This window comes from Corynebacterium glyciniphilum AJ 3170, assembly GCF_000626675.1.
Lineage (GTDB): Bacteria > Actinomycetota > Actinomycetes > Mycobacteriales > Mycobacteriaceae > Corynebacterium > Corynebacterium glyciniphilum.
Map to the genome: position 1 here is coordinate 1477729 of NZ_CP006842.1, position 57671 is coordinate 1535399.

Below are 57671 nucleotides of genomic sequence, written 5' to 3' on the forward strand. Positions count from 1 at the left end.
GTTGTGCACGTCGATTGTCACCGTGTCTCCGTTTTCGACCAGTCCGATAAGCCCACCACCAGCGGCTTCAGGGGAAACGTGGCCGACTGAGATGCCCGATGAACCACCGGAGAAGCGGCCGTCGGTGATCAGGGCACACTTTTTGCCCAATCCCGAGCCCTTCAAGAAAGCGGTCGGGTGCAGCATCTCCTGCATCCCAGGCCCGCCCGACGGGCCCTCGTAACGGACCACGATGACATCGCCCGGGGTGACCTTCTTCTTGAGGATCACGTCGACAGCCTCTTCCTGGGACTCCACCACCAGGGCGGGGCCGGAGAAATGCCAGAGGGACTCGTCGATACCGGCGGACTTGATCACAGCACCGTCGGGCGAGAGGTTTCCACGCAGGATGACCAGGCCGCCGTCGGAGGTGAAGGAGTGGTCGACATCGTGGATGCATCCGTTCTCGGCGTCGAGGTCCAGCTCGTCCCACGTGTTGTCGGTGGAGAAGGGTTCGGTGGTACGCACGCCCCCGGGAGCGGCGTGGTAGAGGTCCACGGCCTCTTGGCGGGGCGAGGCGGCGCTGACATCCCAGTCCTCGAGCCATTCGGCGAGGCTGGGGGAGTGGACGGTGTGTACGCCCTCGTTGAGCTTGCCGCCGCGCCACAGTTCACCGAGGATGCGGGGGATGCCACCGGCGCGGTGGACGTCCTCCATGTGGTAGTCGGAGTTCGGTGCGACTTTCGACAGGCAGGGGACGGACTTGGACAGGTCGTCGATGTCCTGCAGGTCGAAGTCGATCCCGCCTTCCTGGGCGGCGGCGAGGATGTGCAGCACCGTGTTCGTCGAACCACCCATGGCCATGTCGAGGGCCATGGCGTTCTGGAACGCCTCCTTGGTGGCGATGTTGCGGGGCAGCACGGAGGTGTCGCCGTCGCCGTAGTAGCGGTGACACAGGTCGACGATGACGCGGCCGGCGTCGCTGAACAGGGTGCGGCGGGCGGCGTGGGTGGCCAGCGTCGAGCCGTTGCCGGGCAGGGAGAGACCGAGAGCCTCGGTAAGACAGTTCATTGAGTTGGCGGTGAACATGCCGGAGCAGGAACCACAGGTGGGGCAGGCGGCCTGCTCCACGGTCATCAGCCCCTGGCGCGAGACCTGTTCGCTGGCGGACGCGGAGATCGAGGTGATCAAGTCGGTGGGGGCGTGCGCCACGCCGTCGACGATCACGGCCTTACCAGCTTCCATCGGTCCACCGGAGACGAAGACGACCGGGATGTTCAGACGCATCGCGGCATTGAGCATGCCAGGGGTGATCTTGTCACAGTTGGAGATGCATACGATGGCATCCGCCTGGTGGGCGTTGACCATGTACTCCACGGAGTCGGAGATGATCTCTCGGCTGGGCAGGGAGTACAGCATGCCGGAGTGTCCCATCGCGATGCCGTCGTCGACGGCGATGGTGTTGAACTCGCGGGCGACACCGCCGGCCTCTTGGACGGCTTCGGCGACGATGTCGCCGACATTCTTGAGGTGAACGTGCCCGGGCACGAACTGGGTGTAGGAGTTCGCGATCGCGATGATCGGTTTGTCGAAGTCACTGTCCTTCATGCCCGTGGCTCGCCACAGGGACCGCGCGCCGGCGGCGTTGCGTCCCTGGGTGGTCACTGATGACCGGTATGAGATCTCGTTCATGGTGGGAAAAGCGTCCTCTCGTCGGGCCTCGTGCAGCTGCCCGGCCCGTGGGCAGTCACGTCGGTGAATAGTGCAGGTGTGGGGGAACTGGTGTCCGGAGGACAGTCGTCAGCTGTTCTCGGACGGGGAGGGGGTTTCGTCCGGGTCGACGTTCGCGGCGCGGCGTCGTTCGAGTTCCTCACGTGCCATGTGGCTGGCCCGTCGTGCGGCCTCGTACTCGCCGTACTCTTCCTCGTCCATGAGGACGGCCAGACCGCTGTCGCGTTCGACGACCCGGACTTTCTCGTCGATGGCGGAGAGACTCGGGGTCACCGGGTCGGGAATCCTGCCTCCGGTCACTTCCGCCAGGGTCACCAGCGAGTTGAAGCTCACACCAGGGAGCGGGAAGGTCGTCTCGTTCGTGCTGACGGCGAGCGCCTTGCCTCCACGGGTGAATCGTAACGCTTCGAAGTCGTCCCACGCCAATGACTTTGACGGGCGAAGGAGGTAGCGCGCGGTGATCCCCCGTTCAGTGAATTCTGTGCGGGTGCGGAGGACGCCGATGATGAACAGAATCGGGAGCAGCGGGAGCCAGAAGAGGATCTTCGGTGCGTAGGCGATGCCGACGACGGACATCGCCAACATCAGGACGCCGGCGATCAGGTGTGCCTGGTCCGTCCGGACCTGGTACGGCAGTTCGGATGACTCCACAGAACTCATGGTTGTCCATTTAATCAGTCCGGAGCTACGACAGAAACATCGCCCGGACCATGGGGTCCGGGCGATGTCTGTGCGTCGCGGTGGAAACAGTGGCACTGGGGCCTTCGTCTACGGTGCGGTCGTTTCCCCCGACCCGGTGTCTCCACCGGAGGTGGAGTTCCGCTGGGCCTGGCCCTGGTTCTGGTCGGTGCCTCCGGTGGATTCCCCGGTACCGGTACCCGTATCGTCGCCACTGGTGTCGGTGGAGTTTCCGCCGGTGTTTCCCTGGGAACCGTTTCCGTCCCCTGATCCGCCAGTGTTACCCGTGGAGTCACCGGTGCCTCCGGTGTTCCCTGAGTTTCCTTGGTTCCCTGTGCCGTCGGTGTCACCTGTGTCACCGGTGTTGGTGTCACCGGTCTCACCCGGGTCTTCGCTGTCCTGGGGTACCTCGGTGTTCTGGGGAGCGTCGGTGTTGACTGAGTCGGCCGGCGGCTCGGTGCTCTCGGTCTCGTCGGTGGATTCCACAGCAGCACCGGTGTCCCGCCAGCGGTCGGGGGACAGGATTCCGGCCTGGCCGTCCTCCGGGTTGCTGGAGAACATCGCCAGCAGACCCACGATGACGAGCGCAATGAACAATCCGGCGGTGGACGGCCTGAACCGGCCGCCGAAGCTCAGCAGATTCTTCGTCTTGGATTTGTAGGGGCCGTCCACCAGCTCGGCGAGATCGGACTTGTCGGCACCATGGCCGTCACGTTCATCAGTGGCAGGCTCAGCTTCGGATGACGGAAGGACCTCGGTGGCGGGGTCGTCGGGATCCGGAAGCGTGGCAGCGCCTTCGGTGTCAATGACCTCGGTAGCGTCGTCGGTGTCGTTGTCGTCGATCGACATGTGATCACTGCCCGCGGTTGCGGCGGCGATCACACGGTCCGTATCAGCCTGGTTATCTCCCTGACTGTCGCCAGATGCAGCCGCGGCCGCCCCCGTCGTGTCTCTCTTCGTCTCAGCATGCTTCCCTGAGGCGCGTAGATCATCCGGAAGCTGGTCGCCAAGTTCAGCGCGAGCGGCGATCGCTTCGCCGGGTGCCTGGTAACGGTCCCAGAATGTGTTGACGAGGTTTGCACGGATAGCGCGCTCGGCGGCCCACTGTGTCGCCGGGCTGGTGTCGACGTTGACTCTCATGCCGACAGACCACGGTAATCCGGCTGCTGCCGGCGGTGTGATGCTGAGGGCAGGCTGCACCTCAATGTCTCCACGGATGCTGTCGCTGACCCCGGCAGTCTCGATGGCCTCCTTCGAGGCGCGTTCGACGAGGGAGAGCAGATCGGCCATGGATTCGTTATCGGTCATGGGCACGTCAAGGTCGACGACGGCCCTGGACCACTTCTGCGAGTAGTTGATGGTGACACTGGCCTTGCTATTCGGCACGGTGACCAGTTCACCCGCAGCGGTCCGGATCTGCGTCGACCGGAGGGTAAGCTTCACTACCGTTCCGGTGATCTGACCACTGGTGTCATCGAAGGTGACGACGTCGCCGACCCCGTAGTGCCGCTCCGAGATGATGAAGAATCCGGTCAGGAAGTCCCCGATGATGTTCTGCGAACCGAAACCGATGGCGGCGGAGACGACGGTGGCGGGGATGGCGGCACCCATCGCCGGCACGCCGAGGTTGGTCAAGGCCAGCAGCACGAGGACGAAGTAGGCGACGATCTCCAGTATGTAGACCAGCGCGCCGACGAGAGCGAGCTTCGATTTCGTCTCCTCTTGCCCGTGTTCCATCCGGTCGCTGAGGATGCGTACGGCCTGTCGACCGACACGCGGGACCAGGATGGCTGCTATCAACAGGGCAGACAGGGGCAGACCGTGCTGGATGATCCAGTCCCAGAGGGAGAACAAGAGGTATCTAACGTCCATCATGGGTGACACGGTAGCGCGTGATTCTTGGGATTTGCTGGATCGTTCTCCGGGTGAAACCTCATCCCAGCTCTGTTCATGCAGTGAGATTGGGGGTATCAGCGGGTGGGAAAATTTCTCATTTTTCATTGACCAGGGGGCCGGACTCCACTATGGTCATTGGTTATGACGACGTTCCTGATTCTTGTATCCGCCGGGCGCTAGAGCCCCTGCGGTCACTTCGCGGAACAATCTGGCGCCCCCGCCCCGTACCCCGGGTAGCGGGGGCACAGTCGGTTCTACGGCGGAACCACACCTCTCGAGACCTCGAATGTCGGACATCCACAACACATGACCACCAAAAGGAGTGCACGGACGGTGAATGACACCTCACGCCCACACCCCAGTCCTGCGACAGTCGCTGCCTCAGGACGCAGCCGTAAGCCTGAACGCATCAATGGCGCCCAGGCGGTAGTCCGTTCCCTCGAGGAGCTGGGCACCGACGTCGTCTTCGGCCTCCCCGGTGGTGCGGTACTCCCGCTCTACGAGGCTCTCTACGGGTCCGAGAAGCTCAACCACATCCTCGTCCGCCACGAGCAGGGTGCAGGTCACGCTGCCACCGGCTATGCCCAGGTCTCCGGGGAAGTCGGAGTGTGCATCGCTACGTCCGGGCCCGGTGCGACGAACCTGGTTACTCCACTTGCCGACGCCAACATGGATTCCGTCCCGATCGTGGCGATCACCGGACAGGTCGGCAGCCATCTCCTGGGAACCGACGGTTTCCAGGAAGCTGACATCCGCGGCATCACGATGCCGATCACGAAACACAGCTTCATGGTGACCCGTCCCGAAGAGATCCCGGCGGCAATCGCCGAGGCCTTCCACGTGGCCAGCACAGGCCGTCCGGGTGCGGTGTTGGTCGATATTCCTAAGGACGTGCAGAATGCGGAGCTGGACTTCGTCTGGCCACCGTCCTACCGGTTGCCGGGGTATCACCCGGTGACCACCCCGCACTCGCGCCAGATCGAGGAAGCGGCACGCCTCATTGCCGAGGCGAAGCGTCCTGTCATCTATGCCGGCGGTGGAGTCCTGAAAGCCAATGCGCACAAGGAACTCCTCGCCTTCGCCGAAGCCACCGGTGTGCCGGTGACGACGACGCTGATGGCTCTGGGTGTGTTCCCGCAGTCGCACCCGCAGTTTCTCGGTATGCCCGGAATGCACGGCACGGTTCCCGCCGTGGCGGCCTTGCAGAAGTCCGACCTCATCCTCGCGCTCGGTGCGCGGTTCGACGACCGCGTCACCGGTGATGTCGATTCGTTCGCTCCCGGCGCCAAAGTCATCCACGCCGACATCGATCCCGCGGAGATCGGCAAGATCCGCGAGGTCAACGTGCCGATCGTCGGCGACGCCCGCGAGGTGCTCGTCGCACTGCGACAGGCGATGGAGGCGCGACCGCAGGAGCAGGACATAGCTCGCTGGACGGCGTACCTGGACGGTCTCAAGGAGGACTTCCCTCCGGGCTACGACGAGCCGGAGGACGGGAAGCTCGCACCGCAGTACGTCCTCGAGCAGCTCACGGACGCAGCAGGCCCGGAGGCCGTCTATGTCGCAGGCGTCGGTCAGCACCAGATGTGGGCCGCGCAGTTCCTGAGGTTCGAGAAGCCGCGCACCTGGCTGAATTCCGGTGGTCTGGGAACCATGGGATACTCGGTCCCCGCCGCGATGGGAGCCAAGGCCGCCGCGCCCGACACCGAAGTGTGGGCCGTGGACGGCGACGGCTGCTTCCAGATGACCAACCAGGAACTCGTCACCTGCGCCGTCGAAGGCCTGCCGATCAAGATCGCCCTGATCAACAACGGCAATCTCGGCATGGTGCGGCAGTGGCAGACACTGTTCTTCGACGGTCACTACTCCCACACCAATCTCAAGCCAGGCGAGAACTACCTCCCGGACTTCGTGGGGCTCGCGGAATCGATGGGATGCGCCGCCTTCCGGGTCACGGAGAAGGACGACGTGGCGGCGACGATCGCCAAGGCCCGTGAGATCAACGACCGCCCCGTCGTCATCGACTTCATTGTTGGTGAGGACGCACAGGTCTGGCCGATGATCTCCGCTGGCGCGTCCAATGACGAAGTCCAGTACGTCCGCGACCTGCGACCCTTGTTCGAGCAGGAGCAGTCCGCCGCAGAGGATCCCGAGGAAATCCGCAAGATCGTCGAGGAAGGCGAGGAGAACTAATGTCTCAAGTCCACACTCTGAGTGTCCTGTGTGAGGATGTCGACGGCATCGCGTCCCGTATTACCGGGATGTTCACCCGCCGAGCCTTCAGCATCATTTCGATCGCCTCGGGCCAGACCGAGGTCGCCGGCGTCAACCGCTTCACCATCCAGGTGGAAGGGGAGGACCACGTGATCGAACAGATCACCAAGCAGCTCAACAAGCTGATCCCTGTGATCAAGGTCAGCCGCCACGACCCGGACTCCATCGTGTGCCGGGGTCTGATGTTGGTGAAAGTCTCCGCTGACAACTCCAACCGCACCCAGGTGGTCGAGTCGGCCAAGTTGTTCCGGGCGCATGTCGTCGACGTGGGTCCGGAGTCCGTGGTCATCGAGGCGACCGGAACGCCGACGAAGCTCAAGGCGCTGCTGGAGGTCCTGGAACCCTTCGGGATCCGGGAGCTCGTGGAGTCCAGCGTGACCGCGGTCAGTCGCGGCCAGAAGGCGATGTACCCCGCGAAACTCTGATCGCCTGCGCCCATTCACGGGGTGGGATACCCTGTCTCACCCTCTGATACTTGTTGCTGATACGATGGCAGACACTGAACGCTCCATCCGGTTCTTGAACCGATTCATCCCCGTTTTTCCACGAAAGGCTGTACCTCATGGCAATTGACGTTTTCTACGACGACGACGCTGACCTGTCGATCATCCAGGGCCGCAAGGTTGCCGTGCTCGGCTACGGTTCGCAGGGGCACGCTCACGCCCAGAACCTGCGCGACTCCGGTGTTGAGGTCGTCATCGGCCTGCGCGAGGGCTCGAAGTCCGCTGCCAAGGCTGAAGAGGCCGGATTCAAGGTCCTCTCCAATGCCGATGCTGCGGCTTGGGCCGACGTTGTCATGGTGCTGGTGCCCGACACCACCCAGGCCACCGTCTACGCCGAAGACATCGCACCGAACCTGGAGGACGGCAACGCCGTGTTCTTCGGGCACGGACTGAACATCCACTTCGAGCTGATCAAGCCGGCGGACAACGTCACTGTCGCCATGGCTGCTCCGAAGGGGCCGGGGCACCTGGTCCGTCGCCAGTTTGTCGACGGTAAGGGCGTGCCCTGCCTGATCGCTGTCGAGCAGGATCCGAAGGGTGAGGGCCGCGACCTGGCGCTGTCCTATGCTGCCGCCATCGGTGGTGCACGCGCTGGCGTCATCCCGACCACTTTCGAGGCGGAGACCGTCACTGACCTGTTCGGCGAGCAGGCTGTGCTCTGCGGCGGCACCGAGGAGCTCGTCAAGACCGGCTTCGAGGTTCTCACCGAGGCCGGCTACGAGCCGGAGATGGCCTACTTTGAGTGCCTGCACGAGCTGAAGCTGATCGTGGACCTGATGTTCGAGGGCGGCATCGCCAACATGAACTACTCGGTCTCCGACACCGCGGAGTTCGGCGGTTACCTCTCCGGCCCGCGCGTCATCGACGCCGGCACCAAGGACCGCATGAAGGACATCCTGTCCGACATCCAGGACGGCACCTTCACCAAGCGACTGATCGCCAACGTGGAAGGTGGTAACAAGGAGCTCGAGGGCCTGCGCGCCGACTACGCCAAGCACCCGATCGAGACCACCGGCACCAAGCTGCGCGATCTCATGAGCTGGGTCAAGAACCCACTCGACGCCACCGCGTAGTCTGACCAGCTAAGTACCGGATTCCGGTACTACCTTCAGGTGCCTGGATCCCGCAGAAAGCCCGCGCCCGATGGCGCTGGAGTATACGCGAAGCAGACCCCCACGGAACACCAGTTCCGTGGGGTCTGCTTGTTCAGTTGGGGGCGATGGCTGTTGTCTGCAGAGTTTTGTCTGCCACGGACTGGTGGTGCCTCGGGGAGCCCTCACGGACCGCGTGAGACAGGTGGCAGAATTCGGCACCTGGGACCACACAGCCCCCGCGTGGCGTCCGTGATGCCCGTGGTGGGGACGACGCCATCCCGTCCGGCGCCACTGAGACGCATGCCGGTCATGGCCCCGAGTCGACGACTCGCTCCTTACTGATAATGATTACGGTACCCAAAAATTGCCATTGACCTGCGAGGTCGAGGGAACTACTGTGAGGTTCCACCGTTAATGACAATGGAGGTTCCTGATGGGGCACGACCACTCTCACGACCACGAGACCGGACACGGGCACAGTCACGCCACGCAGGTCCGCGGAAAGGCCCTCTGGATCGTCATCGCGATGACCTCCACGATCTTCGTGGCCCAGGTCATCGGCGGAGTGGTGTCCGGATCCCTGGCATTGCTCGCTGATGCAGGTCACATGCTGTCGGATGCGGGTGGGCTCGTTGTCGCGGCACTGGCGATGATGGTCGGGTCGCGTCCGGCGACGGCTCGGTCCACCTACGGATTCCGCCGTGCGGAAGTGCTGGCTGCGGCAGTCAACGCCGGGGCTGTTGCGGTGATCGGTGTGTGGATCGCCGTTGCAGCGTTCCGACGTATGGGAGAGGGGCCGGAGGAGATTCAGACCGGGCTGATGCTCGCCGTCGCCGTGGTGGGGCTGCTGGCCAACGTCGTGTCGGCGGTTATCCTCCACCGCAATGCAGGGGAGTCACTGAACATGAAGGGTGCCTATCTCCACGTCCTTGTGGATCTCCTGGGGTCGGTGGCCGTTATCGTCGCCGCACTCGTCATCGCTGGCACCGGATGGTACTGGGTGGACGCAGCGGCCTCGCTGATCATTGCCGCGATGATTCTTCCGCGGGCATGGTCCTTGATGAAGGAGGCCGGCACCGTCCTGATGGAGCAGGTGCCGACGGGGGTGGACCCCGTGGAGGTGCAGGAGGCAGTCAGTGCGACAGACGGAGTCTACGGTTCACACGACCTGCATATCTGGTCGGTAGACGGGGAGTCGTCGATGGCGACGGTTCATGTGGTGACCACCGGAGACGAACATGCTGTACGCAAGGGGGTCAAGAAGGTCTTTGAAGACCGGGGGATCGGCCATGTGACCGTCCAGACAGAGGCGGCAGCGGTGCGGGAGGCCTCCCCACGGGTATGTGATACCGGGTGCGGGGAGATCTGCAGGCCGTAGGTGTCAGGCCGTGAGCCCCATGGCCAGGGCGATCAGCACCATGACGATGCCGAATGCCCACGCAATCGGGAAAGTCAGCTTGATGTGCTTGCCGATGGTGCCGCCGGACAGGCCGATGGCCAGCCACAGAGCGGGGGAGAAGGGGCTGACGAAGGTGCCGATGATGTTGCCGATGATCAGGGCGGCTGCGGCGCCGCTTCCGGAGACACCGAATGACGCCACGGTTTCCTGGACCACAGGCAGCACCGAGAAGTAGTAGGCGTCGGTGGATGTCAGCAGGTCGAGCGGAACGCCGAGAAGGCCGACGATTACGTGCAGCTGTGAGCCCACGGAATCCGGGAGAATGTGGAGCAGACTGAGGGCGATCTCCTCGAGCATGCCGGACTCGTTCAGAACGCCGAGGAACATGGCGGCGGCGAGGATGACTCCGGCCATGGAGAGCGCGTTCGGGGCGTGACGTTTCAAGGTGTCTGCCTGCTCCCCGGAGAGCGGGAAGTTGACGACGAGGGCGATGGCGGTGCCGACGAGGAAGACCGGTCCCGGCTCGATCCAGCCGGACATGAGGAGAACGAGCATAGCGACCGACAGGACGATGTTGAAGACCGTGACCCACCTGCCGGTCCGCATCTGCGCACCGATCTCTTCCTGCTTCTCTTTCTCACGCGCGATGAAGTCTGCAGCGAGACTGTGGACGTCCACGTCGTCGGTGCCGACGAACTCGGGTGTCTTGCGGAGTTTGGCGATGCGGCGCTGCTCCTTGAGGCCGAGCAACGCGGCAATCACGAAAACGAGTACCAGGGCAATGCCCTGCAGCGGCAGGATGTGCTGCCAGAGTTCGACCGGGGTCTGGTCGACCACGGAGGCCGCGCGACCGATCGGACCCGCCCACGGCACCATGTTCATCACAGAGGCTGCGGTGGCCACGATGGCCAGCAGCACGTACCGGGACATGTGCATGGCCTTGTACAACGGCAGCAACGCGGGAATAGTGATCAGGAAGGTCGTGGCACCGGCACCGTCGAGGTGCACGACCATACCGATGGCGGCAGTGCCCAGTGCCACCAGGATGACGTTGCCGCGGGTGGCGATGATCAGACCCTTTACCAGCGGGGTGAACAGGCCGGTATCACTGAGTATTCCGAAGTAGATGATCGCGAAGATGAACATCACCACGACGTTCATCACCGAACCGAGACCGGACTCGTAGAATTCGCCGATGCTCTTGATGCCGTAGCCGGCGATGATGGCGCCCACGACCGGGACAAGCGTCATCACGACGGTGGGGTTACTCCTGCCGCGCAGCAGGATGCCGACGGTGACGATGATAATTCCCAGGCCTATGGCTGTTAGCCCGCCAGGTGACTGCATCGTTTCAGTGAATGAGTCCATGTGGGTCTCCTCAAGAAAGATAGGTGAACCAACACAGTATGGCAGTGTGGGATGGTCTCTGTCACAACGCCTGTTCGCGGTAGTCGTCATCACGATGTCGGGGGGTTTGTGAACGTGATGGGCAAAGACGTACTAAGCTGTCCATGTCGCACGTCACCCCTGGGCTTTTCGGTGTGGGGAGTCAGGCGTGGGCCCTGACCTCTCCGACGCGGTCGTGCCGGAGGGGTCGGGACATGCACATCCGTCAGGAGTATCCGTGAGTCAGAATTCCCGTCCCGTCGTTCTCATCGCCGACAAGCTCGCCCAGTCCACCGTGGACGCGCTGGGGGACTCCGTCGAGGTCCGTTGGGTTGACGGCCCGAACCGCCCTGAACTGCTGGAGGCGGTCAAGGGCGTTGACGCACTCCTGGTCCGCTCCGCCACCACTGTTGATGCGGAAGTACTTGAGGCCGCCCAGAATCTGCAGATCGTGGGCCGCGCTGGAGTGGGTCTGGACAACGTCGACATCGACGCCGCCACCGCCAAGGGTGTGATGGTCGCCAATGCGCCGACGTCCAACATCCACTCCGCCTGTGAGCACGCGATCTCGCTGCTGCTGTCGACGGCACGCCAGATTCCTGCTGCGGACCGGACCCTGCGCGAGCACGAATGGAAGCGGTCCTCCTTCCAGGGGGTCGAGATCTTCGGCAAGACTGTGGGTATCGTCGGGTTCGGCCACATCGGACAGCTTTTTGCCCAGCGCCTCGCAGCGTTCGAGACCGACATCATCGCCTACGATCCCTACGCCAACCCGGCCCGTGCCGCGCAGCTCGGCGTGGAGCTCGTCGAACTCGATGAACTTGTCGGTCGGTCCGATTTTGTGACGATCCACCTGCCCAAGACCAAGGAGACCGCCGGCATGTTCAATGCCGAGCTGTTGGCCAAGGCAAAGGAGGGGCAGATCATCATCAACGCAGCCCGCGGCGGGCTGGTTGACGAGCAGGCGTTGGCTGATGCCATCAAGAGCGGCCCCGTTCGTGGTGCCGGCTTCGACGTGTACTCGTCCGAGCCCTGCACCGATTCACCGCTCTTCGAACTCGACGAGGTAGTTGTGACCCCGCACCTGGGTGCTTCCACGGTGGAGGCCCAGGACCGTGCGGGCACCGATGTCGCAGCATCAGTGCTGAAGGCGCTGGCCGGTGATTTCGTGCCTGACGCCGTCAACGTCACCGGTGGCAAGGTCAGTGAGGAAGTTGCGCTCTGGCTCGGTCTGGCGACCAAGCTCGGCAAGGTTGCCTCGGGTCTGCTGGATGACGCAGTCACCTCCGTGAACGTCGAAGCGCGCGGTGAGCTGTCCTCCGAGAATGTCGATGCACTGGGGCTGTCCGCTCTGCGCGGGGTCTTCTCCGGTGTGGTGGATGAGCAGGTCACCTTTGTCAATACGCCGCAGATTGCCTCGGAGCGGGGCGTGAACCTTGCGGTCACCACTGCTGACGAGTCGGTGACCCACCGTTCCGTCCTCGAGGTCACCGTCGTCACCGGTGACGGCACATCGGTGTCCGTCATCGGTGCGCTGACCGGACTCGAGCGTGTGGACAAGATCGTCCGGATCAACGGACGTGGTCTGGACCTGCGCGCTCAGGGGCTGAACCTGTTCCTCAACTACACGGACCAGCCGGGCGCGCTGGGCACCGTCGGCACTTTCCTGGGGCGCGCCGGCATCAACATCGACGCAGCTGCCCTGACTCAGGATGCGGACCAGGGGTCGGCCACGTTGGTGCTGCGTGTCGAGAAAGAGATTCCGCAGGACCTGCAGGATCAGATCGCTGACTCCTTGTCGGCATCACGTGCTGTGCTGCTCGACCTGAGCTAGGCGAGTATCAGAGTCATCGTCACCCCCGGGCCTTCTATGAGAGGCCCGGGGGATTGATGTATGTGCGCGGGGGTGGGCGTCGGGGGGATGGTTAGGTAAATAACTATCTTATGGTTTACACTGGGTCTCGTGACTGACAACAATGCTGCCAACCACACTCCCGCCTACGTCCCGACGGACGAGGACAACCGATTCGCCCATGAATTCCGTGACGCACTCCGCGAAGGCCTGCACATGGCGCGGCTGCTTGATCACCGGGGGAGCCTGACTCTTACCCAGTTGGGCATTCTCAACACGCTGACCGAGGAGCCTCACTCCATAGGTCTGCTTGCTCGCATCAACGGAATGACCCAGCCGGGTATGACCCAGCAGATCGACAAACTGGAGCGCGCCGGTGTCGTCCGCCGCGTTCGCAGTCCCCGGGATGCCCGGGTCACCCTGGTCGAGATTACGGACGAAGGACGGTCCACGCGGACGAGGGACAACACTCTGCGCAACGACGCGCTGGCCGAGCACTTCGACCTGCTCGACGAGGACGGACGGCGACGCATTGCCGACGCACTGGAACCGCTGACGAAGTTCGCCAGCGCGTACATTCGCCGGGTCAGTGAAGACACTCCGAAGAACGATGCTCCGAGAACGATGGAAAGGCACGACCGCGAATGAGACAAGACACCCAGGAGGCCACGCTCAACGGCGCGACACTCGAATCAGAGAAGACGTCAATGATGCGGCAGCCTGTCGCGGTGTGGGCGACCGCCCTGGCCTGCGTCTTCGCCTTCATGGGTATCGGGCTTGTTGACCCGATCCTTCCCGCCATTGCAGAGAACCTTGATGCGGGAGCGTCAGAAGTCTCCCTGCTGTTTACCAGCTACTTCGCGGTCACCGCAGTGATGATGTTGGTCACAGGCGCTGTCTCCAGCCGCATCGGCGGCAAGAAGACGCTGCTGTCGGGCCTCGCGCTCATTGTTATCTTCGCCGGGCTGGCAGGAACCTCGAACAGCGTCGGTGAACTTGTCGGCTACCGCGCGGGATGGGGCCTGGGCAACGCCCTCTTCGTGGCAACCGCGCTCGCCGTGATCGTGTCGGTGGCCAGCGGTGGTCGCGCGGTCGCCATCATTCTCTACGAGGCGGCACTGGGGCTCGGTATGGCGGCCGGGCCGTTGCTGGGGGCGGCGCTCGGTTCGCTGAACTGGCGTGGGCCGTTCTTCGGAACCGCGGCGTTGATGCTCATCGCCCTGGTCGTTCTCCTGTTCAAGCTGCCTGCCACGCCGCCGCCGGCAGAGAAGACCAGCCTCTCGGCACCGTTGAAGGCACTCAGGCACCGGGGCCTCTTCGGAGTTTCCTTCTCCGCCCTGTTCTACAACTTCGGTTTCTTCACCGTTCTGGCCTATACACCGTTCATCCTCGGTTTCGGCGAGATCGGCATCGGTGCAGTGTTCTTCGGGTGGGGCTGCTGCCTGGCCGTGTTCTCCGTGTTCATCGCTCCGCTGATCCAGAACCGCATTGGTGCGGCGAATACGACGATGACGACACTGGTCGGCCTGCTGCTGATCTACGTCCTGCTCGGCGTGTTCCACGACACCACCCCGGTTGTGGTGGCACTTGTGGTGATCTCCGGCGCGTTACTGGGCATCAACAATACGATGTATACCGAGATGGCCATGAGTGTCTCGGACGCTCCGCAGCCGGTGGCGTCGGCAGGCTACAACTTCGTCCGGTGGATGGGTGGAGTCATCGCTCCGTTCACCGCCACCAAGCTCGGGGAAGGAGTCGGCGTCTCGGTGCCGTACTATGTCGCTGCCGTGGTAGCCGTTCTCGCCGTCATCGTTATGCTGGCCTCCCGCAACCACGTCGAAGCGCACGGTCCTGAGGCTGTCTGACCGAGTCAGGCGTCAGCGGCGGCAGGGGAGGGGGGTCCGTCGCCACTCGACGAGGGCCGTCACCGCGAATGCGGTCACGATGAGAAAACCCCAGAGTACCCACATATTGTCCATGGGGGCGGACATGTGCTGCTGCCCGATGAACGACCAGTGCACCGAGATCTGATGGCTGACGAACGGGATCATCGCCACGTAGACCACCAGTACGCCTACGGCCGTTGTTGCCTGGGCCACTGCCCAGGAACGTATGCGCCCGCCCGTCGATGACGGCGCCGATCTCACTCCCAGGTCCACCAGGCACACGACCAGGGGCACAAGCCACACCCAATGGTGGTGCCAGGAGAACGGGGACACGAGACAGGCGGTGATGCCACCCAGTGCCATGACCAAAGGCTGGTTGTCGTGGCGGGTCGCCCACCGGACCGCGGCGTACAACAGGATGACCACGACCGCGCAGGCGAGCAGCCATACGGCGGTGCCGAGTGTGGTTTCACCGAATGTTCGCTCTGTGAAGCCCTTCAACGACTGTGACGCGGAGATGGTGTCGCTGCCGATCCGTGTCGAGTCGAATATCGCAGACGTCCAGAAGCGCATGGCGTCTGGCACGGTCAGAAGCCCGACGACTACGGTCACCACGAACGTGACGGTCGCGGTCGCGGCGTCACGCCAGCGGCGTTGCATCAAAAAGACCAGGATGAAGAATGCCGGCGTCAGCTTCAGGCCCGCGGCAATTCCGACGCCGATCCCGGTGAACCGGTCTCTGGTGCGCAGGAAATCCAGGGAGACCAACAGCATCAGCAGCATGTTGATCTGGCCGTAGAAGAAGCTGTCCCTGACAGGCGACAGTGCCAGCGCAGCGAGTGCGGCGGCTGAACCCAGAGCCACGGTCCCGGCGTCAAGTCGGTAACCACGACGGACGAGTGTGCCGAGAATGACACAGACCAGAGCGCCGATGCAGGCAAGCTGCCAGAATGTGGCCGACATCTCTGCAGGTGCGACGGCGAGCCCACGGAAGAGTGTGCCGGCGAACGGGGGGTAGGTGAACGGGAGTGGGCCGTACAGCGCGCCATCGTAGATATTGCCGTGGTGGGCAAGGGCTTCACCAGCGCGGAAGTAGACCATGAAGTCGGTCGGTACCTTGTAGAGGTCCAGTGCACGTCCGAAGACCACCGGGCGTGTCTCGCGATAGGCCACAAGGGAGACCACCGCGATGAGTGCGAGGGTCAGCACGGTCCGTCCACCGAGCCGCCGGGCGGGGACGAGGGGTGAGTCCTGGGCAGTCGGTGGAGCGGCGACAGAGGTGCCGGAGGAAGTTGTCAAGGCCGGAGCCTTTCGGGAGAAGTTTCGTAGGATGAAAGTAGAGTGTAGCGCTGTCGCACCGGGAGACGCGCAAGGCGGGACCGGAGGCGTGGTATTCTGACCGAGAATTTCCAACGATGTGAGACAAGAAAGCGAGAAGGGGTCCACAGAATGAAACTCGCGGTCATTGCCGGAGACGGAATCGGCACCGAAGTCACTGCCGAAGCTCTCAAGGTCCTCGAGGCAGTCACCGGTGATGAGACTGTCGACGTCACGGATTTTGATCTCGGGGCGCGTCGATACCTGCGCAACGGCGAGCTTCTCACTGATGCAGACCTCGCCTCACTGCGCGACCACGATGCGATCCTCCTGGGGGCCATCGGTGATCCGCGTACAGTACCTGCCGGGGTACTGGAGCGCGGGTTGCTCCTGCCGCTGCGTTTCACTCTCGATCACGCGGTGAACCTGCGTCCGGCGAAGCTCTATCCGGGGTCGTCCTCTCCGCTGGCGCATCCCGGTGAGATCGACTTCGTGGTCGTCCGCGAAGGCACCGAGGGGTTGTACTGCGGTAACGGCGGCACGCTGCGGGTGGGAACCGACCACGAGGTGGCCAGTGAAGTCAGCCAGAACACCTGGTACGGGGTGGAGCGGGTCGTGCGTGACGCATTCGGTAGGGCACAGGAGCGGACGGGCAAGCTGACGCTGGTGCACAAGACCAATGTGCTGGTCAACGCAGGTGGCCTGTGGGCTCGTGCAGTGGAAACCGTGGGTGCGGAGTTCCCGGACGTGACGGTCGACTACTGTCACATCGACGCAGCCACGATCTACATGGTCACTGACCCGGGCAGGTTCGACGTCATCGTCACCGACAACCTCTTCGGCGACATCCTCACGGACCTGGCGGGTGCGGTCACCGGGGGTATCGGTCTGGCCGCGTCGGGAAACATCGACCCGTCACGCCGCAGTCCCTCGATGTTCGAGCCCGTGCACGGTTCCGCGCCCGACATCGCAGGGCAGGGGATCGCGGACCCCTGTGCGGCGATTCTGTCGGTCGCGCTGCTACTGCGGCACCTGGCCGGCGACGAGGGCGAGAACGCGGAACTGCGGAACACCCAGGCGGATGCGATCGAGGCCGCGGTCCTCACAGAGGCAGGCTCCCGTGACGGCTCCCCGGTGCGCACGGTGGACGTGGGCGACCGGGTGGCAGCGGCGGTCCGGTAAACACCCGGATACGGCGAGATGCGGAGGAACCACGCGGTTCAGCGTCCGGAGTGCCGCAGCCACGTCAGGACGGCACGTACCCGACGATTCTCGTCTGACGGCGCCATGCCCAACTTCATGAAGACATTGGCGACGTGTTTGCTCACCGCACCAGCGGACAGGAAGAGCTTTTCGCCGATCTGCGTGTTTGAATGCCCGGCGGCCATGTGCTCGAGGACTTCACGTTCGCGGTCCGTGAGATCCTCGATACCGCTGTGTCGCGCACTCACCAGAGCCTTGACCACCTCCGGATCGACGACGGTACCGCCTTCGGCGACGCTGGCAATCGCCGTGAGGAAGTCATTGACGTCCGCAACACGTTCCTTGAGCAGGTAACCGAAGCCCCCGTGGTCCAGCAAGTCATCAAGGTAAGCCGCTGCGACGTACTGCGAGAGCATCACCGCCGGCAGTATGTCGCCGGATTCCGTCAACTCCTTGCGGAGTCGGTGGACAGCGGCGAGCCCGTCGTCAGACATCGTCGGTGGCATCCGGACGTCACTGACGATGAGATCGGGTCGCTGGTCGCGGGCATCGGTGATCAGGGCATCAGCGTCTGCCACGGCAGTCACCTCATGTCCAGCCGCACGAAGCAGGCCGGCCAGGCCTTCCCTGAGCAAGGACGTGTCTTCAGCGAGAAGGATGTTCATGGCAGTGTCATCTCCAGTCGGGTTGTCCAGTTGTCCGCAGGGGACGGTGTGAGTGTCACGGTGCCTCCGAGTGCGGCAGCCCGTTCCCGGAGCCCGGCCAGACCGGTACCGCTGGTGCCGCTGGTGGACATCAGAGGAGAGTCGTCATCGAGGCCAACACCGTTGTCGTCGATGCTGAGTACCGTGGAGTCCCGCTCGTTCTTTAACCTGATCCGGAGTTCATCGGCATGCGCGTGCCGTACCGCATTCGTCATCCCCTCGGCGGAGCAGTGGTAGAGCAGGAGCGCCGAGGTGTCCGTGAGTTGTTCTGTCGCGACCGTCCGCAGGTCGACGACCTCACCGTCGATGCCGGAGTGGGCGACGAGTTCCTGCAGGGCTTCATGCAAACCTCTGTCAGCCAGAACTTGCGGGTAGATTCCACGCACAGTCGTCCGGAGTGCATCGAGAGCCCGTCTGGCGTTGACCTTGATGTTCTCCAGTTCGCGGGTGATGTCTCCGCCGTTTCCCGCCGTCAGTTCGACGGTCGCAACGTTGAGTTGCAGAGCAGTCAGGTACTGTTGCGGGCCGTCGTGAAGCTCCCGTTCGATCCGGTGTCGCTCACCGGTGAATGCATCAGCCAGGACCGCGCGGGACCGGGTAAGCTCAGCAACTTCTTCCGACGTGGTGGTGTTGGACAGGACGGCGGATGCGACAGAGCAGCCGGTGATCAGCCACGAGGCATAGAGAAGCAACAGCGCGCCGCAGATGGTCAGGGTCCAGCACACGGTGAACACTGCAGGTGCCCAGCCGGTCTCCCAGAACCCGAATGAGAGGTTCCCTCCGACCGAGTTGCGGTAGAAGAACGGAATCACCGCGAGGAAGACGGTGATGGTGCCGAGCGCGACCACCAGGGCGAAAGCCGCGAACGCGAGAAGCAATTGCGCAAGGAGCTCCATTGCCTGCGGCCAGTCGAACCAGCGGTTCGCCCGTCGTCGCGGTACCCGTACCTTCATCCACCGGGCGGCGAGCCGTCCGACCAGGTCCGCCACTCTGGCGCTCAGTGGCAGCCAGGGGAGAAGGATCACCGTCGCCACAAGTCCCGGGATGAAAGCCACTGCCAGACACAGTGTCCACCCAAGTGCCCTCCATACAGGCTGGCCGGTCAGAAACCGCCAGGGCCAGATGCTGAAGCCGTCCGGCCAGTAATGTCGCGGAGGGTCAGCTGTACCGGGCGTCGTGGTCACCCCTCGACTGTAACGCGTGCCCCGACCACACCGCGGTAGAGCTGGCTCCACCTTTTCCCGGGTGCCTGTGCCATGGGCGAGTTGCGGCCGACAGGCTGGGATGGGTGATCATGGACAATCACATAACGTGCACTGAGTTGACCAAACGCTTCGGCTCCCGGACCGTCATCGACCGACTGTCAGTCACCGCGAGAGTCGGCGAGGTCACAGCGCTTGTCGGACCGTCTGGCGCAGGAAAGACCACGCTGTTGAATATGATGGCAGGACTGGACCGGCCGACGTCCGGCGTGGTTTCTTCTCCTGGAAGGCGGACACGGAGCTTCATCTTCCAGGATTTCAATCTGCTGGACTCCATGAACGCCCGTGACAATGCATTGCTCACGCGACGCCTTGTGGGGAAAAGGGTGCGGAAGAAAGATGTGGACACCGTCTTCGGCAGGCTCGGAATCGACGGTCTGCAGCGGCACTTTCCTCATCAGTTGTCGGGGGGCCAACAGCAGAGGGTGGCGGTCGCCAGGGTTCTGATAGCCGAGACCCCTTATATTTTCGCTGATGAACCGACGGCTGCGCTGGATCCTGCGAGTACGTCAGTAGTACTGCAGAGTCTGCGTGCGGCGGCAGACTCCGGCGTGGCTGTCGTCATGGTGTCACACCAGCGGGACAATCTGCGGATTGTCGACCGCACGGTGGACGTGGTCAACGGTTCGACCGCCCGGGTCAGGTCCTGATGGTCAGCGCCATCCTGACGACAGCGTGGTCCGATGTCCGTGCCACCCGGTACTCCTGGTTCGCTGTGGCGGTCACGTTGGCGGCTGCGGGGGCAGCTACGGCGTATTCGTTGGCGTTCCTCATTGACGGCGAGCAAGGCGCCGCAGAAGTCGGGGGCACACTTCTCGGTTTTGCGCTGATCGGGACGGTCTGTGCGACGACGTCCATCACCGGACTCGTCGTGAATGAGCGTCGACGCACCTACGCCCGGTGGAAACTGGTGGGGATGTCAGGTGCAGCTGCGTTCACAGTGGTGATGGTCCAGGTACTCACGGTCACGATGATTGCAGTAGTCCCGGGAACATTGCTGGCTTGTCCACTGGTCCCGTGGGCCGCAGGCTACTTCGCAGTTCAGGGAGCCCCGCTCGGTGACCCGGACGTCGGACTCGACGTCATCGTCATCGCTGTCGCCATCTGCATGGGCGCAGTTGTCCTGGGGAGCGTAGGCAAAGTGTTGGCGGTGTCCCGGGTGCGCCCGGTCGCTGCGCTGCGAACGGCGGTCGCCCCCACAGCCCGGCCTGGAATCCTCGCCACCGCCTGGAGTCTCATGATGGCAGTTGCGTTGGTCATGTTTCTCACGTCGGATGAAATCCACGAAGAGGGTGCGGTGCTCGGCGTCCAGGTCATCGTCCTGCTGACTGTTCTCCCCGTGACCGGATGGCTGTCTCTGGCGTTGCTGCACTGGACCAGGCTGCTCCACATCTTCGGACCGTCCGCGAGGGTGGCCGCAGGTGGCTCACGGATTCGTTCAGCGTTCACGAACGCCCAGGTACTACCGTGGTTTCTCCTGGCGGGACTGATCGTCGGTATCGGGTCACCGATGATGGTGTTGGTACGGGCCGATGGAGCGGAGTTGACGGGGGCGGAACTTCTCGTGCCGATGCTGGCGCCGGCAGTCATACCACCGTTGGCCGCCGGAATCGCGTCAATACTGGTGCTGAGTCCGAGGATGAGGACCGATGTCCGCGTACTGATCGGTGCAGGCGCGGGAAGACGGCATCTTCTCGGGGTGATCGGGTGGGAGTCCCTCGTGGTGGTGGTCAGCGCGGGGATGCTGACATTGGCCGTCACCGTTCCCGGAATCGCGGTGGCGAATGCGGTGTACAGAGGTGAACCATGGCCCCCGAACTGGTGGACAGATATTCTGTGGGTACCTTTCGGAGTCATAGCCGGGGCAATGTGGCTTCTTATCTCGGCTGTGTCCTTCCTGATGCGACCGACATTGCATGAGAAAGGGGGTGGAGCCAGCTCCCGTCATCGTCTGAGCCCCTTAAACTCCAGGGCGGTTCTCCCGCACAGTGGATGACATGGACATTGTGACGGAGGCAGTGAGCAAGACGTACCGGGAACAGGACGGCCCGGTCTCGGGGGGCATAGCCCGGCTACTGGTAGCTGACGATGTCCGGGGTCGGGTTGATCGCCCCAGTTTGCTCCGGGGTAAGCATCGGCTCATCCTCGTCGATGAAGTTCTTCCAGCCCAGGGCGATCGCCGGGTCGAGTCCCTGCCTGACCACGTTCCAGGTCTCCATTTTGACGCCCTGGGGACCGTGCCCGTCGCAGTGCACCGCGATGCTGACATTGTCGGTTCCAGTGACCATGTTCTCGCGGTTGCGGATCATCTGCAGCTGGAACTGGTGGACCATCAGCAGTTTCTGAGGGAGTTTCTCGGCGACAACCAGCCCCTCGAGCCAGTCGGCGACCTCGTTGATCTCCGAGGCATCGACATGCCCTACTTCGATCATCGGCTGGTCATCGGGACCGAGTCGCCACTCCGGGTCCAGAGCCAGTCCCACGCTGGGATGCTTGAGCAGGTCGGCGTAGTACTGCGCTTGCTGCAGGAGTGTTTCACGGCCAGGCTGGATATCGATGATGGCGTACCCGCCGGCATCGACGATGGCCTCGATCCAGGGTCTGACCTCTTCAGGGTCGCTGTAGTTGCTGAAGTTCCCTGAGGGGCCCGGTTCCTCGGCGGCGACGGTCACGATGATCTCGAATGAGGGGATGACCGGTACATCGCTGGTGGGATCGTACTGCTCTGCGAGCCGCTGTGCCCTGGCGACCGCCTCGCGTGGTGGCTGCTCGCCCATCACACCGAGCAGAGGCTCATTCGCATGCCCGTAGAGTGCGATGATCTTCCGGCCTGGGAACATGACCTGTCCGCCGCCAGGTAGGCGTCCGTCCACGGTCTCTGCGAGCTCACCGCGGCGCCGCAGGTCGTCGTCGCTACCGAAGGCACTTCCCAGGGCGACCAGGTTGCCGGCACCGTTGAGTTCAGCGACTGCGGCCTCGATGGACTCGTCACTGGAACGCGGGTCGGCGGCGGTGACCGACACCAGTGTGAAGCCCGCCGCGGTAGCCGTCGCGACGCTGACAGGTGACGACGAGGACACTGCGAGCGCGACCCCCGACCGTTCCCTGTCGTCACCATGGACACCGTCGGACGCCTCGTCCGGCCAGGCCACATTAGGGTCACCGTTGTCGTTGGTGTCGTCCTTGCCACTATCGCCCGTCGTATGGACCGTGATGCCGGGGTCCGTGCTGTCCGACGGCATCGAAGGAGTGTCGGTTCCGCCGACGAGGACGACGTCAGAGACACCGAGTCGTTCCAGCTCCCCGGTGATGTCGCTGGTGGCTGAGTCGCTGTCTGCGAACACCGGGACCCCGTGTTCGCGGGCCAGGGCACATCCTGCCTCCAGGAGACCGTCGGTGGCTGATGCGGCGACGATGACGGCGGTGTCGGCTGCAGCGAACAAGATTGCGCTGCTGGCGACACCCGACGGGTCATCCGGGATCACGGCAACGCCCGTGTCGCCCACCGGGGTGGCACGTTGCTCACCACCGCCGGAATCGCCTCCACCGTTCGAGGAACCGTCGCCGGCACATGCGCCGAGGGGAACGGCAGCCAGCGTGAGCGCGCCGGCGCCCAGGAGAAACTTGCGGCGGGACAATGGCGACGATGGCACGGGGATGCACGGCCTTTCGGAGGGGGCAGGTGTGATGTGAGGCGGGTGAGGCACCTGAACCGACCCTATCGCCCGGGTCAGGCGATGGCTGCGGCGGCCTCCGTCCCCTGCAGGATCGCCCGCTTGGCGTCGAGTTCAGCGGCGAGGTCGGCGCCGCCGACGACGTCGAAGGTGATACCGGCCTCACGGAGCGGTTCGACGAGATCGGTGACCGATTCCTGACCGGTGCACAGGACGATGGAGTCGACGTTGAGTACCCGACGTCCGGTCAGTGTGCGGGTGCCGTCCTTCTCGTCGTAGAAGGCCAGATGCAGACCGTCGTCGTCGATCTTCTCGTAGGTGGCACCGCTGATCTGTTCGACCTTCTTCATCTTCACGGCGGCGCGGTGGACCCAGCCTGTGGTCTTTCCCAGCGTCTTACCCTGGCGCGAGGCCTTGCGCTGCACCATGTAGACCTGACGTAACGGCTCCGCGGGGCGAGGTTTCGTCAACGCGCCGACAGCGGCCGGGTCATCGTCGACGCCCCACTCCTGCTCCCACTCCTTCAGGTTCACCGCGGGGGAGTCCGGGCCGGTCGGTGTGGTGAGAAACTCGGACACGTCGAAACCGATGCCGCCGGCACCCATCACGGCAACCGTGCCGCCAATCTCGCGTTCGCCACGCACGGCCTCGGCATAGGTCATCACGCTGGGGTGGTCCACCCCTTCGATCGCAGGTACCCGGGGGATGACCCCCGAGGAGATGATCACGTGGTCGAATCCGCCGTCCGCCAGATCGGACGCCGACGCGTGGGTGTTGAGATGGACCGTGACACCGAGCTTGTCGAGCTGTGTGGAGAAGTACCGGATCGTCTCGTGGAACTCTTCTTTACCGGGGATCCGGGCAGCGATGGAGAACTGGCCGCCGATACTGTCACGCGCCTCAAACAACTCAACCTGGTGGCCACGCTCGGCAGCGGACACCGCCGCCGACAGCCCCGCAGGTCCGGCACCGACGACAGCGACCTTTTTCGCGTGCCTCGTCGGGGAGAGCACCAGCTTCGTCTCCCGTCCGGCCCGCGGGTTGACCAGACAGGAGATGGGTTTTCCGACAAATGCGTGGTCCAGGCAGGCCTGATTGCAACCGATGCAGGTGTTGATCTCGTCGGCACGGTCCTCCTTCGCCTTGGACATGAAGTGAGGGTCGGCCAGCAACGGGCGCGCCATTGACACCGCATCGACCTTGCCGTTGGCCAGGATGCCCTCGGCGACCTCCGGGGTGTTGATGCGGTTCGATGCGATCAGCGGGATCGACACCTCATCGCGCAGACGCTCCGTGAACTTCACGAAAGCCGCCCGGGGAACCGAGGTGACGATGGTCGGGACACGCGCCTCATGCCACCCGATGTCGGTGTTGATCGCATCGACGCCGTGGCGTTCGGCCCGTCGGGACATCAGTGCGATCTCATCGAACGTCTGGCCGTTCTTGACGAAGTCGGCGATGGACTGACGCAGGATCACCGGAAAATCCCGGGGAACCTGACGTCGGATCTCGTCGATGACCTCAACGAGGAAGCGCTGGCGGTTGGCGGTGGACCCACCCCAGCGGTCAGTCCGGTCATTGGTGTGGGGGCACAGGAACTGATTGATGAGGTACCCCTCGCCGCCCATGATCTCGACGGCGTCGTAGCCGGCTTTCCGGGCGAGCCGTGCGGCACGCCCGTAGGACCGGATCGTGCGCCGAATCATCCCCTCGGTCATCCGGATGTGCTTGAACGGGTGAATGGGGGACGGCTCCGTGCCCGGGGCAGCCTTGAAGGGGGTTACGCCGTAACGTCCGGCATGCAGGATCTGCATCGCGATCCGTCCACCTTCGCGATGGACGGCGTCGGTGATCCGTCGGTGGTGCAGAACCGCCAGGGGAGTGGCCATCCGGCCGCCGAAGGGCATCAGGTCACCGCTGCGCGTCGGGGTGATACCACCGGTGACGATGAGCCCCACACCACCACGGGCCCGCTCCGCATAGAACTCGCCGAGCTGGTCGGCGTGCCAGATCCGGTCCTCGAGACCGGTGTGCATCGACCCCATCACCGAACGGTTGGGGAGAGTCAGCCCACCGATGGTCAATGGTCGGAAGAGATGAGGGTACGGGGGAGGGGTCGGCGTCGTCGGTGTCGTCACTGCGTCTGTCACGGTCGTTCACTGTCCTTCTCGGTCGTCGTGTGTGAGGGCGTCGAATACTTCGGTGCACCAGTCCACGAAGCTGTCCTCGAGCCGGATGCCGAGGCGGAGGACCAGGTGCTGGTGCAGCCGGCGTCCGGTGAGGGCCCTGCCTGTCCCCGTCGCGCCGGGGGAGCCGGGGACGTCGGGGGAGTCAGCGGCTTCAGCGGCTTCAGCGACTTCAGGGAACTGGGTGCGCTCGTAGCTGCGGTAAAGCCGGAGCCGTTCTTCGTGGGCGTCGCGGTGTCTCCCGATATCGGCGAGGAGGTCGTCGAGGTCTCCGTGTTCGGCGCCGCGGATCTTCACCGACAGGTCGTCGCGGATCTTCATCAGCTCGGAAGGATCGGAGATCCAGGAGCGTAGAGCCGTCCTGCCTGCGGGGGAGAGGGTGTAGATCTTCTTGTCCGGCCTGCCGTCCTGGGCGACATCGCGACATGTCACCAGTCCGTCGTCGTGCAGCCGGGCCAGGGTGCGGTAGATCTGCTGTCGGGTTGCGGGCCAGAAGTGGCCCAAGGATGTGGCGAACTGTCGTCCCAGCTCATAACCGGTTCCCGGCCTCTCGGCCAGGGAGATCATGATCGCGTGTTCCAGTGCCATGCCAGTCAGGGTAATCCACGTCACATCGCCTCGTGGAACGGAGACACGAATTGATGTGAAACTTGTTTCATATACCCCCGGTTCGGGGGCATTCCGGGGCGGTGCGTGGCCCGCGGCCCATAGACTTGCCGACCATGAGTGTGGAACTTGATGAGGTCCGGAGGTTCCTCAGCGGGCACGAGCCATTCAGTCATCTCCCGGACGAGGAACTGGACTCTCTGCCCGGCAAGATGGAGATCATCTACGTCCGACGCGGGGAGACCGTCATCACCGCCGGACAGCCGAACGACACCCTGTACATCATCCGTTCGGGCGCTGTCGACGTCCTCGACAGCCAGGACGTGCTGCTGGACAGACGGGGGACCGGGCGGTTCTTCGGCCATTCCACCATCGTGACCAAGGGAGGGTTCGGTGTTGAACCCGGGCCGTCGCGCTACACGATGATCGCGGTCGAGGACAGTCTTCTGCTGACGATGGCACGCGAGGAAGTCCGTGGGCTGATCGAACGGAACCCCGAAGTCGCCCGTTACTTCGCCGGCGTCTCGGAACGGATCAGGGTCGCCGCAGAGCGGCTCAGCGTGCGTTCTGGCTCAGATGCGCTACGTACCAGGGTTGCCGAGCTGGTCGACCGCGACCCGGTATCCGTGGGGTGTGAGGCGACGGTGCGCGAGGCAGCCCGGTTGATGAGTGACAACGGGATCTCCTGTCTTCCCGTCATCTCCGACACGGCAGACACGGCAGACACGGCAGAGACCTTCGGGCTTCCGCCGGTGTCCGGCAACGAGCTGGTGGGAATCATTACTGACCGTGACCTACGCACGCGGGTCATCGCCGAGGGAGTGTCCACGGATACCCCGGTGTCGGACATCATGACGCGAGATCCGTTCTCCACGACTGCGGACACCACGGCGTTCGAGGCGATGCTGATGATGAGTGAGCAGGGTGTCCACCACCTACCCGTCGTCGGAGGACTCGACAGCGGTGGCGACGGGGTCACCGGTGTGATCTCGGCATCGGACATTATGCGTGCACTGCGCAACGACCCGATCTATCTCACCGCAGACCTGGCGAAAGCCACCGACACCGAGCAGATGCGCAGCATCTTCAACGATACCGCTGAGATGACCAGCGGGTTCATCAGTCGTGGAGCATCGGCTGAGGAGGTTAGTGAGATCCTGACCGTCGGCCTGGATTCTCTGGCACGTCGCCTCCTGGTTCTGGCGGAGGAGAAGCTCGGCCCGCCGCCGGTACCCTACGCCTTCATCGTGATCGGTTCCCAGGCCCGTCGCGCTGTCGGTTTCTCCTCGGACCAGGACAACGGCCTGGTCCTCCACAACTCCTACGACGAGGACCTCCACGGGGAGTACTTCGCCGAACTCGGGCGGTTGGTCTGCGTCGGCCTGGGGGAGGCGGGGCAGCGCCTGTGCCCGGGCGACATGATGGCGATGAACCCGGCGTGGAGGATGACGGTGGACCAGTGGAAGGATTCCTTCCACACTTGGGTCACCGCCCCGAACCCCGACGCACTGCTGCATGCGCAGACCTTCTTCGATATGCGTCCGATCTACGGGGCCCGCGAACTTGCCGACCAGGTCCACCGCTATTCAGTGGCGTTGGCGCGCAGTTCCTCCCGGTTCCACGCCCGCCTGGCTGCCCTGGTGGCCCGGAAGGAGACCCCGCTGGGCATCTTCCGTGGTCTTGTCGTCCAACGCGGCGGTGACTACCGCAATACCCTCGACGTCAAAGCAGGTGGCACCGCTCCGATCGTCCAGATCGCGCGGTTATACGCCCTGATGGGTGGGGTCAAAGCGGTGGGGACTCATCAGCGGCTCGCCCAGGCGGCATCCACCGGGGTCCTCACTCAGAAGGCCGCCCGCGATCTGACGGAAGCCTTCAACTTCCTCAAAGCACTGTCCCTGCGGCACCAGGCCAGCCAACTCCGGAGCGGCGCTGAGGCGAACTACCGGATCGACCCGGATTCGTTGGGCAAACTGGACCGGGAGAACCTCCGCGACGCCTTCGGCATCATCAAGGGCATCCAGACCTCGCTGGCAGTCAAGTATCCGGTGAGGAACACATGAACCTGCTGCGCAGACTGTGGGAGAAGCGTCGGGCCACCGGGGCGCTCGCGGATTTCTACGCGGTGGCCGGACCCGCCGGTTCGACGTCACTGGATGACCTTCCCGTGCTCGCCGTCGATGTCGAGGCCACCGGACTTGACCTGGCCACCGACCGGCTGTTGTCGATCGGCTGGGTACCGATGGATGGACGCAGGATCGTCCTGTCGGGTGCTCGGGAGGTGGTCATTTCCGGTGCGAAGGACGACGGTGGCGGTGTCGGGCAGTCCGCCACGGTGCACGGTCTCACCGATGACATGGTCGATGCCGGCATGCCGCTGGCGGAGGCTCTCGGAGAACTGCTTGCAGCACTGCAGGGACGGGTGATGCTGGCGCACTTCTCCATGATCGAGGAAGATTTCCTCTCCGCGGCGTGCCGGTCCGTCTTCGGCGCGGGGCTGGTCGTCCCGACCCTGGACACCTACGCGCTGGAGCGGCGACGGATGGAACGGGACTCCGTCCAGCCCCGGGGTGAGGACCTGCGTCTGCCGCGGATCCGGGACCGTTACGGGCTGCCGTCCTACCCGCCGCACCGGGCGGTCACGGACGCGCTGTCCTGTGCGGAGCTGTTTCTCGCGATGACCTCGCCGGCGAACGGCCGGTCACCCTATTCGACGTTGAGGTCCGCACAAGTATAGACGGGGGCGGTCTCGGTGTCCCCTGTTTTCCTCTGTAAGCTAAGTGACCATGAGAATTTCGCGCATCGCACACCCTGAAGGTATGGCCTTCGTGGCACTGGAGGGGGGAGAGGCCGACGGGACCGGGGCAACCTGCCGTGAGATCGCCGGCCACCCTTTCGGGGAGCCTGAGTTCACTGGACGGACCTGGTCGTTCGAGGACGTCCGTCTGCTGGCCCCCATTCTGCCCTCCAAGGTTGTCGCCGTGGGACGCAACTACGCCGACCACGTCAAGGAGGTCTTCAACAAGTCCGCGGAGCACCTGCCGCCGACGCTCTTCCTGAAGCCGCCGACAGCCGTCGTGGGTACCGGTGCGCCGATCCGGAAGCCGGAGTGGGCCACCAGGGTCGAGTTTGAGGGCGAGTTGGCCATCGTTATCGGCAAGCCGTGCAAGGACGTCAAGCGCGACGACTGGAAGAACGTCGTGCTCGGTTTCACGATCGTCAATGACGTCTCCTCCCGCGACCTGCAGTTCGCCGACGGTCAGTGGTCGCGTGCCAAGGGACTGGACAGCTTCTGCCCGTTGGGACCGTGGATCGAGACCGACCTGGACTTCACCGACCTGACGGACCTGCCGATCAAGGCCCACCTGACCCATGACGGGGAGACAGAGACCAAGCAGGACTCCAACTCGGACCAGATGATCAAGTCTATCCCGGAGATCGTCGAGTGGGTCTCGCAGGCCTTTACCCTGCTTCCCGGTGATGTGATCTGCACCGGTTCACCGGCCGGCACGGCTGAGATGGTCCCCGGCGACACCATCGACATCGAGATCCCGGGTCTCGGACACCTGGTCAACCCTATCGAGGCCTACTGACCCGTTCCCGCCGGAGGGGGGCGGGATTACCTGGAGGGAGGGGGGCTCAGACCGCCCGCATCGTGGCGGGCACGTTGAGCGCCCGCAATGCGGTCTGCAGTTTCGCCGTCGTCTCCGCTGCCTCCGCGGCAGGGGAGGACGACGCGATGACACCACCGCCGGCCCACGCCCTCGCCGTGGCTCCGGCGACTTCAGCACAGCGGATACTGACCATGTACTCGCCGTCGCCGTCATCGTTGCACCACCCGACGAACCCGGCGTAGAAGCAGCGTGGTTCCTCGACCTCGTTGATGATGCCAATGGCGTCGTCAGTGGGTGTGCCACCGACCGCCGGGGTGGGATGCAGCATCAGCGCGAGATCCAGGGCGGAGAAGTTCAGGTCTGGCAGCGTGCCGCGCACCGGAGTGGCGAGGTGCCACATTTCATTGGTCTTGATCAACTCGGGTGCATCAGGAATAGAGAGCTCGGAGCAGACGCCGCTCAGTACCTGCCGGTAGTGGTCCACGACCAACTCGTGTTCGGTGAGGTCCTTGGTGGAGTCCCGCAGCATCCGTCCGACAGTCTCGTCGGCCTGCCGGTCAGCAAGCCGGGCAGCGGAACCTGCCAGCGGACGCGCTTCGACAGTGGTCCCGCGTCTCCGGATCAGCACCTCGGGGGAGGAACCGACCAGCATGGTGCCGCGGTCGTCCGAGCGTCCCGTCGCCGACAGGTCGACGGCGAACCCGTCCCGGTGAGCAGACAGGTCGATCAACCGGGCGGCGATGAGAAGTGGGTCGACCTCTTCGGCGAACTCGATGTCGACGGCCCGTGCCAACACCACCTTGCGCAGGGTCGTGTTATGCATCGTCTCGATCGCCGCCGCCACGGTGGACTGGTGTTCCTCGGAGCTGCTCAACGGGTGGACGTTGACCACTTCGAGCCGGTCACCGAGTTCCCGACCACGGTAATGGGCGGGCGGTTCCAGCGGCCCTTCTGTTTCGATCACGGTGCCCGGAACCGTCAACGCGGCGCGGTTTCCGGTGTCGAAGGGGACGGCGCCGACGACGAGTCGTGCGCTGCCGTCACGCAGTGCTGTCGCAGCCTCGAACGGATCGGGGAAGGACGTGCGTGTCCCCTGAGTGCGGATGCTGCCCGACGCGCGGGACAGGAGAAAGTCCGGCGCTGTTGACGGGCGATCGTTATTGATCACACAGCCACCGTACTCAGGGGGGCGAAACAAACTGAAATTGCTCGTCCCACAGGTGCGGGCACGGGCGCCGACGCGCTCAGCCACGGCCGAGGTACGGCATCCCGGCAGCTGTCACCGTCACCCGGTCCACGCTCACGTCGGTGGGCATCTGTGCCACGCTGACCAGGAGTCGGGCCGCGTCGGCGGCGTCGAAGGTGGGTTCGGACGGAGCATTCGTGGTGAATGTGTCGAGGAGCGCGGTGCGTGCATTGCCGATGTCCAGTTCAGTGGCGGTGATCCCCACGTCCCGGCCGTCCAGTGCCGTCGACACCGTCAGCGAGGCCACGGCAGCCTTGGATGCGGCGTATGCGCCGGCGCCTGCACGTGGGGCATGTGCCGCGATGGACCCGTTGTTGATGATCCGTCCGCCGCCGTGGGCCGCCATCCAGGTGAAAGCGGCCTGGGTGCAGAGGAAGGCTCCGGTGAGATTGGTGCGTACGGTCGTGTCGAAGTCGGTGGGGTCGATGGTGTCGATACGACCTGTGGGACCGGGGACGCCGGCGTTGTTGACCAGAAGGTCGAGTCTTCCGAGCTCACCGGTCACCTGGGCGAAGGCAGCGGCGACGGAGTGCCGGTCGGTCACATCGCACACGACGGCGAGGTGCCCGTCGCCCCGACAGGCCACAACGGTTTCCTCGAGGGTCTGCCGGGTACGGCCCAGAGCGGCGACAGTCCAACCGGCGTCCGCCAGGGCAACGGCGAAAGTCCGCCCCAGCCCACCGCCGGCACCGGTAATGGCGACGACAGGCGCGTCGGCAGGACGGTCAGGGTGCGGGGGAGTCTCGAAACCAGTCATGGCTGCCATTCTCGCTGATCCAGAACGCTTCCGGACGGTAGATTGGAATAACCGGTACCGTCCCGAGGAATACCCCGGGAGAACGGAGACGAAAGTATGTCAGCGGAACTGACCAGCATGGTGAACACAGTGAACTGTTCAATCGGGAGGCCGCCGGGCGACCCGGATCTGAGCCGGGCCGCAGCCCTTGGCCTGGACAGGATTGAGCTGTGGTGGCCGTGGACCACCCCTGAACCCACTGACCACGAGATCGACGACCTGGTGGGCGAGCTGACGCGTCGGGAACTCACCCTGATCGCCGTGAACTACTGGGGTGGTGACACCTCGGCCGGGGACCGGGGTGTCCTGCACGAGCGGCCCTTGAGTCGACGGCATGTCGACGCGATGTCGCGGCTGGCTGACGGTACCGGAGCTGACCGCTTCAACCTGTTGGTCGGACGAGGAGGCCGTAAGCTCGGACCCGACCAGCTCGACAACATCGCTGCTGTGGCGCACACGGCGGAAGGCAGAGGGCAGGGCATCGTTCTGATCGAGCCCAGCTCCGGTGTGGACGACTATCCGATCGCCACGATCGCTGACGCGCGGGCGGTGATCAGCAGCATCTCCAACACCGCATTACTGGCTGACCTGTGGCATCTCAGCCAGACCGATGACGTGCCGACGTGGTTGGACACTCTCGGGAAGTCGGACGACGACGATGCGGTATTCCCGGCGCACGTCCAGATCGCCGACGAACCCGGTCGTGGTGCACCGGGGAGTGGCGCGCTGCCGCTGGAGGAATGGGTGGGTGCGCTGCGCTCCGCCGGGTACTCCGGCGACGTGGCGGGGGAGTGGATGTGGTGAAATAGGGCACCATGAGTGAAGTACGCGTACGTTTCTGCCCCTCGCCGACCGGGACCCCGCACGTCGGCATGGTCCGCACCGCACTGTTCAACTGGGCCTACGCCCGGCACACCGGCGGCAAGCTGGTGTTCCGGATCGAGGACACCGACGCTGCCCGCGACTCCGAGGAGTCCTACGAGGCGATCGTCGACTCCCTGACCTGGCTCGGCCTGGACTGGGACGAGGGTGTCGGGGAGCCCGGAGGCCCGCACGGTCCCTACCGGCAGTCCCAGCGTATGGAGATCTACACAGAGGTTCTCGAGAAGCTCAAGGCGTCCGGCGACGTCTACCCGGCCTACTCGACCCCCGAGGAGGTCGAGGAGCGTCACCGTGCGGCCGGTCGGGACCCGAAGCTGGGGTACGACAACTTCGACCGCGACCTGTCCTCCGAGCAGATCGCGGCCTTCGAGGCAGAGGGGCGCTCCCCGGTGTGGCGGCTGCGTATGCCGCAGAAGTCCTGGACCTGGTCTGACCTTGTCCGCGGTGACATGGTCGTCGACGGGACGACGGTGCCGGACTTCGTGGTGGCACGCTCCAACGGCCAGCCGCTCTACACCCTGGTCAACCCGGTCGACGATGCCCTGATGCGCATCACCCACGTGCTGCGTGGCGAAGATCTGCTGCCGTCAACCCCGCGTCAGCTCGCGCTGTACGAGGCCCTGGTGCGTATTGGTATCGCCGAGGCGACCCCCACCTTCGGCCACCTGCCGTTCGTCATGGGTGAGGGCAACAAGAAGCTCTCGAAGCGTGATCCGGAGTCCAACCTGTTCAACCACCGGGACAACGGCATCATCCCGGAGGGCATGCTGAACTACCTCTCCCTGCTGGGCTGGTCCCTGTCGGCTGACGAGGACGTCTTCGGCGTCGAGCAGCTCGTGGCGAACTTCGACGTCGCCGATGTCAAACCCAATCCGGCGCGGTTCGACCAGAAGAAGCTCGAAGCACTCAACGCCGACCACATCCGCCTGCTGGATCTGGAGGACTTCACCGGGCGGCTGCGCAGCTATCTGGAGGAGTACAAGGGCTTCCCGACGGACTATCCGGACGACAAGTTCGCTTTCGCCGCAGACCTGGTGCAGACCCGGATCAAGACCCTCAGCGACGCCGACGGCCTGTTGCGTTTCCTGGTGACCGCAGACGAGGACCTCGAGCTCGAGGCCAAGTCGGCGAAGAAGAACCTCAAGGAGGATGCGGTCGAGGTTCTCGACGCTGCCATCGAGGAGGTCCAGGCCATTGACGGTGACGTGTTCGTCACCGCGACCATCGAGGCGGCCCTGTCCTCGCGTCTGATCGAGACCATGGAACTCAAGCCGCGCAAGGCCTACGGCGCCCTGCGGGTGGCGGTTTCCGGGGCTGCGGTCTCGCCGCCGCTCTTCGAGTCGATGGAGCTGCTGGGGAAGGAGTCCACCCTCGCCCGTCTGCGTGCGGCCCGCGCGGTCACGCCGTGGGCCGCCGCGGAGTAGGACGGCTACTGGAGCAGGAGTACTGCTCTGACCTCGCAATTTGCGACTCGGAGTGCGTCCTGGTTATAGTATCCACCGTTGCAAGGCAGCGCGGGGAACACGCGGTGCACAGAGCAACGAATGGCCTATGGTGTAATTGGCAACACAGCGGTTTCTGGTACCGTCGTTCTAGGTTCGAGTCCTGGTAGGCCAGCGGAAACGCTGGATATGATGTGCAGTTTGTTTTCTCGCCCCGTTCGTCTAGCGGCCTAGGACGCTGGCCTCTCACGCCGGTAACACGGGTTCAAATCCCGTACGGGGTACAAGGTATGTGAATGAAAAGCCCGGTCTTCGGACCGGGCTTTTCGCATGTCCAGGGTCAGGGGCTCCGGAACCCCGCGCCGTTGTCGGTCCGGGACCCGCAATTCCACCGATGCCGCGGTGTTCCAGAACAACGTCGACCAGACCGGACCAGTCCGGTAGGGGCGGGGAGGGAGGGTGCGTCGGTGGGTTCGTATACGAAAGGTCTAGGGTGGGTGAGGTGACCATGCCGAAGAACCTGATCCTCGTCCGCCACGGCCAGAGTGAAGCCAATGTGATCCAGCGTGCAGACAAGGCCGGCGACCAGGCACTGTTCAGTGAAGAGACGATGCTGGTGGCGGACCGCTCGTGGCGGCTCACCGATGCAGGTGTCGCCCAGGCGCACGCGGCTGGCACGTGGATCACCAACCATGTCGACGATCTCGACCGCTGTATCACCTCCCCGTACGTCCGTACCCGGGAGACCGCGGCGAACCTGGGACTGGTGGGCGCGCGGTGGGAAGAGAACCGCGTGGTGCGAGAGCGGTCCTGGGGCGAAATCTCGCCACTGCCGCGCAAGGTCTTCGAGGAGCAGTACGCGCACAACGCTCTGCTGCGGAGGAAGGATCCGCTGTACTGGGCACCGCCGGCGGGTGAGTCGATCGCGAACGTCGCAGAGAACCGGGTGCGGAACATGCTCAGCACCCTGCACCGGGAGAGTAGCGAGCAGAACGTCCTGGTGGTCACGCACGGGGACTTCATGTGGTCAACGCGCCTGGTCCTCGAGCGATGGAGTGACGAGGAGTTCCTGCGGTACGACAAGGACTCGGAGATGACCATCTTCAACTGCACGGTGCTGCACTACACACGGATCAGCCCCGATACCGGGGAGGTGGCCCCCTGGATGCGGTGGGTCCGCGCGGCACACCCGTTCTGCGACAGGACGACCGGTCAGTGGCGCATGGTCGAACAGCCGTGGCAGCGTTTCGACCGCGACTACCTCAGCAATGAAGAGCTGCTGGCGGTCGCCGAGGAGCAGGCGCGGCTGTTGTCGGAGTAACAGGTCAGGACCGGCCCGTCACGGTGCCGTCCTCGATGTGGAACGCATGGAAGAGGCCGTTCTTCGTGGGGCCGACCTCGACGGCCACGGCGTCCGTCATGACGTCTGAGCGGTCCGTGTAGCCCAACAGGTACTCGTCGAAAGCGGGAAGGTCCCGTGGAGTGCTGAGCGCGTTGTCGACTTCTGCGTCCGTGACATCCCGCTGCCAGTCGGCCAGGTGGAGTATCCGACCGTCTGGGGCGTTAAGAGTGACGACAGTGCCGGTGTCGAGAGCGAGAGCGGTCGCTGTGCGCACGTCCCGGAGCATCAGCCCCGACCACCATGCCAGGTCCTTGACGGTGGCAGGCCCGCGCGAGCGGTAGTAGCGGACGGCGAGCTCGCGCAACGCGTCCTTCCCGGTGAGGTCGCGGGGCCGTGGCACGACGGCGTCGTGGAGGACGAAGGTGTCCTCGCTACGCCCTGTGCCGGTGGAGCGCGACCCCTGGATGATCTCACCCTCACCGCCGAAATGGCGCAGCATGTGCGGCCCACGCCCGCCGTCCGGGTTTACCCCCGCCTCCGCGAACACCTGGTAGGCCTCGCTGCGTGGCAGGGGAGCGGGAGTGGCTGCGAGCCGGACGAGGAGCGCCGTTCGGCATGTGTCGACGTCGTTGTCGGAGAGCCCCAGGCCGCTTCGGCGCTTCTCCGAGGCAGCCTGGACCCGTGGCGTGCACAGGCGGGTCATCCACCGCACGTCTTCCGCGGCGAGCAGATGGTGGGTGCCGCGCTGCGACCAGCTGCGGACGACACCGGCATCGTCGAGGGCAGCCTCGGCGAGGTCAGTCACTCCAGCACGCAGACCGAGTGCGGTGACTCCGGCACGGAGATTCTGCGCCTGCACGGCGAGCATGTGCGCGGACGCGGCGTGGATGTCCGCCCCCTCGGGGAGCGGTCGCGCCCGTGACGGTGCGAGCAGTTGCGCGATAAGCCGGAAGCCTCGGAGACGGTCGGCACTGAGCGTGGTCATGGGTCCAGCGTAGTCGGTGGGGCGGACCGGGGTTCAGACAGGATCTTCGCACGTCATGGACGTGATTATGTGCTTCTACCGACAGTCCTATATAGTTCTCTCCGTTGCACAGCGCGGACACACGTCCTGCTGGTCAATCTATGTGAAAGTCCTTGCCCCGTTCGTCTAGCGGCCTAGGACGCTGGCCTCTCACGCCGGTAACACGGGTTCAAATCCCGTACGGGGTACAAGTTACGTTCAGCCCGGTCTTCGGACCGGGCTTTTCTGCGTCCGCAGGACCGTCGGAACGTGGTGTGGCGTTGGGACAGACACTCAGGGGTGGGCACGTCCCCATTTTCCGACCCAGGGTGTCCGTCTCAGCGCGCGACAGTGTGCGCTCGTGCCTCCTGGCCCCTCAGCGCAGGTAACGCTCCAACTCGGCGGCGCTGTGCTGCAGTGCCTCGCGGTGCCGCGCCGCTGGCGAGGGGCCCATACGCTCGGCGGGCCCGGAGATCGACAGGGCGGCGACCACGCCGGAGGCGTCCCGCACCGGCACCGAGACACTGGCCAGGGCCGCATCCCGTTCCCCGACGGATTCGGCGATCTGGCCGGCTCGGACGAGCTCGAGATCCTCAGCGGTGTAGTTTGCGTTGGCGAGGATATCGTCCTGGAAGACCTTGGGGGAGTAGGCGACGAGGACCTTTGCCGCGGACCCGGCGGTGAGGGTCAGGCGGTTCCCTACTGGTACCGTGTCCCGCAGGCCTTGCCGGGGTTCCGCCGTGGCGATGCAGACGCGCTCCCGTCCGGACAGTTTGTAGATCTGGACGGCTTCGCCGGTGCGCTCGACCAAGTCGGGCAGGACGTGCTCGGCGGCCTCGTCCAGTCGCGTGGAGGACTTCGGCGCGAGTTCCGCCAGCGCCGGTCCGGCGGTCCACTGACCGTCCTCCAGGCGCGTCACCATGCGGTGCTTCTCCAGTGCGACGGCGATCCGGTGCGCGGTGGCGCGGGGCAGACCTGTGGTCTCGCACAGTTCGGAGAGGCTGTGCGGGCGCCGCGCGACAATGCCCAGGATGAGCAGGGCGCGGTCGAGGACCTGGATGCCGCTGGTGGTCGTGGACGCCGTGGCCGCCGCAGCCGTCGGGTTCGGAGAGGACGTCTCAGTGTAGGTGGGGTTTCCCATGATCTGATACTATACATTCCAACCAGTGGAACTTCCAGGCTGCCACGCAGTGACGAGCGGGCACCGCCGGATTCTCCGGAAGGCTGAAGGGACTGAAGGGACTGAGGAGAGAACTGTGAATGCTGTGACCCGGCAGACGCAACCAGACGACAAGACGACCACCGCGCCCCCGCGCACGCTCGCGCAGAAGGTGTGGGACTCACATGTCGTGACCAGAGGAGAGAACGGTGGACGGGACCTGCTGTACATCGACCTCCACCTGATCCACGAAGTCACCAGCCCGCAGGCGTTCGACGGGCTGCGGCAGAACAACCGGCCGCTGCGGCGGCCCGACCTGACCCTGGGCACCGAGGACCACAACGTCCCGACCCTGGGTGTCCACTCGGGCAATCTCCTCGAGATTGAGGACAAGGTCTCACGCCTGCAGGTGGAGACCTTGCGCAAGAACTGCGAGGAGTACGGCGTTGTCCTGCACTCCATGGGCGATGGCGACCAGGGCATCGTGCACACCGTCGGACCGCAGCTCGGCGCGAGCCAACCCGGCATGACCATCGTCTGCGGTGACTCGCACACCTCCACCCACGGCGCTTTCGGCTCCATCGGCATGGGCATCGGAACCAGCGAAGTTGAACATGTGCTGGCGACCCAGACATTGCCGCTCGCCCCGTTCAAGACCATGGCGATCGACGTCAGCGGTGAACTGCAGCCCGGCGTCACGGCAAAGGACCTGATCCTCGCCATTATTGCGAAGATCGGTACTGGTGGTGCGCAGGGGCACATCATCGAGTACCGCGGTGAAGCCATCCGGAAGCTGTCGATGGAAGGGCGCCTGACGATCTGCAACATGAGCATCGAGGCAGGTGCGCGGGCAGGGATGATCGCCCCGGACGACGTGACTTTCGACTATCTCAATGGCCGCAGGTATGCGCCGACGGGTCAGGACTGGGACGACGCGGTCGAGTACTGGCGCTCGTTGCAGACCGACGAGGGTGCGACCTACGACACCGTCGTCGAGATCGACGGATCCGCCCTGACGCCGTTCGTCACCTGGGGTACGAACCCGGGCCAGGGGCTTCCGCTGGACGGCGCTGTCCCGTACCTGGAGGACATCACCGACGAGACCGCGCGGGTCTCAGCGGAATCCGCGCTGGAATACATGGGTCTGGAACAGGGAACGCCCCTGCGCGAGATCGGCATCGACACCGTCTTCCTCGGATCGTGCACCAACAGCCGTATCGAGGATCTGCGGGCCGCAGCCGAAGTGCTGCGTGGCCGGACCGTCGCACGCTCGGTGCACATGATGGTCGTGCCGTCATCCACCTCGGTCAAGACACAGGCGGAATCCGAAGGGCTCGATAAGGTCTTCCTCGACGCCGGTGCCGAGTGGCGTACCGCGGGGTGCTCGATGTGCCTGGGCATGAACCCCGACCAGCTTGCCCCGGGGGAGCGGGCGGCATCGACGTCGAACCGCAACTTCGAGGGCCGTCAGGGTAAGGGCGGACGCACCCATCTGGTCTCACCGCCGGTCGCCGCAGCGACTGCTGTCCTGGGTCACCTGGCCAGTCCGTCCGATCTGCCTACCCTCAGCGTCGAGAAGGGAGCCTGAGCACCATGGAGAAGTTCAGCACACACACCGGTGTCGCCTGCCCGTTGCGCCGGTCGAACGTGGACACCGACCAGATCGTGCCCGCCGAGTACCTCAAACTGGTCACGAAAACCGGTTACGAGTCCGGCCTGTTCAAGTCCTGGCGGCGCGACCCCGAATTCGTGCTCAACCAGAAACCTTTCGTTGATTCGACGGTGCTGGTTGCAGGCCCCGACTTCGGCACCGGCTCGTCCCGTGAGCACGCGGTGTGGGCTCTGCTGGACTACGGGTTCCGTGTCGTCTTTTCCCCACGCTTCGGCGACATCTTCCGGGGCAACACCGCCAAGAATGGTCTACTCGCCGCCACGATGACCCCGGAGGACATCGAGCTGATCTGGAAACTGATCGACCAGCAGCCCGGCGTGGAGATGACCGTCGATCTCGAGGCACGTACCGCCACCCTGGGCGAGTACGTCTTTGCCTTCGACGTCGATGACGACACCCGGTGGCGTCTGCTCAACGGCCTCGACGACATCGGCATCACCCTGCAGGACGAGACGGCGATCTCGGACTACGAATCGACCAGGCCGACCTTCAAGCCTGTTATCCGGTAGCGGCCCGGGGCCCGTGGCAGAGGACTCGGCACGCTGGCAGGGGTAAGCGTTGTTTTCCGCCGGAAATCCGACCTGCGGCTCCGCCATCGGACCACTACCTCTGCCGTCCAGGTGATATTGCCTCTGAAAGTGACGTAGGCTCAGGGAGTATGGAACGCCACCAGCACATCATCCCGCGCTTACGCCTGCAGGCAGGAGACCACGGCGTGGTCGGCGCCGCTCGCTTTTACACCGATGTCTTCCGTCCTTTCGAGGAGGCAGGACTGGAGCTCGGCGCGACCGGGGTAGTGGGTACCGACGACGGGGTGGAACTGACCGTCGCGGGGCTCCGTCTCCACCTCACCGACGCCGCAGACAGCCCCGGCGGAGCAGTGATCTCGCCGGCGACCAGTTTCCTGGTGAACATTGACCCGGTGTTCTTCGGCTGGTCCGCGGACAGCAGTGAGGACGATCGCCGCGCTGCCTCGGCCCGGACACGAGCGATACTGGACACGGTGTGGGACGGACTCGTCGCTGACGGAGCGACGGTCCTGATGCCTCTGGGGGAATATCCGTTCAGTGCTCGGTACGGCTGGGTGCAGGACCAGTTCGGGATGAGCTGGCAGCTCATGCTCACAGACCCTGCCGGTGCACCACGGCCGGCTCTGATCCCCTCCTTCCTGTTCTCTGGCGCCGCACAGAATCAGGCGGGCGAGGCGGTGGAGACCTGGACGAGGGTCTTCGGTGAGGTATTCGACGGTGACACTGGCGGGCGGTCCCGGGCGGGAGCGCTGGTTACCTACCGCGATGACACGGGCCCGGCCGTGGCGGGGTCGGTGATGTTCAGTGATGCCCAACTGGCGGGTGTCTGGGTGTCAGCGATGGACTCCGGTGCGGAACAATCCTTCACCTTCACCGACGCGGTGACATTCCGTGTGTCTTGTAATACCCCCGTACAGGCTGAGATGCTGCGCCGTGAGCTCGGCCTCGACAGTGCGGGCACGGACCGCTTCGGGGTGAGCTGGGAACCGGCCTTGGCCGACGACTGAGAGTGACAGGGCTGTGCGTGCGTTATCACCGCACGGGGAGCGGTGAGGCCAGGTAGTCGGCACCGAGCAAGGTGTCATCCGCGCCGAAGTGCAGGACCCACACGCTGCCTTTCTTGGTGCGCAGATCCTCGATCTCGAAGCCGGCGTCCTCCGCCAGCCCGGAGACCACGGCGGGAATGATCTCCCCCTGGGAGCACACCACGCTCACCGGGGCCGAGCTCGCCTGGACAAGCGCCTCCATGACCGTGCGTGCGGAGTGCTGCAGCGCGGCATCGCCGAGGTTGACGTTCATTTCGATGTCAAGGCCGAGGTGGCCCGCCGTCGGTTCCACCGTGGCGCGGCACCGTTCGGGTGCCGCAGTGAACACGGACTTCGGTTGGTAACCCTCCAGCACCGTGGGCAGGGCCGCGGCCTGGCGGTGCCCCTTCTTCGTCAGGGGGCGGAGATCATCGTCCTCTTCCCAGTTGTCCCGGGACATCGCTTTAGCATGGCGCACGTAGAGCACTCGCCGTGTGCAGCCCAGGGCGAGGACTTCTTCGGCGGCCGTGATGACGTCCCGGTCCGCGTCGTAGCTGACCTTCGCCTTGGCGTCGTGGGGGGACAGCCAGTGCAGTTCGTCGACTTCATTGTTGTCCTGGAAACGGCCGTCGGTTACTTCGGCGGTCCAGTAGTAGACGACTTTGGTTTTGTTTCCGAGCGGGTAGTGGATGTAACCGAGGAGCCATCCCAAGGTAGGGGAATACCCGGTCTCCTCGGCGATCTCGCGGGTGGCGGTGGCGACCATGTTCTCACCGGGATCGACCTTGCCTTTCGGCAGGGACCAGTCGTCGTAGTGGGGACGGTGGATCACGGCGATCTCGATCTCGTCACCGTTGTCGCCACCGGCGGTTTCCGGGGTGCCGGGGCCGTCGGGACTGGTGCGGCGCCACAGGACGGCACCGGCGGCGAAGACAGGGCGCTCAAACTCGTCGGCGGGGGTGCTGCCGATCCGGGCGACATGGCCGACGGGGGCCTCAACCGTCTCGACGGCCCGGTCCGACGTGCCCTTGTCGAGGTTTCTCGATGCCAGGGAGGTTGACAGGTCTCCGGTGCCGGTGTGGCTGATCAAGGGGGACGCCTTCCCGAGCGCACCGGTCCGGTCGAGCCGTCACCACGGACCGGGTGCGTCATGGTTCAATGTTGGGGAGCAGAAGTGCCGGAACTTTTTCCGTCCACCAGCGTAGCGGTGATGGTCGCGGAGAACGTAATAGACGAGACAGAGGAGCGCACAAGAATGGTTCGGGTAGCGGTGATGGGGTCGGGCTCCTGGGGGACGACGGTGGCCAAGGTCTGTGCGGACACTGAGATCGGGGCGCAGTTGGCGCCGACCGGGTCTGCGGCCAGCCCGTCGGTGACATTGTGGGCGCGGCGGGCGGAGATCGCTGCAGAGATCAACGACGAGCACCGGAACTCGACCTACCTGCCGGGGACGGTCCTGCCGTCGTCGGTCACCGCCACGACGGATCCCGCTGCAGCGCTTGACGGTGCCGACGTCGTCTTTCTCGGCGTTCCGTCGCAGTCACTCCGCGAGAATCTGGAACAGTGGCGTGACCTCATTCCGGAGGAAGCTACTCTCGTCAGCCTTGCGAAAGGCATTGAGCATTCGACAGGACGACGCATGAGCCAGGTCATCACGGAGGTCGCCGACGTCGACCCCGGTCGAGTCGCGGTTCTTTCCGGCCCCAACCTCGCTGTCGAGGTTGCGCAGCAGCAGCCCGCAGCAAGCGTCGTGGCCTGCACCGACGACCGTCGCGCCCGACTGGTGCAGTCTGCGTTGGCCACCGCCTACTTCCGTCCGTACACCAACGATGACGTCATCGGCTGCGAGGTCGGTGGTACCTGCAAGAACGTCATCGCGCTGGCCTGCGGCATGGCCGCGGGGATGGGGATGGGCCACAACACCATCGCGACGGTGATCACACGTGGTCTGACGGAGATCACCCGGCTGACCGTGGCGCTCGGCGGGCAGGAACGGTCCATGGCGGGCCTGGCAGGCATGGGGGATCTGGTGGCGACGTGTAATTCGCCGCTGTCACGCAATCGCACCTTCGGTGAACGTCTTGGTATGGGGGAGTCTCTGGAGCAGGCCAGCGGCGCGACGAAAGGACAGGTCGCCGAGGGTGTGATCTCCAGCATGTCTGTCGCCGAGCTGGCTGAGGCACACGGGGTGGAGATGCCGATTACCCGGGAAGTCGTTCGGGTATGCCACCACGGCGGGGACGTGCAGACCGCGATCCGGGCACTGATGGGCCGCACCAAGAAAGCCGAGTGACCCAGGATCCGGGTGTGACCGCTACACTTGGTCCCCGTGAATCTCCCAGTCAATACCCCCGTGACCCCGGCCGGCGACACTTCCGCAGAACACACCCGTACCACTGTGGCGGTGCTCTACGGAGGTCAGAACACCGAACACAGCGTGTCCTGCATCTCTGCCGGTGCGGTGATCTCTCACCTGGATCCCGAGCGCTACACGATTGTGCCGGTGGGGATTACCCGCGACGGAGTCTGGGTCAAGGGGACCACGGATGTGGAACAGCTGCGTGCCCACGGTCGTGAGCTCCCGGAGGTCAGTCGGGGACGCGCTGTCACCTTCGACCTGGGAGGGAAGCGGGGCGCTCAGCTGCGCTTCGGGGACGGCTCCCTGTACGCCGAGGTCGACGTCGTCTTCCCCGTCCTGCACGGTGTCAATGGTGAGGATGGCACCGTCCAGGGACTGCTGGAGCTGGCGAACGTCCCGTACGTGGGCAACGGTGTCTTCGCCTCGGCGACATGCATGGACAAGCAGTACACCAAAGCCGTCGCCCGACACGCCGGGATCCCGGTAGGGGACGAGGTGATCGTCACTGAGCGCCGGATTCTCACTGACGAGGAGAAGGAGTCGCTGGGACTCCCGGTGTTCGTTAAACCGGCGCGGGGCGGGTCCTCGATCGGCATCTCGAAGGTCAGTGACTGGGAGGACTTCCCGGCCGCCCTGGAGACCGCCCTCGCCGCAGACAGCAAGGTCCTGGTCGAATCGATGCTGCAGGGACCGGAGGTCGAGTGCGGTGTGCTGCAGTACCCGGACGGGACGATCCAGGCCTCCTACCCCTCGATGCTGATGGGTACCGAGGACGGGCCCGAAGGGTTCTACGGCTTCGACACGAAGTACCTGGACGACATCATCACCTATGAGATTCCGGCGCCACTGCCGGATGACCAGGTGGCCGAGGTCCGTCGTCTCGCGGTAGAGACGTTCCGGGCGTTGGACTGCTCAGGGCTGGCACGGGTCGATTTCTTCGTGACACCCGAGGGGCCGGTCCTCAACGAGCCGAACACCATGCCCGGGTTCACCCCGATCAGCATGTACCCGAAGATGTTCGCCGCCAGTGGCGTGGACTACGCGGACCTGCTGGATATCCTCATCGCGCAGGCGCTGGCGACGTAGCGGCGGAACATACGGTCGTCGCCCGGGGCGGCCGGACCGGCCCGGTTTACTGCTCGGCAGTGCGCTCCAGGGTGTCGTCGATGGCCTCGGAGACAGCGGTGAGCACACTGTTGCCGGCATCCAGCGGCAGGGACACCGCCACGGTGTCGGCGTATCCCAGCGCGTACCAGACCCCCGCGGTCGACCCTTCTGCCAGTGCGGTGTCCTGGAACCAGGGGACCTCGTCGATCTGGGTCAGCTGTGCGCCGGCCTCGTAGCTGTCCGGGAGGTCCACACCACACCGCAGGACGACCGGTTCACGGCCATCGGCGACCCATACCAGAGATCCGTCGATGGCTTCGGCGGTATCCGGCGACACGCTGTCAGGGGCAAGACGTCGGTACTCGCCGAGATTGTCCGGCAGCGCGTTCTCCAGCGCAGAACAGTCGTCGCTGTGCGTGGCGGACTGGTCTGCCAGCGGGACATCTGCAGGTGCCGGAGCGTTGGCGCTGTCGCCGTGACGGGCGATGACCTCGCCCAGGTCACTGAGATCGCTGGCGGAGATCCTGCCGTCAGTGGTGACTGCGACGACGGGGGAGTGTCCGACCGAATACCAGGTGGTCAGTTCGGACCCGGGGGTCGCGTCGGCGATCTGAAGCCATTGTTCGCCGCCACTGTCCTGGACGGAGCTGAGCAGGGTGTACTGCCCGGGTGCGTTGACACCGCATCGCAGGGAGAGCTCGGTGCCACCGCTGTCGCGGTAACCGGCGCTCCCGTCCGGCGCGGGGTCGACGACGCCCACGTCCCGGTAGTCCCCGATCCGGTCGGGAAGATCGTCGGTGATTTCGGCGCAGGTGGCACTGTCGGCGGCTGGTGCATCCACCGGGCCCATGGCCACTGGTGTGTAGACGCTGCGGTCCACCAGGATCTTCGCGCCGACGAGAACGAAGACAACGAACACCACCGCGATCAACAGCGCCAGGACGGCTCCCCTGCGTCGGACGATTCCGTGTCCGGCGGTGCTGCTACCCTGATCGGTGACCTTAGACCGTGAAGACATGCGGATGATTCTACGGCCCCCGGGGCGAAACTCCCGATCTCCGGGGGCAGTGAACCGGTTCGTTGTCAGCCAGGCACGGTGCGTGACGATTCGAGGAGACCGATGACGGGAAAGGCACCAGGGAAGCTCACCGTGGCGCAGGCGGGCGAGGCGGCGACGATCGCGGCGATTCGTGAAGCAGCCCCCAGCGAGATCAACGGTGACGACGCGGCGGTGCTCGACCCGGCTCCGCCGAACTCCCGCCACCTCGCGACCACGGACGTCTTGGTGGAGGGAGTGCACTTCCGTTTCGACTGGTCGAGCCCGTTCGAGGTCGGCGCAAAGGCGGTGACCCAGAATTTCGCGGACATCCAGGCGATGGGTGGACGGCCGACAGCGGTGCTGATGTCCTTGGCGGCGCCTGCGTACCTGGGGCTGGAGGTCGTCTCCGAGATTGCCCGTGGCGTCGGGGAATGTGCAGCACCGTGGGCTGTGGAACTTGTCGGAGGCGATGTGGTCTCCTCAACTCAGCTCGTGGTGTCGCTGACCGCGATCGGAGTATTGGCGGGGCCGGATCCTGCGATGACCATTGACGGAGCACTCCCCGGCCACGAGGTGATCGCCAGTGGGGTGATCGGGCATGCTGCTGCAGGGGAGGCGATCCTGCGCTACTTCGGCTCGCGGGACGCTGTCCCGGACAATGCTGTGCTGCAGGACCTGGTGCACCGGCACTGCGCACCGGAGCTGGTGGTGGGGCGTGGTTCGGTGGCGCGCGCCGCGGGGGTGTCGTCGATGACGGACAACTCCGACGGCCTGCTGCGGGATCTGACGACGCTCGCGACGCGTTCGGGGGTCAGTCTGGACCTTGACGGCGCTGCGTTGACACCGGACGCCCAGCTCTACTACGCAGGTGAGGTTCTCGGGGTGGATCCGTGGGAGTGGGTGCTCACCGGCGGTGAGGACCACACCCTGATCGGCACCACTGCGCAGCAGGTCCCGGCCGGGTACAGGACCCTCGGAACGGTGCGCGAGGCCGGTGGGGCCCCGGCGGTGACCGTGGACGGTCAGCCACCGATCTACACCGGAGGATGGGATTCCCTTGGCTGAATCCGACACTGTCGCCGGGCGGATTCTCGCGACGATCCATCCATCCTGGCGCAATGAACTCGACGCTTCGGCCGTCGAGTCCGCGGCGGAGTGGACCGCCGCCAGGCTCACGGAGGGGGAGCCCGTCCAGCCTGCGCCGGAGAACATCTTCCGTGCGTTGTCGCGTTCCGTCTCCGAGACCCGGGTGTTGATCCTCGGACAGGACCCGTACCCCACGCCCGGCCACGCGGTGGGACTGTCTTTCGCATCGACACCGAAAACACGGCCTTTACCGAAGTCACTGGTGAATATCTACACCGAGTACGAATCTGACCTGGGCCTGCCACGTCCCGGCTCCGCTGACCTGTCACCGTGGACCGATGCCGGGGTCATGCTGCTCAACCGGGTGCTCACCGTGCGGGCCGGTGCTGCGAACAGTCACCGCGGCTACGGATGGGAGGACATCACCGGGGCAGTGGTGAAGCACCTCGCGGAACGTCCGATGGTGGCTATCCTTTGGGGAAAGCAGGCGCAGGATATGGCCGGCGTGGTCGGACGCGACCGGTGCATCCTGTCGCCGCACCCGTCACCGTTGTCGGCGTACCGGGGGTTCTTCGGCTCGCGACCGTTCACCAGAGCCAATGAGCTTCTCGAAGCGCAGGGTGCTTCCCCGGTTAACTGGGACCTCTCCGGTCAACGCGACGGCTCCTCTTGCGGTGAGGAGGCGTCATGCTGACGGGTGCGCACGTCGCCTCCTGGGCGGAGCAGGCCGCAGCTGGCCTGGCCCGCCACAAGGACGAGATCAACGAACTCAATGTCTTTCCGATCCCCGATTCCGACACCGGGTCGAATATGACCGCAACGATGGAGTCCGCGGTTGATCGTATGCATCAGGACCACGGGGATGCACGCTCCGCCGCTGTGACCCGGACCAGCGTCGCAGATATCGCCGGGTCCCTGGCAGCAGGAGCAGTCACCGGGGCCCGCGGTAACTCGGGTCTTGTGCTGAGCCAGTTCCTCCGGGCACTGGCGGATTCTGCGGCGGCCTCACACCGGGACGAGCTGCCGGTCTCAGCGCTTCCAGGAATGCTGCACCGGGCGGAGAAACTCGTGCGTCGGGCGGTGTCGGTGCCTGTCGAGGGGACGATCATCACGGTCCTGCACGCAGCGGCTGAACAGGCGTCGGAGAGCCTGGAGTCCGCAGACCCCCGGGAATCGGTCACGGCTGACGACGTTGTCCGGGCCACCCGCGACGCTGCCATGGAGGCGCTTGCAGCAACCACCACCCAGCTTCCGGAACTCGCGTCCGCCGGAGTCGTCGATGCCGGCGGACGGGGGCTGGTGGTGATCCTCGACGCGCTGGTTGATGCGCTGTCCGAGAAGGAGCCGGCGCCATCCCACGGTGGAGACGGTTCCGGCAAGGCCGCCGACGATGTCGATGACGGGCAGCACGCAGGTCGTTCCGACCGGGCCCCGGTCGCCGAGATCGAGGTCATGTTCACCTACCAGGCAGATGATCGTCTGCTTGATGAACTGCGTGAACAGCTTAACCTGCGGGGAAACAGCGTGGTGATTGTACCTGGAGAGACCAGTGGGACGTGGCGGGTGCACGTGCACACCACCGACGCCGGCCCCCTGATCGAGCTGGCGTACAGCACCGGTGTGATCAGCGATCTCGTCCTGGAGGTCCTGCCCCTGGTCGATACTCCCGAGCCGCCACGGGCAACCGCCCCTGTTCTGGCCTTGGCTCCGGAGGGCGGTCTACGCGACATGTTCGCCGGTGCCGGGGCGACGGCCGGTGACACCCAGACAATCATTGCCGAGTTCGAGCGTCGGGGCACCGGCTGCATTGTGTTGACCAATGGGCAGGACACCACCGAACTCTTCGGTCGCCTGTCTTCCTCGACGGGAGAGGCAACGGTGGTTGACACCGAGTCCTTCGTGGGGGGCCTGGCCGCGCTGGCGGTCTACAGTCCCACCGCTGACTTGGACGAGAATGCCGAGGAAATGGCTGATGCGGTGTCCGCACAGCGGTGGAGGGAGACCGACGGTGGGCCCGATGCGCTCAGCGACCTCGTTGAGGACCTCCTCGCCGACGGGGGAGAGCTGGTCACCGTCCTCTACGACGGTCCCGGAGACGAACAGGACACCATCGGCGATCCGGTCGCCGACATGATCGAGTCGCTCCGTACAGCCCACCCGGCGGTAGAGGTGCACTGCTACCGTGTCCCCGGGCTGGGAACCGGGGCGCAGGTCGGGGTGGAGTAGATGCTCGGGTGGGACGATCCGCGGCCGCTGAGCCTGGTCATCTCCCCGGCGCGTGCCCGGAAGCTCGCCGGCAAGCCCGGGTTGGCGACTCTCGGCCAGGCACTGATGAACTTCCCGACGGGATACGTCCACACCAGTGGGACCGGAGCGATGAACGGTGATGACACCGAGATCGTGCACGGCGAGGTCTGGACCGATGCCCTCATCGAGGGTGAGCTCCTGACCTGTCTCGGCGAGGTTACCTGGGCCCAGCTGCAGGACAACCGGGCGAGAAAAGGCCCCAGAGAGATCCTCGCTTTCCGCTTCAGGGTGAACGGGGAGGATTTCTCTTCCGCGTTGTTCGGTGCCGCCCGGAGCCACCAGCCGTTCATCACCGTGGGCGCGAAACTGATGCTCTCCGGCAAGCTCAAGCTGTTCCGGGACGAGTGGCAGCTGCGCAACCCTAGCTACATCACCCTGCACCCCGGGCCCGGTCCGGACGGCAAGCAGCTTGAAGGGGAAGCCTATGAGGCGGCTTTCGGCGCATTCGGCCCGCTGGAGACCATCGTCGAGGTCGCCGGGGGAATGCGTGCCGCTCAGGAGATGCTGTCGGTCCCGTGGTTGCCGACCTATCCACGCCGGACCGGCACCACCGGGGCTGAGGTCCTCGCCGTCACGGGCCATGTTCTCGAGGCCATGGGACGCCCGTCGGATATGCTGCCTGCACCGACAGAGGTTACCGGTGCACCGGTATGGCCGGAGATCGACGGTCACCCGCTCGTGGATTTCGCCACCGCGCTCCACGACATCCACCGCCCGCCCGAGGACGGACCGCAGGCCGCCCGGACCCGTTTAATCTTCAATGAAGCACTCGCATTGCAGCTCGTCATGGCGCTTCGCAGGGCGGACACCACGACACGGCAGGGGCGCGCAGTAGTCGATATCGAGGACGAGTCGCACTATTCAGCCCTGGTCCGGGCCTTGCCGTATGAGCTGACTGACGCTCAGCAGTCAGCGCTCGACACCATTGGCCAGTCGATGGGTACTGATACGCCGATGAGCATGCTGCTGCAGGGTGACGTCGGGTCGGGCAAGACGGTTGTTGCCCTGTTGGCGATGCTGCGCGTCGTCGACTCCGGAGCCCAGTGTGCGTTCCTGGCACCCACCGAGGTGTTGGCGGCACAGCACTACAAGACGCTGACCGGGCTGCTCCAGGGAACGGGGGTGACGGTGTCTCTGCTCACCGGATCCCAGCCGGTGTCCGAGAGGCGTGACACGCTGCTCGACATCATCTCCGGTACCACCGACATTGTCATCGGTACTCACGCGGTGATCCAGGATGCGGTGGAGTTCTATGACCTGGGCATTGTCGTGGTCGACGAGCAGCACCGCTTCGGCGTGCGGCAACGCGACAAACTACGCGAGGAGTCGCCTATCGACAGGACTCCGCATCTGCTGGTGATGACGGCGACGCCGATACCCCGCACCGTGGCGATGACGATGTTCGGGGATCTGGCGGTCTGCACTCTCGACACCTCGCCGATCGGACGCGGTGTGGTGCAGTCCCACGTCGTCCCGATGTGGAAGCCCTCCTGGGTTGACCGGCTTTTCGCCGTGATCCGGGAGCAGGTCGAGGATGGTCACCGCGTCTTCATCGTGGTGCCGAAGATCGAGGGTTTCGGAGGGGTGGACAATGTTGCTGACCGACTCGAGATCGGTCCCTTGCAAGGGTTGAAGATCGGGCGACTCCACGGAAAGATGTCGGAGAAGACCGAGGTCATGGAGGACCTGGCCAGTGGAGAGATCGACGTTCTGGTGTCGACCACCGTCGTCGAGGTCGGGGTGGACATACCCGAGGCAACGGTCATGGTCGTCATGGACGCTGAGAATTTCGGCGTCAGTCAGCTTCATCAGTTACGGGGACGCGTCGGTCGTGGCACAGATGCCTCGTTGTGCTTCCTGACCACCATGATCAACCCGGAGGCGGAGGAGACCACCCCGGCTGCCGTGGCGTCTTACCGACGTCTCGAGGCCGTCGCCGCGACCACCGACGGTTTCGCGCTCGCCGAACTGGACCTGCAGACGCGGACCGAAGGCGACGTTCTCGGTGAGAGCCAGTCGGGGGCGCGGGTGCGGCGCGCCCGCCTGCTCAACCTGGCCACTGACGGAGAGATCGTGGCCGAGGCCCGCCGCTACGCCGAGGACCTCGTGCGCTATGACGAGGCACTGGCCAGGGCCCTGGTGGCAGATTTCACCGAGGGCGACCAGGAGTACATCGAGCGGAGCTGACCGGCACGATAGAATCCGGGGCATGGACATTCACGCCCCCTTTGCCGGGATCGTCAGATTCGCTGTCGCGGACGGCCAGAACGTCGCCACCGGCGACCGGCTCGCCGTTGTCGAAGCCACCAAACTCGAAAGCGCCGTGGACGCACCGGGCCCCGGTGTCGTGCACCGTGGGGCGGTCGAGGATTTCGCCCGCATCGACGGCGGCGACCTGCTGCTGAGTCTTGGGGAGGGCTGATCCCCGGTGACACGTATTATCTCCGGCACCGCCCGCGGACGAAAGCTCCGTGTGCCGGCCGGTGTCACACGACCGACCGCCGACCGCGCCAGGGAAGGCCTTTTCTCCTCCCTGCAGGTCCGTTTCGGCTTCGAGGGGGAGGTGGTCCTGGACCTTTTCGCGGGTTCTGGCGCGCTCGGGCTCGAAGCAGGCTCGCGCGGGGCAGCCGAGGTGACCCTGGTCGACGACAACCACCGGGCATGCGAGACCATCCGGGCCAACGCTGCCGTGGTCGGTCATCCTAAGGTGCACGTCATTGAATCGAAGGCGTCCAGTTTCCTCGCTACCGCCCCACACAACCGGTTCACGATGGTTCTGGCCGATCCTCCGTATGAGCTCACCGACGACGCAGTCGATGAGATGGTTGCTGCGCTGGTGCCGACCTTGATGAAGGATGCCGTGGTCGTCGTCGAGCGCCATGTCGAGTCCGACGAGGTCACATGGCCGCACGGGTTCGAGAAGACCAACCAGAAACTGAAGAAGCGAACCTACGGGATCGCCCGCATGGACATGGCGATCTGGCGGGGGGCCGCCTGAGTGGGAAGGTAGGATCAACTCCATGCGAGTCTGCTGCCCCGGGTCGTTCGACCCCGTCACCAACGGTCACCTCGACATCTTCACGCGTGCTGCGCGGAACTTTGATGAGGTGACTGTCCTGGTCACTTACAATCCGAATAAATCCGGTCTGTTCACCGCGGAAGAGAGGATGACGCTGATCCGTGAGGCGCTCGACGCCAGCGGTGTGCCGGAGGCCGGGAGAATCACGGTGGATACCTGGGACCGGCTCCTGGTGGATTATCTCACCGACAACAACATCCCGGCGATGGTCAAGGGACTGCGCAGCTCCCTCGATTACGAGTACGAGTTGCCGATGGCGCAGATGAACCAGAGGCTCTCCGGGGTGGAGACCTTTTTTCTGTTGACGAATCCAGAGTACGGTTACGTCTCCTCGACAATCTGCAAGGAAGTTGCCAAGTACGGCGGTGACGTCAGCGGCCTGCTGCCGGAGAACGTCGCCGCCGCGGTGGCCACCAAGTACGGCAACTGACGGAGGCTGCGCCGACCGGTCTCGTCCCGGCTCTGCGTGTCACATCCGTACCGTCCGCCACATTTCTGGCATGCTGGGACGCATGTACAAGACTTTCCAGGGCCTCGATGATCTCCAGAACATGGTTGACCAGGCGTACGGCGTTCCCATGACGTCCAACTGCATGGTCCCGCGCCGCGAGGTCCAGGACCTGCTGGACGAGGTCCGCACCGCTATCCCGGTCGAGATGGACGATGCCCAGGACGTCCTCGACCACCGTGACGGCATCATCGCCAACGCTGAGGACGAGGCGGACACTCTGGTCCGCGACGCTGAGGCACAGCGGGACCGTATCCTCGAGGAGGCACGTCGTCAGGCCGAGGACATGGTCAACGACGCTGAGGAACGTGCCCACTCCACGGTGGCACGTGCTGAATCCGAGGCGGACCGTCTGGTGTCCGATGCCCGCGCGGAGTACGAGCAGACCACCTCACGCGCCGAGGCAGAGGCCGAGCGTCTCGTCACGGCAGGCAACGAGTCCTACGACCGGTCAGTCAACGAGGGCATCGCCGAGCAGCAGCGGCTTGTCGGCGAGTCGGAGGTCGTGCGCGTCGCGGAAGAGGAAGCCCGCCGGATCGTGGAGTCAGCACACTCCGACTCCGACCGGCTGCGGCGCGAGTGCGACCACTACGTAGATTCCACGCTCGCTCAGTTCGAGGAATCGCTCACCGGGACGCTGCGCACCGTTTCCCGTGACCGGTCGGCCCTGCGCAAGGGGGCAGGAGTGTCCGGCGTCCGGCATGGCGACAACGGGGGACGGGACACTGCACGGCGGGAGCCGCGTGGTGAGTACCGAGAGGAGTACCGGGACGGCTACCGGGACTGATTCGCACAACCCCCGGTCTCAAGGGTAGAAACATGGTGTGAGTAACGATCCTTTTCTCCTTGATGTCCGAGAGCCGCTCGTGTCCGTGGGCGCACCGCACCATGTGACGACTTCCGGGGCCGCTCCGGTCCGCCTGGGCGGTGAAATGCTCGGTGTTGCTGAGGGGGCGCAGGTCGAGGTCGTGGCCGACATCACCAACCTGGGGCCGTCCCTCCTGGTGGACGCCACGGCACACGCGCGGGTCACTGGCCAGTGTTCCCGTTGCCTCAGTGAGATCAGTCAGGACGTCTCGCTCCATGTCAGTGACGTCTTCGGGACGACCCCCGACTTCATTTCCGGGGATGATGCCGAAGAGGGCGATGAGCCCCACCTGGTGCAGGACGACCGGGTGGACATCACCCAGCTGCTCGTGGATGAGGCAGGCCTGAACCTGCCGTTCAACCCGGTGTGTGAGGACTACGGGCAGGCCTGCTCCGACGCGACGCCGGCACCTGACGGCATATCCGGCGAGGAGGAGGTCGTCGACCCGCGGTGGGCCGCACTCGCCGACAAATTCCCCGGTGTGGGGCAGGGCGCTTCGTCGGACTCGGAGGAGGATGACTGATGGCACGCAAACGCCGTCTCACCGGTGAGGCTGCACTCGACGCCGCTTACTCGAAGACCGACCACACCCCACTGCTCGAAGCATGGGGCGTGGATTTGCCGGATGACATGCTCCGGCTGGCACTCTCGCACCGCTCCTTCGCGAATGAGAACGGCAACCTGCCTAATAATGAGCGACTGGAGTTCCTCGGGGACGCCGTGTTGGGGCTCAGTGTCGCAGAACAGCTCTACGTGCAGTTCCCGGAACGTTCGGAGGCGGACATCTCCAAGATGCGTGCCGGAGTGGTCAACATGTACGCCCTGGCGGATGTCGCCCGGGAGCTCGGCATGGGCGACAACATCCTGCTGGGACGCGGCGAGATGCTCACGGGTGGCAGCGACAAGCACTCGATCCTCGCGGACTCGGTGGAAGCGATGCTCGGTGCGATCTATCTCGTCCATGGCTTCGAGACGGCACGGCGGGCCGTGCTCCGGATCTTCGAGGACCGTATCACCACTGCACCGTCCACCGGCCTGACAATGGACTGGAAGACGGTGCTGCTGGAGAAGCTCAGCGACCTTCGGATCCCCGGCGACCCGGCATACGCTTCTGCCGCCGAGGGGCCGGCACACGACCAGACATTCCATGCCACGGTCACCATCGGCGACACCGTGCGTGGGCAGGGAACCGGCCACACGAAGAAGGAAGCGGAACACAACGCCGCCCGCGAGGCCTACAGGGCCTTGAGCTGACCCATGCCCGAACTCCCTGAGGTCGAGGTCGTGCGACGTGGTCTGGCTGAGCACATTCTCGGAGCCGAGTTTCAGCACACCGACGTTCTCCACCCGCGTGCCGTCCGTGGTCAGGACGGTGGCGCGGCAGCGATTGCCGCGGGGTTGAGTGGGGCTCGTGTGGCCGATGTACGCCGACGCGGAAAGTATCTGTGGTTAGAGCTCGCGGAGCGGGGGAACCTCTTGGTGCACCTGGGCATGTCCGGCCAGATGCTGCTGGGGGAGCCGGGTCAGGTTGTCTCACCGCACGTGCGGATCCGGTCGAGGTTGGTGACGGCGCTGGGGGAGACCCTGGAACTGACGTTCGTGGATCAGCGGACTTTCGGGCGCTGGGAACTGACCGGGGCCGATCCGGTGCCACACATCGCACTCGACCCGATGGACCCGGCGTTTGATCCGGTAGAGACCGCCAGGTCGGTCCGTCGCCGTCGGTCCGAGATCAAACGGGTTCTGCTCGATCAGACCGTGGTTTCCGGCATCGGCAATATCTACGCGGATGAGGCACTGTGGGCTGCCGGGGTGCACCCCCGCAAGCGGGCGAGCGCGATGCGACAGCAGGACGTCCTGCGGGTGCTCGATGCGGCACGGCAGGTGATGGAGCGTGCCTTGGACGCTGGTGGGACCTCCTTCGACGACCTCTACGTCAATGTCAACGGCGCATCCGGCTATTTCTCCCGCTCCCTGAACGCGTATGGCCGAGCGGGGGAGCCATGCCACCGGTGCGGGACGGCGATGGTGCGCGAGCAGTGGATGAACCGGTCTTCCCATTTCTGCCCGGTGTGCCAGACAATGCGCTGAAGGGGGCGGTGCGGGAAGCAGATGTTCGTCATTTCGTAATTACGTAAATCTGCTATCATCTCAGCCATGGCCGATCGTGACTCCTTGAATGACAGGGTTTCCCACCTTGAAAGCCGGGTCTTGGACCTGGAACGCTCGCTTGCCGGCGATACACCGCATCCATGTGAGACCGCCGCATCCCGGCCTGACGAGGCGGGACGCGAAGACAACGAGACGTTCTGGGCGCTCAACGGGCTCATCGAACGGATGGGACCGTCCGGCGGGGTGACGTACACCGGCCATGTGACACCGCCGGGCAGCGACTCACCTGTGTCATGGCAGATGGGACTGGCGACCCCCGACCTCGAGGACATTGATTTCTCGGGTGCGGCTGATCTTCTGAATGCCGTCGGCCACCCTGTCCGTCTCTCGCTGCTGCAGGCCATCTACGAGGGGAAGACGACGGCGGCCCAGCTCGGTGCCGATGAGCGCTTTGGTACGACGGGCCAGATCTACCACCACCTTCATGCACTGTCGGGCGCGGGGTGGTTGGAAAACACACGACGAGGGCACTGGCGGATACCTGCACAGCGGATCGTCCAACTACTCACCCTCGTGCTCATCGGCACCTACTGACGATTCCGCACCTCACCAGGTTAGGAGAAGAACGCAATGGAGAAACCGGCGATGGTCCGAGATGCGGCCCTTACGCGAATTCCGAGGCGACGCAGCTTCCTCGCCCGGAGCATCGTAGTTCTAGTCAGTGGGGCGCTGGCCGCGGGCACGCTGATCGCTGCCGCGCCTGCCCCGCGGGCGTTCCAGGGTGAGCCGACCGGAGACCCGGAACTGGCCGCGGAGGTGACGTCGTCGGTCGGTCCAGGCCATTGGCAACACTATGCCGCTGCGCACATTGAGGGAGACGACGTGACGTGGGCAGGGCAGGGCGCCGATGAGCATACGGAATTTGAGATCGGATCAATCACGAAGACCTTCACCGCGGCACTGTTCGCCGATGCAGTCGGTCGGGGTGAGGTAGCGCCCACCACCCGACTGGACGAGATCTGGCCTGAGCTCCAGGGGAAAGAAGCGGGAACAGTCGATCTGGAGTCCATCGCTATGCAGCGGTCCGGACTGCCCGCCATGATGCCCCCTGCCAACGCGGTGGATGCGGCGGTGTCGTTCATTTCACCTCCGGTACTGGCGGATCCTTACCGTGCCAGTGACGAGGAGGTTGTGGAGTCCCTTGCGGATATCTCGGTCGGCGAGCAGGTTCCGGAGTACTCCAACTACGGGTTCGCGGTCCTCGGCCAGGCGTTGTCCGAGGTGACCGGCCAGGACTATGCGGACCTCGTGCGACAACGTATCACTGAGCCACTCGACATGGATGATACCTACGTGCCTGAGGGTGCAGAGGGGTTGTCCCACGGTTACGGTGCGTCGGGTCTGCCCGCGGCCCCCTGGACCCTGGCCGGTACAGCGCCGGCCGGTGCTGTCCGTTCCACCGCGCACGATCTGAGTATCTGGCTCCGCGCAGTCAGAGATGGTCACGCCACTGGGGCAGAAGCAGCGGTACCGCGTCGGAACTTCGATGATCATGATGACATCGGCTGGGCCTGGTTCACGACAACAACCACTCCAGCGGTGACGTGGCATAACGGCGGGACGGGTGGCTACCGCTCCTACCTCGGTTTCGACCGGGACTCGGGCGAGGGCATCATCATGTTGTCGGATGCCGCCGTCAGCGTCGACGGAGCAGCCGATGTCATTGCGCAGGCCGATGACTCCTAGTCACTGCGGCGGCGTGAAGATCCGTAGCTCACCGTCGGAGAGCCACAGTTCACCGTCCATCCACTGTGCAGCGACATCCGACCTTTCGACGGGTACCTCCAGCACCATGTCGAGTGTGTCCGGATCGAACAGCTGGTACATACCGGAGTCATCATCCTCGCTCCAGTCCGGGTCGGTGGAACTGAGCCGGAAGTGGAAGGCCCCGAACCACGGGTCGACCACCTCGAGCCATGGATTTCCTGCAGGTGCCCAGTATCGTCTGACCACCTCAAGGTCTGTGTCTCTCAGGGTTAGCGTCGTCTGGTCGCTCGTGAATATCCGACCGTCGACGACAAACACCGTCCAGCTCTCCAGACTGTAGGCTTCCTCCACCCAGTGGACCTCACCGTCGATCACTCGGCCCAGGTGATAGACCAGTATTCTGGCGTCGTCGTCCTCCCACTCATCCAGTACGATGTACCCGCCGTCCGGATGCTCGTGCACGAAGTCATAGCCGGGCAACGGCAGGCCGTCCTCTGGTGCGACGTCGCAAAGCTCCCGGAAGACCACGATCTCCTCGTCGGTGGGACGACGCTCACTCCACTGCGGTACCGGACATTCGCCTGCAGGTTCCGAGGTAGGTTCGAGCAGATCAGTCGTGCCGCTGGACGTGGGCGGCTGCCACGGTTCAGGGCATCGGGGCGCCCCGTAGTGTCGCTCATCCCAGGAGAAGACGGAAGCGTCGAGGACGTCAGGAAAATCCACGTCGACGAGCTCTCCGCCGCCGTCACCGGTGTCTACGGCGAGGACGACACCGGTGACGGCGTCTACGTCGATCCATCGGGCACGACCGGAGCTGTCCAGGTGGCGTCCAGGCAGCCCGGGGATGCGGTAGGCACGTCGGCCCCGGACAGTGACGTCCTCCACCAGCCCGGCAGGGAAGACCTGGTCGAGAATACCGAGCAACTGTCGTGGGGACAGGAGCCATGTGGCTGGTGTCGTGACGGACAGGTACTCCGATCCGTCCACCGAATCACCGTGTGTCATGACCACAGCCCGATCGTCAGCGTCCAGGAGACGGGGAGTGCCGTCCATCTCAGTGACCAGGCGACGGTGATGGTCCCTGACGAGACGATAGTC

The 57671-nt window shown here is 64.7% G+C and carries 51 protein-coding genes and 3 tRNA genes (2 of these 54 only partly in view); 37 read left to right on the forward strand and 17 right to left on the reverse strand.

All coding sequences use genetic code 11. The features are described from left to right. The 3 genes from ilvD to CGLY_RS17760 form a co-directional block, all read right to left on the reverse strand. Positions 1-1671: the 5' portion of a dihydroxy-acid dehydratase gene (ilvD, locus tag CGLY_RS06975; RefSeq protein ID WP_038547872.1), read on the reverse strand. Its footprint begins 177 nt before the window's first position; only the first 1671 of its 1848 coding nucleotides appear in the window; it begins with the start codon at positions 1669-1671; its stop codon lies off the left edge, out of view. A gap of 108 nt (positions 1672-1779) precedes the next feature. Then, on the reverse strand, positions 1780-2370 hold the full coding sequence (locus CGLY_RS06980; RefSeq protein WP_038547874.1) for a PH domain-containing protein: 591 nt from the start codon (positions 2368-2370) through the stop codon (positions 1780-1782). Between the two features lie 108 nt (positions 2371-2478). Next, positions 2479-4263 carry a mechanosensitive ion channel family protein gene (locus CGLY_RS17760; protein WP_227590417.1) on the reverse strand — a complete coding sequence of 595 codons (1785 nt, stop codon included), beginning with the start codon at positions 4261-4263 and terminating at the stop codon, positions 2479-2481. A gap of 354 nt (positions 4264-4617) precedes the next feature. Here CGLY_RS17760 and CGLY_RS06990 point away from each other — a divergent pair, with 354 nt between their 5' ends. The 4 genes from CGLY_RS06990 to CGLY_RS07005 all read left to right on the forward strand — a co-directional run bounded on the left by CGLY_RS06990 (position 4618) and on the right by CGLY_RS07005 (position 9533). Then, positions 4618-6477 (forward strand): acetolactate synthase large subunit, encoded by a 1860-nt coding sequence (locus tag CGLY_RS06990; RefSeq protein WP_038547877.1) that lies wholly within the window; start codon positions 4618-4620, stop codon positions 6475-6477. Further along, positions 6477-6983, forward strand: a complete 507-nt coding sequence (gene ilvN, locus CGLY_RS06995; RefSeq protein ID WP_038547880.1) for an acetolactate synthase small subunit — start codon at positions 6477-6479, stop codon at positions 6981-6983. Before CGLY_RS06990 ends, ilvN begins: the two co-directional genes overlap by 1 nt. Positions 6984-7120: 137 nt before the next feature. Next, positions 7121-8134, forward strand: coding sequence for a ketol-acid reductoisomerase (ilvC, locus tag CGLY_RS07000; RefSeq protein WP_038547883.1), 1014 nt, complete (start codon positions 7121-7123; stop codon positions 8132-8134). 454 nt (positions 8135-8588) lie between these two features. Continuing rightward, the gene (locus tag CGLY_RS07005) at positions 8589-9533 is read left to right on the forward strand and encodes a cation diffusion facilitator family transporter (protein ID WP_052539819.1); all 945 of its coding nucleotides are present in this window, start codon (positions 8589-8591) and stop codon (positions 9531-9533) included. A gap of 3 nt (positions 9534-9536) precedes the next feature. Here the strand turns inward: CGLY_RS07005 and CGLY_RS07010 are convergent, their stop codons facing one another. After that, a complete protein-coding gene (locus tag CGLY_RS07010; protein ID WP_038551845.1) occupies positions 9537-10901 on the reverse strand; it encodes a CitMHS family transporter in 1365 nt (454 codons plus the stop codon). 277 nt (positions 10902-11178) lie between these two features. Between CGLY_RS07010 and serA the strand changes: the two genes are divergently transcribed. The 3 genes from serA (at position 11179) to CGLY_RS07025 (ending at position 14657) form a co-directional block, all read left to right on the forward strand. After that, positions 11179-12774 carry a phosphoglycerate dehydrogenase gene (gene serA, locus CGLY_RS07015; RefSeq protein WP_038547886.1) on the forward strand — a complete coding sequence of 532 codons (1596 nt, stop codon included), beginning with the start codon at positions 11179-11181 and terminating at the stop codon, positions 12772-12774. Positions 12775-12903: 129 nt separating this feature from the next. Further along, positions 12904-13440 (forward strand): MarR family winged helix-turn-helix transcriptional regulator, encoded by a 537-nt coding sequence (locus tag CGLY_RS16710; protein ID WP_052539821.1) that lies wholly within the window; start codon positions 12904-12906, stop codon positions 13438-13440. Next, positions 13437-14657: an MFS transporter gene (locus tag CGLY_RS07025; protein WP_038547889.1), complete on the forward strand. Its 1221-nt coding sequence runs from the start codon at positions 13437-13439 to the stop codon at positions 14655-14657. The genes CGLY_RS16710 and CGLY_RS07025 overlap by 4 nt, the downstream gene beginning before the upstream one ends. A gap of 12 nt (positions 14658-14669) precedes the next feature. Here CGLY_RS07025 and CGLY_RS07030 read toward each other — a convergent pair whose 3' ends face one another. Further along, on the reverse strand, positions 14670-15977 hold the full coding sequence (locus tag CGLY_RS07030) for a glycosyltransferase 87 family protein (RefSeq protein ID WP_144313648.1): 1308 nt from the start codon (positions 15975-15977) through the stop codon (positions 14670-14672). A 150-nt stretch (positions 15978-16127) separates the two neighbouring features. On the opposite strand from CGLY_RS07030, the gene CGLY_RS07035 reads away from it, so the two are divergent. Then, positions 16128-17177, forward strand: coding sequence for a 3-isopropylmalate dehydrogenase (locus tag CGLY_RS07035; RefSeq protein WP_038547892.1), 1050 nt, complete (start codon positions 16128-16130; stop codon positions 17175-17177). Between the two features lie 38 nt (positions 17178-17215). On the opposite strand, the gene CGLY_RS07040 is transcribed toward CGLY_RS07035, so the two are convergent. Together CGLY_RS07040 and CGLY_RS07045 are read right to left on the reverse strand one after the other, a co-directional pair. Further along, a complete protein-coding gene (locus CGLY_RS07040) occupies positions 17216-17863 on the reverse strand; it encodes a response regulator transcription factor (protein WP_038547895.1) in 648 nt (215 codons plus the stop codon). Beyond that, positions 17860-18957 carry a sensor histidine kinase gene (locus CGLY_RS07045; protein WP_052539825.1) on the reverse strand — a complete coding sequence of 366 codons (1098 nt, stop codon included), beginning with the start codon at positions 18955-18957 and terminating at the stop codon, positions 17860-17862. The genes CGLY_RS07040 and CGLY_RS07045 overlap by 4 nt, the downstream gene beginning before the upstream one ends. Before the next feature lie 239 nt (positions 18958-19196). On the opposite strand from CGLY_RS07045, the gene CGLY_RS07050 reads away from it, so the two are divergent. Together CGLY_RS07050 and CGLY_RS07055 are read left to right on the forward strand one after the other, a co-directional pair. Further along, positions 19197-19814 (forward strand): ABC transporter ATP-binding protein, encoded by a 618-nt coding sequence (locus tag CGLY_RS07050; protein ID WP_038551855.1) that lies wholly within the window; start codon positions 19197-19199, stop codon positions 19812-19814. After that, entirely contained in the window at positions 19814-21160 is a 1347-nt protein-coding gene (locus CGLY_RS07055) for an FtsX-like permease family protein (RefSeq protein ID WP_038547898.1), read from the forward strand. The genes CGLY_RS07050 and CGLY_RS07055 overlap by 1 nt, the downstream gene beginning before the upstream one ends. 76 nt (positions 21161-21236) lie before the next feature. Here the strand turns inward: CGLY_RS07055 and CGLY_RS07060 are convergent, their stop codons facing one another. The 3 genes from CGLY_RS07060 to CGLY_RS07070 all read right to left on the reverse strand — a co-directional run bounded on the left by CGLY_RS07060 (position 21237) and on the right by CGLY_RS07070 (position 25612). Beyond that, the gene (locus CGLY_RS07060) at positions 21237-22802 is read right to left on the reverse strand and encodes a hypothetical protein (protein ID WP_038547901.1); all 1566 of its coding nucleotides are present in this window, start codon (positions 22800-22802) and stop codon (positions 21237-21239) included. A gap of 92 nt (positions 22803-22894) precedes the next feature. Beyond that, a complete protein-coding gene (locus CGLY_RS07065) occupies positions 22895-24976 on the reverse strand; it encodes an NADPH-dependent 2,4-dienoyl-CoA reductase (RefSeq protein ID WP_038551858.1) in 2082 nt (693 codons plus the stop codon). 18 nt (positions 24977-24994) lie between these two features. Then, positions 24995-25612 (reverse strand): PadR family transcriptional regulator, encoded by a 618-nt coding sequence (locus tag CGLY_RS07070; protein ID WP_038547904.1) that lies wholly within the window; start codon positions 25610-25612, stop codon positions 24995-24997. Positions 25613-25746: 134 nt separating this feature from the next. On the opposite strand from CGLY_RS07070, the gene CGLY_RS07075 reads away from it, so the two are divergent. Genes CGLY_RS07075 through CGLY_RS07085 form a run of 3 tightly spaced genes read left to right on the forward strand, consistent with a single transcriptional unit; the run spans position 25747 to position 29223 of the window. After that, positions 25747-27693 carry a putative nucleotidyltransferase substrate binding domain-containing protein gene (locus CGLY_RS07075; RefSeq protein ID WP_038547909.1) on the forward strand — a complete coding sequence of 649 codons (1947 nt, stop codon included), beginning with the start codon at positions 25747-25749 and terminating at the stop codon, positions 27691-27693. After that, positions 27690-28367 carry an exonuclease domain-containing protein gene (locus tag CGLY_RS07080; protein WP_038547914.1) on the forward strand — a complete coding sequence of 226 codons (678 nt, stop codon included), beginning with the start codon at positions 27690-27692 and terminating at the stop codon, positions 28365-28367. The genes CGLY_RS07075 and CGLY_RS07080 overlap by 4 nt, the downstream gene beginning before the upstream one ends. 49 nt (positions 28368-28416) lie before the next feature. Further along, positions 28417-29223, forward strand: coding sequence for a fumarylacetoacetate hydrolase family protein (locus tag CGLY_RS07085; RefSeq protein WP_038547917.1), 807 nt, complete (start codon positions 28417-28419; stop codon positions 29221-29223). A 46-nt stretch (positions 29224-29269) separates the two neighbouring features. Here CGLY_RS07085 and CGLY_RS07090 read toward each other — a convergent pair whose 3' ends face one another. Then, a complete protein-coding gene (locus CGLY_RS07090; RefSeq protein WP_038547922.1) occupies positions 29270-30412 on the reverse strand; it encodes an isochorismate synthase in 1143 nt (380 codons plus the stop codon). Positions 30413-30488: 76 nt separating this feature from the next. Continuing rightward, positions 30489-31247 carry an SDR family oxidoreductase gene (locus tag CGLY_RS07095; protein WP_052540756.1) on the reverse strand — a complete coding sequence of 253 codons (759 nt, stop codon included), beginning with the start codon at positions 31245-31247 and terminating at the stop codon, positions 30489-30491. A 117-nt stretch (positions 31248-31364) separates the two neighbouring features. On the opposite strand from CGLY_RS07095, the gene CGLY_RS07100 reads away from it, so the two are divergent. The 5 genes from CGLY_RS07100 to CGLY_RS07120 all read left to right on the forward strand — a co-directional run bounded on the left by CGLY_RS07100 (position 31365) and on the right by CGLY_RS07120 (position 34931). Further along, positions 31365-32090, forward strand: a complete 726-nt coding sequence (locus CGLY_RS07100; protein WP_227590418.1) for a TIM barrel protein — start codon at positions 31365-31367, stop codon at positions 32088-32090. Between the two features lie 11 nt (positions 32091-32101). Then, the gene (gene gltX, locus CGLY_RS07105; protein ID WP_038547931.1) at positions 32102-33592 is read left to right on the forward strand and encodes a glutamate--tRNA ligase; all 1491 of its coding nucleotides are present in this window, start codon (positions 32102-32104) and stop codon (positions 33590-33592) included. Positions 33593-33713: 121 nt separating this feature from the next. Then, positions 33714-33785 (forward strand) — tRNA-Gln (locus CGLY_RS07110). 36 nt (positions 33786-33821) lie between these two features. Continuing rightward, positions 33822-33894, forward strand: a tRNA-Glu gene (locus tag CGLY_RS07115). 224 nt (positions 33895-34118) lie between these two features. Then, positions 34119-34931, forward strand: a complete 813-nt coding sequence (locus CGLY_RS07120; RefSeq protein ID WP_052540759.1) for a histidine phosphatase family protein — start codon at positions 34119-34121, stop codon at positions 34929-34931. Positions 34932-34935: 4 nt separating this feature from the next. Here CGLY_RS07120 and CGLY_RS07125 read toward each other — a convergent pair whose 3' ends face one another. After that, on the reverse strand, positions 34936-35937 hold the full coding sequence (locus CGLY_RS07125) for a winged helix DNA-binding domain-containing protein (protein ID WP_038547935.1): 1002 nt from the start codon (positions 35935-35937) through the stop codon (positions 34936-34938). A 154-nt stretch (positions 35938-36091) separates the two neighbouring features. On the opposite strand from CGLY_RS07125, the gene CGLY_RS07130 reads away from it, so the two are divergent. Beyond that, a tRNA-Glu gene (locus tag CGLY_RS07130) sits at positions 36092-36164 on the forward strand. A 167-nt stretch (positions 36165-36331) separates the two neighbouring features. Here the strand turns inward: CGLY_RS07130 and CGLY_RS07135 are convergent. Beyond that, positions 36332-37096: an IclR family transcriptional regulator gene (locus tag CGLY_RS07135; protein WP_081803815.1), complete on the reverse strand. Its 765-nt coding sequence runs from the start codon at positions 37094-37096 to the stop codon at positions 36332-36334. 115 nt (positions 37097-37211) lie between these two features. Between CGLY_RS07135 and leuC the strand changes: the two genes are divergently transcribed. The 3 genes from leuC to CGLY_RS07150 all read left to right on the forward strand — a co-directional run bounded on the left by leuC (position 37212) and on the right by CGLY_RS07150 (position 40323). After that, positions 37212-38702 carry a 3-isopropylmalate dehydratase large subunit gene (gene leuC, locus CGLY_RS07140; RefSeq protein WP_038547940.1) on the forward strand — a complete coding sequence of 497 codons (1491 nt, stop codon included), beginning with the start codon at positions 37212-37214 and terminating at the stop codon, positions 38700-38702. Positions 38703-38707: 5 nt separating this feature from the next. Continuing rightward, complete coding sequence (gene leuD / locus CGLY_RS07145) at positions 38708-39295, forward strand: 3-isopropylmalate dehydratase small subunit (RefSeq protein ID WP_038547944.1); 588 nt, start codon at positions 38708-38710, stop codon at positions 39293-39295. Between the two features lie 149 nt (positions 39296-39444). Beyond that, positions 39445-40323, forward strand: coding sequence for a VOC family protein (locus CGLY_RS07150; RefSeq protein WP_052539827.1), 879 nt, complete (start codon positions 39445-39447; stop codon positions 40321-40323). A 25-nt stretch (positions 40324-40348) separates the two neighbouring features. Here CGLY_RS07150 and CGLY_RS07155 read toward each other — a convergent pair whose 3' ends face one another. Then, positions 40349-41431 carry an NUDIX hydrolase gene (locus CGLY_RS07155; RefSeq protein ID WP_038547948.1) on the reverse strand — a complete coding sequence of 361 codons (1083 nt, stop codon included), beginning with the start codon at positions 41429-41431 and terminating at the stop codon, positions 40349-40351. Between the two features lie 165 nt (positions 41432-41596). Here CGLY_RS07155 and CGLY_RS07160 point away from each other — a divergent pair, with 165 nt between their 5' ends. Both CGLY_RS07160 and CGLY_RS07165 read left to right on the forward strand, forming a co-directional pair. Beyond that, positions 41597-42634 (forward strand): NAD(P)H-dependent glycerol-3-phosphate dehydrogenase, encoded by a 1038-nt coding sequence (locus tag CGLY_RS07160; RefSeq protein WP_038547951.1) that lies wholly within the window; start codon positions 41597-41599, stop codon positions 42632-42634. A 36-nt stretch (positions 42635-42670) separates the two neighbouring features. Continuing rightward, positions 42671-43786, forward strand: coding sequence for a D-alanine--D-alanine ligase family protein (locus CGLY_RS07165; protein ID WP_320406904.1), 1116 nt, complete (start codon positions 42671-42673; stop codon positions 43784-43786). Positions 43787-43832: 46 nt separating this feature from the next. On the opposite strand, the gene CGLY_RS07170 is transcribed toward CGLY_RS07165, so the two are convergent. Next, positions 43833-44825 (reverse strand): DUF3515 domain-containing protein, encoded by a 993-nt coding sequence (locus tag CGLY_RS07170; protein WP_038547959.1) that lies wholly within the window; start codon positions 44823-44825, stop codon positions 43833-43835. A 102-nt stretch (positions 44826-44927) separates the two neighbouring features. Here CGLY_RS07170 and CGLY_RS07175 point away from each other — a divergent pair, with 102 nt between their 5' ends. The 13 genes from CGLY_RS07175 (at position 44928) to CGLY_RS07235 (ending at position 56552) form a co-directional block, all read left to right on the forward strand. Beyond that, the gene (locus CGLY_RS07175) at positions 44928-45911 is read left to right on the forward strand and encodes a thiamine-phosphate kinase (RefSeq protein ID WP_038547964.1); all 984 of its coding nucleotides are present in this window, start codon (positions 44928-44930) and stop codon (positions 45909-45911) included. Next, entirely contained in the window at positions 45904-46626 is a 723-nt protein-coding gene (locus tag CGLY_RS07180) for a uracil-DNA glycosylase (protein WP_081803816.1), read from the forward strand. The genes CGLY_RS07175 and CGLY_RS07180 overlap by 8 nt, the downstream gene beginning before the upstream one ends. After that, complete coding sequence (locus CGLY_RS07185; protein ID WP_038547967.1) at positions 46620-48158, forward strand: DAK2 domain-containing protein; 1539 nt, start codon at positions 46620-46622, stop codon at positions 48156-48158. The genes CGLY_RS07180 and CGLY_RS07185 overlap by 7 nt, the downstream gene beginning before the upstream one ends. Beyond that, positions 48159-50426: an ATP-dependent DNA helicase RecG gene (locus tag CGLY_RS07190; protein WP_038547970.1), complete on the forward strand. Its 2268-nt coding sequence runs from the start codon at positions 48159-48161 to the stop codon at positions 50424-50426. Between the two features lie 22 nt (positions 50427-50448). After that, the gene (locus CGLY_RS07195) at positions 50449-50661 is read left to right on the forward strand and encodes a biotin/lipoyl-containing protein (RefSeq protein WP_038547973.1); all 213 of its coding nucleotides are present in this window, start codon (positions 50449-50451) and stop codon (positions 50659-50661) included. A 6-nt stretch (positions 50662-50667) separates the two neighbouring features. Continuing rightward, the gene (locus tag CGLY_RS07200) at positions 50668-51237 is read left to right on the forward strand and encodes an RsmD family RNA methyltransferase (protein WP_038547979.1); all 570 of its coding nucleotides are present in this window, start codon (positions 50668-50670) and stop codon (positions 51235-51237) included. Between the two features lie 22 nt (positions 51238-51259). Further along, positions 51260-51748: a pantetheine-phosphate adenylyltransferase gene (gene coaD / locus CGLY_RS07205; protein ID WP_038547981.1), complete on the forward strand. Its 489-nt coding sequence runs from the start codon at positions 51260-51262 to the stop codon at positions 51746-51748. Positions 51749-51830: 82 nt separating this feature from the next. Then, entirely contained in the window at positions 51831-52613 is a 783-nt protein-coding gene (locus CGLY_RS07210; RefSeq protein WP_038551875.1) for an ATP synthase F0 subunit B, read from the forward strand. 37 nt (positions 52614-52650) lie between these two features. Then, positions 52651-53217: a YceD family protein gene (locus CGLY_RS07215; RefSeq protein ID WP_038547985.1), complete on the forward strand. Its 567-nt coding sequence runs from the start codon at positions 52651-52653 to the stop codon at positions 53215-53217. After that, the gene (gene rnc / locus CGLY_RS07220) at positions 53217-53948 is read left to right on the forward strand and encodes a ribonuclease III (protein WP_038547991.1); all 732 of its coding nucleotides are present in this window, start codon (positions 53217-53219) and stop codon (positions 53946-53948) included. The genes CGLY_RS07215 and rnc overlap by 1 nt, the downstream gene beginning before the upstream one ends. 3 nt (positions 53949-53951) lie before the next feature. Beyond that, on the forward strand, positions 53952-54785 hold the full coding sequence (mutM, locus tag CGLY_RS07225; protein WP_038547996.1) for a bifunctional DNA-formamidopyrimidine glycosylase/DNA-(apurinic or apyrimidinic site) lyase: 834 nt from the start codon (positions 53952-53954) through the stop codon (positions 54783-54785). A 66-nt stretch (positions 54786-54851) separates the two neighbouring features. Then, positions 54852-55400 carry an ArsR/SmtB family transcription factor gene (locus CGLY_RS07230; protein WP_038548002.1) on the forward strand — a complete coding sequence of 183 codons (549 nt, stop codon included), beginning with the start codon at positions 54852-54854 and terminating at the stop codon, positions 55398-55400. A gap of 36 nt (positions 55401-55436) precedes the next feature. After that, positions 55437-56552 (forward strand): serine hydrolase domain-containing protein, encoded by a 1116-nt coding sequence (locus CGLY_RS07235; RefSeq protein ID WP_052539828.1) that lies wholly within the window; start codon positions 55437-55439, stop codon positions 56550-56552. Here CGLY_RS07235 and CGLY_RS07240 read toward each other — a convergent pair whose 3' ends face one another. Continuing rightward, on the reverse strand, positions 56553-57671 hold the 3' portion of the coding sequence (locus CGLY_RS07240) for a hypothetical protein (RefSeq protein WP_038548007.1). 153 nt of this gene lie beyond the right edge of the window; 1119 of the gene's 1272 nt are visible here — the last part of the coding sequence; its start codon lies off the right edge, out of view; its stop codon occupies positions 56553-56555.

Excerpts from the sequence above, each read along its gene's own strand:
- CGLY_RS06980 (WP_038547874.1), bottom strand. The coding sequence starts at position 2,370 with ATGAGTTCTGTGGAGTCATCCGAACTGCCGTACCAGGTCCGGACGGAC.
- CGLY_RS17760 (WP_227590417.1), bottom strand. The coding sequence starts at position 4,263 with ATGATGGACGTTAGATACCTCTTGTTCTCCCTCTGGGACTGGATCATC.
- ilvN (WP_038547880.1), top strand. The coding sequence starts at position 6,477 with ATGTCTCAAGTCCACACTCTGAGTGTCCTGTGTGAGGATGTCGACGGC.
- ilvC (WP_038547883.1), top strand. The coding sequence starts at position 7,121 with ATGGCAATTGACGTTTTCTACGACGACGACGCTGACCTGTCGATCATC.
- CGLY_RS07005 (WP_052539819.1), top strand. The coding sequence starts at position 8,589 with ATGGGGCACGACCACTCTCACGACCACGAGACCGGACACGGGCACAGT.
- CGLY_RS07010 (WP_038551845.1), bottom strand. The coding sequence starts at position 10,901 with ATGCAGTCACCTGGCGGGCTAACAGCCATAGGCCTGGGAATTATCATC.
- CGLY_RS07025 (WP_038547889.1), top strand. The coding sequence starts at position 13,437 with ATGAGACAAGACACCCAGGAGGCCACGCTCAACGGCGCGACACTCGAA.
- CGLY_RS07035 (WP_038547892.1), top strand. The coding sequence starts at position 16,128 with ATGAAACTCGCGGTCATTGCCGGAGACGGAATCGGCACCGAAGTCACT.
- CGLY_RS07040 (WP_038547895.1), bottom strand. The coding sequence starts at position 17,863 with ATGAACATCCTTCTCGCTGAAGACACGTCCTTGCTCAGGGAAGGCCTG.
- CGLY_RS07050 (WP_038551855.1), top strand. The coding sequence starts at position 19,197 with ATGGACAATCACATAACGTGCACTGAGTTGACCAAACGCTTCGGCTCC.
- CGLY_RS07055 (WP_038547898.1), top strand. The coding sequence starts at position 19,814 with ATGGTCAGCGCCATCCTGACGACAGCGTGGTCCGATGTCCGTGCCACC.
- CGLY_RS07070 (WP_038547904.1), bottom strand. The coding sequence starts at position 25,612 with ATGGCACTGGAACACGCGATCATGATCTCCCTGGCCGAGAGGCCGGGA.
- CGLY_RS07075 (WP_038547909.1), top strand. The coding sequence starts at position 25,747 with ATGAGTGTGGAACTTGATGAGGTCCGGAGGTTCCTCAGCGGGCACGAG.
- CGLY_RS07080 (WP_038547914.1), top strand. The coding sequence starts at position 27,690 with ATGAACCTGCTGCGCAGACTGTGGGAGAAGCGTCGGGCCACCGGGGCG.
- CGLY_RS07085 (WP_038547917.1), top strand. The coding sequence starts at position 28,417 with ATGAGAATTTCGCGCATCGCACACCCTGAAGGTATGGCCTTCGTGGCA.
- CGLY_RS07095 (WP_052540756.1), bottom strand. The coding sequence starts at position 31,247 with ATGACTGGTTTCGAGACTCCCCCGCACCCTGACCGTCCTGCCGACGCG.
- CGLY_RS07100 (WP_227590418.1), top strand. The coding sequence starts at position 31,365 with ATGGTGAACACAGTGAACTGTTCAATCGGGAGGCCGCCGGGCGACCCG.
- gltX (WP_038547931.1), top strand. The coding sequence starts at position 32,102 with ATGAGTGAAGTACGCGTACGTTTCTGCCCCTCGCCGACCGGGACCCCG.
- CGLY_RS07120 (WP_052540759.1), top strand. The coding sequence starts at position 34,119 with ATGCCGAAGAACCTGATCCTCGTCCGCCACGGCCAGAGTGAAGCCAAT.
- CGLY_RS07125 (WP_038547935.1), bottom strand. The coding sequence starts at position 35,937 with ATGACCACGCTCAGTGCCGACCGTCTCCGAGGCTTCCGGCTTATCGCG.
- CGLY_RS07135 (WP_081803815.1), bottom strand. The coding sequence starts at position 37,096 with ATGGGAAACCCCACCTACACTGAGACGTCCTCTCCGAACCCGACGGCT.
- leuD (WP_038547944.1), top strand. The coding sequence starts at position 38,708 with ATGGAGAAGTTCAGCACACACACCGGTGTCGCCTGCCCGTTGCGCCGG.
- CGLY_RS07150 (WP_052539827.1), top strand. The coding sequence starts at position 39,445 with ATGGAACGCCACCAGCACATCATCCCGCGCTTACGCCTGCAGGCAGGA.
- CGLY_RS07160 (WP_038547951.1), top strand. The coding sequence starts at position 41,597 with ATGGTTCGGGTAGCGGTGATGGGGTCGGGCTCCTGGGGGACGACGGTG.
- CGLY_RS07170 (WP_038547959.1), bottom strand. The coding sequence starts at position 44,825 with ATGTCTTCACGGTCTAAGGTCACCGATCAGGGTAGCAGCACCGCCGGA.
- CGLY_RS07175 (WP_038547964.1), top strand. The coding sequence starts at position 44,928 with ATGACGGGAAAGGCACCAGGGAAGCTCACCGTGGCGCAGGCGGGCGAG.
- CGLY_RS07185 (WP_038547967.1), top strand. The coding sequence starts at position 46,620 with ATGCTGACGGGTGCGCACGTCGCCTCCTGGGCGGAGCAGGCCGCAGCT.
- CGLY_RS07190 (WP_038547970.1), top strand. The coding sequence starts at position 48,159 with ATGCTCGGGTGGGACGATCCGCGGCCGCTGAGCCTGGTCATCTCCCCG.
- CGLY_RS07195 (WP_038547973.1), top strand. The coding sequence starts at position 50,449 with ATGGACATTCACGCCCCCTTTGCCGGGATCGTCAGATTCGCTGTCGCG.
- coaD (WP_038547981.1), top strand. The coding sequence starts at position 51,260 with ATGCGAGTCTGCTGCCCCGGGTCGTTCGACCCCGTCACCAACGGTCAC.
- CGLY_RS07210 (WP_038551875.1), top strand. The coding sequence starts at position 51,831 with ATGTACAAGACTTTCCAGGGCCTCGATGATCTCCAGAACATGGTTGAC.
- rnc (WP_038547991.1), top strand. The coding sequence starts at position 53,217 with ATGGCACGCAAACGCCGTCTCACCGGTGAGGCTGCACTCGACGCCGCT.
- mutM (WP_038547996.1), top strand. The coding sequence starts at position 53,952 with ATGCCCGAACTCCCTGAGGTCGAGGTCGTGCGACGTGGTCTGGCTGAG.
- CGLY_RS07230 (WP_038548002.1), top strand. The coding sequence starts at position 54,852 with ATGGCCGATCGTGACTCCTTGAATGACAGGGTTTCCCACCTTGAAAGC.
- CGLY_RS07235 (WP_052539828.1), top strand. The coding sequence starts at position 55,437 with ATGGAGAAACCGGCGATGGTCCGAGATGCGGCCCTTACGCGAATTCCG.